At 73.4% G+C, this 56,391-nt stretch carries 46 protein-coding genes and 1 pseudogene (1 of these 47 cut by a window edge); 24 read left to right on the top strand and 23 right to left on the bottom strand.

Going from position 1 to position 56,391, the window contains the following annotated elements; genetic code table 11:
- Window positions 1-23: 23 nt before the first annotated feature.
- Entirely contained in the window at window positions 24-1,076 is a 1,053-nt protein-coding gene (locus IE182_RS01915) for an NAD(P)-dependent alcohol dehydrogenase (protein WP_190107815.1), read from the bottom strand.
- A 119-nt stretch (window positions 1,077-1,195) separates the two neighbouring features.
- Between IE182_RS01915 and IE182_RS01910 the strand changes: the two genes are divergently transcribed.
- Complete coding sequence (locus IE182_RS01910; protein ID WP_190107814.1) at window positions 1,196-2,083, top strand: helix-turn-helix transcriptional regulator; 888 nt, start codon at window positions 1,196-1,198, stop codon at window positions 2,081-2,083.
- A 6-nt stretch (window positions 2,084-2,089) separates the two neighbouring features.
- Here IE182_RS01910 and IE182_RS01905 read toward each other — a convergent pair whose 3' ends face one another.
- On the bottom strand, window positions 2,090-3,160 hold the full coding sequence (locus IE182_RS01905) for a S1 family peptidase (protein ID WP_229844504.1): 1,071 nt from the start codon (window positions 3,158-3,160) through the stop codon (window positions 2,090-2,092).
- A gap of 468 nt (window positions 3,161-3,628) precedes the next feature.
- On the opposite strand from IE182_RS01905, the gene IE182_RS01900 reads away from it, so the two are divergent.
- Window positions 3,629-4,435, top strand: coding sequence for a putative hydro-lyase (locus IE182_RS01900; RefSeq protein ID WP_190107812.1), 807 nt, complete (start codon window positions 3,629-3,631; stop codon window positions 4,433-4,435).
- A 22-nt stretch (window positions 4,436-4,457) separates the two neighbouring features.
- Here the strand turns inward: IE182_RS01900 and IE182_RS01895 are convergent, their stop codons facing one another.
- The 4 genes and pseudogenes from IE182_RS01895 to IE182_RS01880 form a co-directional block, all read right to left on the bottom strand.
- Window positions 4,458-5,474, bottom strand: coding sequence for a TIGR04222 domain-containing membrane protein (locus IE182_RS01895; protein WP_190107811.1), 1,017 nt, complete (start codon window positions 5,472-5,474; stop codon window positions 4,458-4,460).
- Window positions 5,471-6,812 (bottom strand): annotated as a pseudogene (locus tag IE182_RS01890) (MbnB/TglH/ChrH family RiPP precursor modification enzyme). Before IE182_RS01890 ends, IE182_RS01895 begins: the two are co-directional and overlap by 4 nt.
- 131 nt (window positions 6,813-6,943) lie before the next feature.
- Entirely contained in the window at window positions 6,944-7,963 is a 1,020-nt protein-coding gene (locus tag IE182_RS01885) for an isopenicillin N synthase family dioxygenase (protein WP_190107810.1), read from the bottom strand.
- 325 nt (window positions 7,964-8,288) lie between these two features.
- Window positions 8,289-8,603, bottom strand: coding sequence for a putative quinol monooxygenase (locus IE182_RS01880; protein WP_190107809.1), 315 nt, complete (start codon window positions 8,601-8,603; stop codon window positions 8,289-8,291).
- 330 nt (window positions 8,604-8,933) lie between these two features.
- On the opposite strand from IE182_RS01880, the gene IE182_RS01875 reads away from it, so the two are divergent.
- From IE182_RS01875 to IE182_RS01850, 6 genes are all read left to right on the top strand, one after another.
- On the top strand, window positions 8,934-9,383 hold the full coding sequence (locus tag IE182_RS01875; protein WP_190107808.1) for a rodlin: 450 nt from the start codon (window positions 8,934-8,936) through the stop codon (window positions 9,381-9,383).
- Between the two features lie 164 nt (window positions 9,384-9,547).
- The gene (locus IE182_RS01870; RefSeq protein ID WP_190107949.1) at window positions 9,548-10,252 is read left to right on the top strand and encodes a DedA family protein; all 705 of its coding nucleotides are present in this window, start codon (window positions 9,548-9,550) and stop codon (window positions 10,250-10,252) included.
- The gene (locus tag IE182_RS01865) at window positions 10,249-10,923 is read left to right on the top strand and encodes a phosphatase PAP2 family protein (protein ID WP_190107807.1); all 675 of its coding nucleotides are present in this window, start codon (window positions 10,249-10,251) and stop codon (window positions 10,921-10,923) included. Before IE182_RS01870 ends, IE182_RS01865 begins: the two co-directional genes overlap by 4 nt.
- Entirely contained in the window at window positions 10,920-11,684 is a 765-nt protein-coding gene (locus IE182_RS01860) for a phosphatase PAP2 family protein (protein ID WP_190107806.1), read from the top strand. The genes IE182_RS01865 and IE182_RS01860 overlap by 4 nt, the downstream gene beginning before the upstream one ends.
- Window positions 11,685-11,896: 212 nt before the next feature.
- On the top strand, window positions 11,897-13,096 hold the full coding sequence (locus IE182_RS01855; protein ID WP_190107805.1) for a cytochrome P450 family protein: 1,200 nt from the start codon (window positions 11,897-11,899) through the stop codon (window positions 13,094-13,096).
- Between the two features lie 19 nt (window positions 13,097-13,115).
- A complete protein-coding gene (locus IE182_RS01850; protein WP_190107804.1) occupies window positions 13,116-14,375 on the top strand; it encodes an exo-beta-N-acetylmuramidase NamZ family protein in 1,260 nt (419 codons plus the stop codon).
- 7 nt (window positions 14,376-14,382) lie between these two features.
- On the opposite strand, the gene IE182_RS01845 is transcribed toward IE182_RS01850, so the two are convergent.
- The 4 genes from IE182_RS01845 to IE182_RS01830 form a co-directional block, all read right to left on the bottom strand.
- Window positions 14,383-15,318: a polysaccharide deacetylase family protein gene (locus IE182_RS01845; RefSeq protein ID WP_190107803.1), complete on the bottom strand. Its 936-nt coding sequence runs from the start codon at window positions 15,316-15,318 to the stop codon at window positions 14,383-14,385.
- 188 nt (window positions 15,319-15,506) lie between these two features.
- The gene (locus IE182_RS01840; RefSeq protein WP_190107802.1) at window positions 15,507-16,571 is read right to left on the bottom strand and encodes a YncE family protein; all 1,065 of its coding nucleotides are present in this window, start codon (window positions 16,569-16,571) and stop codon (window positions 15,507-15,509) included.
- 83 nt (window positions 16,572-16,654) lie between these two features.
- Window positions 16,655-17,746, bottom strand: coding sequence for an isoaspartyl peptidase/L-asparaginase family protein (locus tag IE182_RS01835; protein WP_190107801.1), 1,092 nt, complete (start codon window positions 17,744-17,746; stop codon window positions 16,655-16,657).
- 130 nt (window positions 17,747-17,876) lie between these two features.
- The gene (locus IE182_RS01830) at window positions 17,877-18,788 is read right to left on the bottom strand and encodes a diaminopimelate epimerase (RefSeq protein WP_190107800.1); all 912 of its coding nucleotides are present in this window, start codon (window positions 18,786-18,788) and stop codon (window positions 17,877-17,879) included.
- 328 nt (window positions 18,789-19,116) lie between these two features.
- Here IE182_RS01830 and IE182_RS01825 point away from each other — a divergent pair, with 328 nt between their 5' ends.
- Complete coding sequence (locus IE182_RS01825) at window positions 19,117-20,448, top strand: helix-turn-helix domain-containing protein (RefSeq protein WP_190107799.1); 1,332 nt, start codon at window positions 19,117-19,119, stop codon at window positions 20,446-20,448.
- Here IE182_RS01825 and IE182_RS01820 read toward each other — a convergent pair.
- Window positions 20,433-21,188, bottom strand: a complete 756-nt coding sequence (locus tag IE182_RS01820) for an SDR family oxidoreductase (protein ID WP_190107798.1) — start codon at window positions 21,186-21,188, stop codon at window positions 20,433-20,435. The genes IE182_RS01825 and IE182_RS01820 overlap by 16 nt on opposite strands.
- A gap of 121 nt (window positions 21,189-21,309) precedes the next feature.
- Between IE182_RS01820 and fhuB the strand changes: the two genes are divergently transcribed.
- Entirely contained in the window at window positions 21,310-23,565 is a 2,256-nt protein-coding gene (gene fhuB, locus IE182_RS01815; RefSeq protein ID WP_190107797.1) for a Fe(3+)-hydroxamate ABC transporter permease FhuB, read from the top strand.
- A gap of 150 nt (window positions 23,566-23,715) precedes the next feature.
- A complete protein-coding gene (fes, locus tag IE182_RS01810) occupies window positions 23,716-24,948 on the top strand; it encodes an enterochelin esterase (RefSeq protein WP_190107948.1) in 1,233 nt (410 codons plus the stop codon).
- On the opposite strand, the gene IE182_RS01805 is transcribed toward fes, so the two are convergent.
- From IE182_RS01805 to IE182_RS01795, 3 genes are read right to left on the bottom strand one after another with little or no spacing between them, the layout of a single operon-like run.
- Window positions 24,934-26,358: a DHA2 family efflux MFS transporter permease subunit gene (locus tag IE182_RS01805; protein ID WP_268249601.1), complete on the bottom strand. Its 1,425-nt coding sequence runs from the start codon at window positions 26,356-26,358 to the stop codon at window positions 24,934-24,936. The two genes, fes and IE182_RS01805, sit on opposite strands and share 15 nt — an antisense overlap.
- Window positions 26,355-26,558, bottom strand: a complete 204-nt coding sequence (locus IE182_RS01800; protein ID WP_190107796.1) for an MbtH family protein — start codon at window positions 26,556-26,558, stop codon at window positions 26,355-26,357. Before IE182_RS01800 ends, IE182_RS01805 begins: the two co-directional genes overlap by 4 nt.
- Before the next feature lie 3 nt (window positions 26,559-26,561).
- Complete coding sequence (locus IE182_RS01795) at window positions 26,562-33,773, bottom strand: non-ribosomal peptide synthetase (protein WP_190107795.1); 7,212 nt, start codon at window positions 33,771-33,773, stop codon at window positions 26,562-26,564.
- A gap of 183 nt (window positions 33,774-33,956) precedes the next feature.
- On the opposite strand from IE182_RS01795, the gene IE182_RS01790 reads away from it, so the two are divergent.
- Entirely contained in the window at window positions 33,957-35,060 is a 1,104-nt protein-coding gene (locus IE182_RS01790; protein ID WP_373303493.1) for a M20 family metallopeptidase, read from the top strand.
- A 78-nt stretch (window positions 35,061-35,138) separates the two neighbouring features.
- On the opposite strand, the gene IE182_RS01785 is transcribed toward IE182_RS01790, so the two are convergent.
- The 3 genes from IE182_RS01785 to IE182_RS01775 form a co-directional block, all read right to left on the bottom strand.
- A complete protein-coding gene (locus IE182_RS01785; protein WP_190107793.1) occupies window positions 35,139-36,140 on the bottom strand; it encodes an ABC transporter substrate-binding protein in 1,002 nt (333 codons plus the stop codon).
- Window positions 36,141-36,345: 205 nt separating this feature from the next.
- Window positions 36,346-36,549 (bottom strand): hypothetical protein, encoded by a 204-nt coding sequence (locus IE182_RS01780; RefSeq protein ID WP_190107792.1) that lies wholly within the window; start codon window positions 36,547-36,549, stop codon window positions 36,346-36,348.
- 87 nt (window positions 36,550-36,636) lie between these two features.
- Window positions 36,637-37,008, bottom strand: coding sequence for a hypothetical protein (locus IE182_RS01775; protein ID WP_190107791.1), 372 nt, complete (start codon window positions 37,006-37,008; stop codon window positions 36,637-36,639).
- A 223-nt stretch (window positions 37,009-37,231) separates the two neighbouring features.
- On the opposite strand from IE182_RS01775, the gene IE182_RS01770 reads away from it, so the two are divergent.
- The 6 genes from IE182_RS01770 to IE182_RS01745 all read left to right on the top strand — a co-directional run bounded on the left by IE182_RS01770 (window position 37,232) and on the right by IE182_RS01745 (window position 42,120).
- Complete coding sequence (locus IE182_RS01770; protein ID WP_190107790.1) at window positions 37,232-38,440, top strand: serine hydrolase domain-containing protein; 1,209 nt, start codon at window positions 37,232-37,234, stop codon at window positions 38,438-38,440.
- Between the two features lie 135 nt (window positions 38,441-38,575).
- A complete protein-coding gene (locus IE182_RS01765) occupies window positions 38,576-39,925 on the top strand; it encodes a type I glutamate--ammonia ligase (protein ID WP_229844503.1) in 1,350 nt (449 codons plus the stop codon).
- Between the two features lies 1 nt (window position 39,926).
- Window positions 39,927-41,087 (top strand): amidohydrolase family protein, encoded by a 1,161-nt coding sequence (locus tag IE182_RS01760; protein ID WP_190107789.1) that lies wholly within the window; start codon window positions 39,927-39,929, stop codon window positions 41,085-41,087.
- Window positions 41,088-41,141: 54 nt separating this feature from the next.
- Window positions 41,142-41,456 carry a hypothetical protein gene (locus IE182_RS01755; RefSeq protein ID WP_190107788.1) on the top strand — a complete coding sequence of 105 codons (315 nt, stop codon included), beginning with the start codon at window positions 41,142-41,144 and terminating at the stop codon, window positions 41,454-41,456.
- Between the two features lie 116 nt (window positions 41,457-41,572).
- Window positions 41,573-41,860: a hypothetical protein gene (locus IE182_RS01750; protein ID WP_190107787.1), complete on the top strand. Its 288-nt coding sequence runs from the start codon at window positions 41,573-41,575 to the stop codon at window positions 41,858-41,860.
- Between the two features lie 17 nt (window positions 41,861-41,877).
- Window positions 41,878-42,120, top strand: a complete 243-nt coding sequence (locus IE182_RS01745) for a hypothetical protein (RefSeq protein ID WP_190107786.1) — start codon at window positions 41,878-41,880, stop codon at window positions 42,118-42,120.
- On the opposite strand, the gene IE182_RS01740 is transcribed toward IE182_RS01745, so the two are convergent.
- Window positions 42,108-43,295 (bottom strand): aminotransferase class V-fold PLP-dependent enzyme, encoded by a 1,188-nt coding sequence (locus tag IE182_RS01740; RefSeq protein WP_190107785.1) that lies wholly within the window; start codon window positions 43,293-43,295, stop codon window positions 42,108-42,110. The two genes, IE182_RS01745 and IE182_RS01740, sit on opposite strands and share 13 nt — an antisense overlap.
- 192 nt (window positions 43,296-43,487) lie before the next feature.
- Here IE182_RS01740 and IE182_RS01735 point away from each other — a divergent pair, with 192 nt between their 5' ends.
- The 4 genes from IE182_RS01735 to IE182_RS01720 all read left to right on the top strand — a co-directional run bounded on the left by IE182_RS01735 (window position 43,488) and on the right by IE182_RS01720 (window position 48,756).
- The gene (locus IE182_RS01735) at window positions 43,488-45,044 is read left to right on the top strand and encodes an alpha/beta hydrolase (RefSeq protein WP_229844502.1); all 1,557 of its coding nucleotides are present in this window, start codon (window positions 43,488-43,490) and stop codon (window positions 45,042-45,044) included.
- Between the two features lie 67 nt (window positions 45,045-45,111).
- Window positions 45,112-46,356, top strand: a complete 1,245-nt coding sequence (locus tag IE182_RS01730; RefSeq protein WP_190107784.1) for a glycosyltransferase — start codon at window positions 45,112-45,114, stop codon at window positions 46,354-46,356.
- 69 nt (window positions 46,357-46,425) lie between these two features.
- Window positions 46,426-47,715, top strand: coding sequence for a wax ester/triacylglycerol synthase domain-containing protein (locus tag IE182_RS01725; RefSeq protein ID WP_190107783.1), 1,290 nt, complete (start codon window positions 46,426-46,428; stop codon window positions 47,713-47,715).
- A 102-nt stretch (window positions 47,716-47,817) separates the two neighbouring features.
- Window positions 47,818-48,756: an alpha/beta fold hydrolase gene (locus tag IE182_RS01720; protein WP_229844501.1), complete on the top strand. Its 939-nt coding sequence runs from the start codon at window positions 47,818-47,820 to the stop codon at window positions 48,754-48,756.
- Between the two features lie 43 nt (window positions 48,757-48,799).
- Here the strand turns inward: IE182_RS01720 and IE182_RS01715 are convergent, their stop codons facing one another.
- Together IE182_RS01715 and IE182_RS01710 are read right to left on the bottom strand one after the other, a co-directional pair.
- A complete protein-coding gene (locus IE182_RS01715; RefSeq protein WP_190107782.1) occupies window positions 48,800-49,726 on the bottom strand; it encodes a D-alanyl-D-alanine carboxypeptidase family protein in 927 nt (308 codons plus the stop codon).
- 216 nt (window positions 49,727-49,942) lie between these two features.
- Window positions 49,943-51,565, bottom strand: a complete 1,623-nt coding sequence (locus tag IE182_RS01710; protein ID WP_190107781.1) for a phospholipase D-like domain-containing protein — start codon at window positions 51,563-51,565, stop codon at window positions 49,943-49,945.
- A 254-nt stretch (window positions 51,566-51,819) separates the two neighbouring features.
- On the opposite strand from IE182_RS01710, the gene IE182_RS01705 reads away from it, so the two are divergent.
- Entirely contained in the window at window positions 51,820-52,866 is a 1,047-nt protein-coding gene (locus IE182_RS01705) for a tetratricopeptide repeat protein (RefSeq protein WP_190107780.1), read from the top strand.
- 61 nt (window positions 52,867-52,927) lie between these two features.
- Window positions 52,928-53,986: a polyprenyl synthetase family protein gene (locus tag IE182_RS01700; RefSeq protein ID WP_190107779.1), complete on the top strand. Its 1,059-nt coding sequence runs from the start codon at window positions 52,928-52,930 to the stop codon at window positions 53,984-53,986.
- A 30-nt stretch (window positions 53,987-54,016) separates the two neighbouring features.
- Here IE182_RS01700 and IE182_RS01695 read toward each other — a convergent pair whose 3' ends face one another.
- From IE182_RS01695 to IE182_RS01685, 3 genes are all read right to left on the bottom strand, one after another.
- Window positions 54,017-54,577 (bottom strand): RDD family protein, encoded by a 561-nt coding sequence (locus tag IE182_RS01695; protein ID WP_190107778.1) that lies wholly within the window; start codon window positions 54,575-54,577, stop codon window positions 54,017-54,019.
- Window positions 54,578-54,723: 146 nt separating this feature from the next.
- On the bottom strand, window positions 54,724-56,013 hold the full coding sequence (locus IE182_RS01690; RefSeq protein ID WP_229844500.1) for an MFS transporter: 1,290 nt from the start codon (window positions 56,011-56,013) through the stop codon (window positions 54,724-54,726).
- Window positions 56,014-56,097: 84 nt separating this feature from the next.
- Window positions 56,098-56,391, bottom strand: the end of a protein-coding gene (locus IE182_RS01685; protein WP_190107776.1) for an alpha/beta hydrolase. The gene runs 951 nt beyond the window's last position; only the last 294 of its 1,245 coding nucleotides appear in the window; its start codon lies off the right edge, out of view — the gene reads right to left on this strand; its stop codon occupies window positions 56,098-56,100.

The following is a 56,391-nucleotide window of genomic DNA, read 5'->3' as shown; positions in this document are numbered from 1 at the left end:
CATGCGGCCGGCTCGCGGGACGGTCAGATCGTCGCGGTGTCGATGACGAAGCGGTAGCGGACGTCGCTGGCCAGCACGCGCTCGTACGCCTCGTTGATCTGGTCGGCGCGGATGAGCTCGATCTCGGAGGCGATGCCGTGCTCGCCGCAGAAGTCCAGCATCTCCTGGGTCTCGGGAATTCCGCCGATCATCGACCCGGAGAAGGACTTGCGGCCTTCCACCAGGGCGAAGGGTGAGACGGTCAGCGGGTTCTCGGGGGCGCCCAGCTGGACGAGGGTGCCGCCGGTCTTCAGCAGACCGATGTAGGCGTCCAGGTTCAGGTCGGCGGAGACGGTGTTGAGGATCAGGTCGAAGGTGCCCGCCAGCGCCTCGAAGGTGGCCGGGTCGGAGGTGGCGTGGTAGTGGTCCGCGCCCAGCCGCAGGCCGTCGTCCTTCTTGCGCAGGGACTGGCTGAGGACGGTGACCTCGGCGCCCATCGCGTGCGCGAGCTTCACGCCCATGTGGCCGAGGCCGCCGAGGCCGACGATGGCGACCTTCTTGCCGGGACCGGCCTGCCAGTGGACGAGCGGGGAGTACAGCGTGATGCCGGCGCACAGCAGCGGGGCGGCGGCGTCCAGCGGGATGCTCTCCGGGATGCGCAGGGCGTAGTTCTCGTCGACGACCAGGTGCGTGGAGTAGCCGCCCTGGGTGAACTCCCCGTCGCGGCCGGTGGCGGCGTAGGTGCCGACATTGCCGAGCTCGCCGGTGCAGTACTGCTGCAGGCCGGCCCGGCAGTTGTCGCACTCGCGGCAGGAGTCGACGAAGCAGCCGACGCCGACGCGGTCGCCGGGGGCGTAGCGGGTCACGCCGGGCCCGACCTCGGCGACGACACCGGCGATCTCGTGGCCGGGGACGATCGGGAAGGTCTCATGACCCCACTCACCGCGCACGGTGTGCAGGTCGGAGTGGCAGATGCCGGCGTACTTGATGTCGATGAGGATGTCGTGCGCGCCCAGCTCACGGCGCGTGATGGTGGTCCGCTCCAGCGGGGCCTTCGGCGCGGGTGCCGCGTATGCGTGGACAGTGGTGTGCGTCATGGCATCGATCATGCGTGCGGCCGGGGGGTGCTAGCCAGATCCCGGCTGAGCCCACGCTTGGTGGTCCTACCACTGGCAGGACCACCCTGGCCGCCGGACGGGCCCGCATACTGGTGGTCATGGACCAGCGCACCGAACTGAGCGAGTTCCTCCGCTCCCGCCGCGCCCGGCTGCGGCCCGAGGACGTGGGGCTGTCCGCGCACGGCGGGCGGCGCCGGGTGCCGGGCCTGCGCCGTGAGGAGCTGTCGCAGCTCGCCGGGGTGAGCGTCGCGTACTACACCCGGCTCGAACAGGGCCGGGGGCAGAACGTGTCCGCGGCCGTGCTCGACGCGATAGCCGGCGCGCTGCGGCTGAACCGGGCCGAGCGCGATCACCTGAACCGGCTGGCCAGGCCGGCCGCCCGGCCGCCGCGCGCGGGGGCGGGCCGCCCGCAGCGGGTGCGTCCGGCGGTGCAGCAGCTCATCGACACCATGGACAGCGTCCCGGCGTACGTCATCGGGCGGCGGATGGACATCATCGCCTGGAACCGCTTCGCGTGCGCCCTGCTCGGCGACTTCTCCACCCTGCCGGCCCACCAGTGCAACCTGGCCTGGCAGATCTTCCTGGAGCCGGCCACGCGCGAGCTGTACGTGGAGTGGGAGAACAAGGCGGCCGACATCGTGGCCCTGTTGCGGCTGGATGCCGGCCGCTACCCGGACGACCCGAAGCTGGCGGCGCTGGTGGGGGAGCTGTCCGTCAAGTCCCCGGAGTTCCGGGCGCTGTGGGCGGCGCACAACGTGCAGGACAAGGGTTTCGGGGTGAAGCGGCTGCAGCATCCCCTGGTGGGTGCGCTGACGCTCTCGTACGAGACGCTCGTGCTGCCGGCCGACCCGGAACAGCAGCTGATCACGTACCACGCCGAGCCCGGTTCGCCGTCCGCCGAGTCGCTGCGGCTGCTGGCCAGCTGGGCGCTGGCGGAGGCCGGGGGTGCGGGGCCCTCGGTGCCGGCACCGCACCCCCGGGCGTAGCGCCCGTCAGGGCAGCTGGGCCCCCACCGCCCGGAGGGCGGCGGGCACCGGCTGGAAGAAGGTCTCGCCACCGGAGGAGCAGTCGCCGCTGCCGCCGGAGGTGAGGCCGAGCGCGGTGTCGCCGTCGAAGAGCGCGCCGCCGCTGTCGCCCGGCTCGGCGCAGACGGTCGTCCCGATCAGGCCGTCGACCTGGCCCTCCTGGTAGTTGACGGTGACGTCCAGGGCGGTGACCTCGCCGCCGTGGACCTGGGTGGTGCTGCCGCTGCGCTGTACTTGTTCGCCGACGGTCGCCTCGCCGGCCCGGGCGATGTCCTGCCGGCCGCCGTCGTAGAGGTCGACGGCGCTGGGGTGGTCGGTGCCGGTGGTGTACTTCACGAGGGCGTAGTCGTTGCCGGGGAAGGACGCCTTCTCGTTGGTGCCGATGCGGGAGCCGCCCTGCGAGGCGGACCAGGTGGACGAGGCGTTGCCGCAGTGCCCGGCGGTCAGGAAGTAGGGCTTGCCGCCCTTGGTGACGTTGAACCCCAGCGAGCAGCGCACTCCGCTGCCCCAGATGGCGTCTCCGCCCGCGATGAGCGGCCTGATCTTTCCGGGCGTCCGCTTGATGACGGCTGTGCCGCCGAGGGCGGCGACGGTCTTCTCGACGGTGGCCAGCCGCTCGCCCCTGACGGTGCTGTCGACGGTCACGACGACCTTGTTGGTGCGCGGGTCGGTCGCCCAGGCGGTGCCGGGGACGGCGGCACGGGCGGCGAGTTCCGCTCTGGCCGAGGCGAGCTCGGCCGCGGAGTGCTCGACGAGGACCGGCTCCGCGCCGGCGCCCCGTACCGCGGTGGCCGCGGTGTCGTCGAGGACGGTGACGACGAGCTTCTTCCCGGCCGCGTCGTAGTACGCACCGGCACTCTCCACGCCGAGCCCGGTGATCTTCTGGGCGAGGGCGCCCGCCGCGGCGGCGGACAGGCCGGCCGGGTGCGGGGTGGGGGCCGCCGCGGCGTTCTGCAGGGTGAGGGAGGCCGTGGTCAGGGCCACGGCACCGGCGACGGCCAGGGTCGTGCGCCGCCTGGGTATGCGTGAGGGGTTCAACTCGTCGACCTCCTGTGAGGGGGGTGTGCCCGCCGCACGAGTCACGGCCGGGCCCGGAGGATTGAGGATCGGATCGGCAGGGGGCGCCATCGCCCCGACGGAGCGACCATCACGTCGCGTCCATGCCAAGAGCTGCCGATCCAGCGTCCGTCCGGACAAGGCGGCGCACAAGAAGACATCCGGTCGCACACAATCGCTCAGGACGGTGCGCGAAAACGCCTGCACCGACGCGTTTATGACGGAGCGTCAGAGGTCAACGACGTGAACACGCGTGACGCCCGGGCGCGGCCCGCCGGGCGCGCGGCGCACGACGAGCGATCCCCCCTGTCCGGTATTCGCCGTTCCGCCACCCGCGGCCCGGACGCACCCCTTCCTTGCTTGCAGAATTGTTCAACAATCCATACGCTGCCGGGTATTGCGCGTCTCTGTCACCACCCTCGCCTTCGCTTTCGCCCTCGAGAGGTGTTCATGGAAACGACCACGCACGAGCACGGACCCCACTCCGCCGTCACCCCCGCCGAGGCGCGGGCGGCCTTCCGGGCGGGCCGGGCGGAGCCCACCGCCGGCTGGGCCGACGGCCGCACCCAGGCCAACCTGGTCGCCGTGCCCGCCGACTGGGCCTACGACGTCCTGCTGTTCGCCCAGCGCAACCCCCAGCCCTGCCCGGTCCTGGACGTCACCGAGCCCGGCGTGTCCACCACGCCGCTCGCCCCCGGTGCCGACCTCCGCACCGACCTGCCCCGGTACCGCGTGTGGCGCGAGGGCCGCCTCGTGGCGGAGCCCAAGGACGTCACCCGGCTGTGGCGCGACGACCTGGTCGCCTTCCTCATCGGCTGCAGCTTCACCTTCGAGGGGGCGCTGCGCGAGGCCGGCGTGCCGCTGCGCCACGTCGAGCAGCGCCGCAACGTCTCCATGTACGTCACCGACCGCGCCTGCCGCCCCGCCGGCCGGCTGCACGGCCCGCTGGTCGTCTCCATGCGGCCCATTCCCGCGGACTACGTCCACACGGCGCGGCGGCTGACCGCCCGCATGCCCGCCGTCCACGGTGCGCCCGTGCACGCCGGGGACCCGGGGGCGCTGGGCATCACGGACCTGGCCCGGCCGGACTTCGGCGACCCGGTGGCGCTGCACCCCGGTGACGTGCCGGTGTTCTGGGCCTGCGGCGTGACGCCGCAGGCCGCACTGATGACGTCGGCCCCGCCCTTCGCCATCACCCACGCTCCGGGCCACATGTTCATCACCGACGCCCTGGACGCGGCGTACCGGCTGCTGTGACGGGCGCGGCGGGCGGGACCGTTCAGGAGGAGCAGCTGCTACCGCTGGAGCACGAGCTGCCGGAGGAACAGCTGGAGCTGCTGGAGCAGCTCGAACAACTGGAGGAGGACGAAGAGGAAGAGGAGCAGCTGGAACCGTTCGCGTCGCCCGAACCACCGGTGTCCGCCGCGGCGCAGCTGACGTCGCACGACGCACCGACGACGGCCACGGCGGAGGACGTCGAGGAACCCGAGGAGTACGAGGAGTGCGGGGAACCGCTCCGGCGATGGGTGGCGGTGCGGGTCGATCGCGTGGCGGACGCCTTCTCGAACTCCTTGCGCAGCGTCGTGTCGGTCAGGGCCGCGGGTCCCCGGACGGCGAGGACGCCGGCCGCTCCCAGCGGGTGGGTCGCGGGGTCGCGCCCGTTCCAGGGAGCCAGCGTCTCCAGCTCCCGCGCGACCTTCTCGCCCTGATCGGTGCGCGGGATCTTCGCCTTCCGGGGCCGGCACACCACCCGGACCACGATCCCGGCCGCGGCCGACGCCAGCGTGGCCAGCGCCGCCGGGCGCAGGACGGGGTGGAACAGCAGCACGACGGCGATGACCGTCCCGGCGACCAGGCCGGCCACCTGCACGTCGGCGACGCGGGGCCACAGGCGGCGTATGCCGGGCGTGAGGAGCAATCCCTGCTTGACCAGTGAGCCGTCGACGGTGGCCAGGGCCGGGTCCTGGCGGGCCTCCCTGCGCAGGGCGCGCAGGGAATTGCCCGTCCAGGAGGCACAGTGCCCCAGCAGCGCGCGCTCCACGGCGGTGCGGGCTGCGGGCTCGACGACGGTCACCTTGCCCTGCTGCACGGTGATGCGCCCGTCGGCGTGCATCGCGGTGATGGCGGCGTCGACGGCGCGCCCGGCGCCGCCGCGCAGGTACGCCACCCGGAGCAGGTCGGAGGGGGTGTCGCCCTGAGGGAAGGCCAGCCGGCCCCGCGCCTGGAGCCGGAGGCGGACCAGCCAGGCGGACGGGACGAGGATGCACAGCAGCGCCGCTATGAGGAAGAAGATCATCGGGATGCCTTTCGGTCGGCACGCCGGCGTGCCGGGCGTCCGATGCGCAGGGCCGCGGCGAGGCGACGGAAGGGGCCCTCGGCGGGTGCGCCACGACCGGTCCGTTCCGCCACCCAGTCCGCCAGCTGCTGCCGGTGTTCCGGCGCGGCGTCCATGTGGAGCAGGTTGCGGGCGAAGTCGAGAGCGTCCCGTTGATAGCCGTCGATCATGGGCCGGCCCCGGGCGTAGTCCAGGAAGAGGCGCCGGAAGTCGGGGCCGAGGATGTCGCCCAGGTCGGGCGCCACCTTGGCGACGATGCCGGCGCGCTTGGCGAGCAGGGCGCGGCGTTGCACCTCCAGCCGCTCCCGGTCGAAGCCGTCCGGGGGCGGGCCGTCCGCGACGAGGGTGGCGAGGAGGGCGAGCTGCGCCTGCGCGAGGCACCTGCGAGCCTCGTCGGTGGTGCCGTCGGGGGCGGGTCGCCCAGCGGGAAGGGAAGCGGGGAGGGAAGCGGTGTCGTCAGCCACGGCTGCGGGCCCCCGCCTCGACGACGGCGCGGACGGCGTCCAGCTCGGCCGCCAGTCCGTCCGCCGTCGGGAAGTGGTCGTCGCGTTCGAGCAGGACGCCGGGTGGGTCGACGCGGTCGCACAGGGCGGCGAGGACGTCCAGGACGGGCCGGGTCACCGGGTGGGCGTGGCTGTCGTGCCACAGGCCGTCCCGTTCGAAGCCGCCCGCGACGTGCACGTAGGCGATGGCCTCGACGGGCAGTTCGGCCAGGGCCGCGGCCGGGTCCTCGCCGCGGTTGACGTGATTGGTGTGCAGGTTGGCGACGTCCACGAGGAGCTGCACGCCGGTCCGTTCGACCAGTTCGGCGAGGAATTGTCCCTCGGTGAGCTCGTTCCCGGGCCAGGTGAGGAACGCCGCGACGTTCTCCAGTGCGAGCGGGACGGGCAGGGCCGCCTGGGCCATGCGGACGTTCTCGCAGAGGACGTCGAGGCCGTCGCGGGTGCGGGGCACCGGCAGCAGGTGCCCGGCCTCCGTCCGGGGGGAGCCGGTCAGCGCTCCCCCGGCTCGTACGAAGGCGATGTGCTCGGTGACGAGCGGGGCCCGAAGGGCGTCGGCCAGGTCGGCGAGGGCCATCAGGCGGTGCAGTTCGGGCCGGTCGGCGCCGCCGAGGCCGAGCGAGACCCCGTGCGGGACGACGGTCGTGCCGCCCGCGCGCAGCTGCTGCAGCGCGTCGGGAAGATGGCCGGGGCAGAGGTTCTCCGCCACGACCTCCACCCAGTCGACGCCGGGCAGCCGGGCTATGTCGTCGGCGATCTCCGGTCGCCAGCCGATGCCCGTGCCCAAGGAAAGGCTCATGATCACACCCCGTGTGTCCCCCATCGCGCCACCGTCGGCGCGTATACGAAGGTCATTCCCCCCGCACACCTTATAAACCATTGATCGGCAAGGCTGTGCGGGGCGGGAGTGATCCGGTGCGGGGCCGGGCGTCAGACGGCGGGCGAGGTCGCGCCCTCCAGCAGGTCCGCGTGGTGGCGGCGGGCGACGCCGGGGTGGGCGCGGAGCCAGCCCTTGATCTCGTTGCGGCCGTACTCGGCGAAGAGCGGGTTGGCCGCGTCCTGCGTGATGCCGGGGGCCTTGTCGGCGTGCGGGAAGGGCAGGGGCTCGATGCGGGCGTCCAGGCGCGGGTTGTAGAAGAACGGGACGGAGAAGCGCTCGCGGTTGCCGGGCGGGCTGACCACCCGGTGGTTGGTGGCCTTGAGGTAGCCGTTGGTGGCGACTTCGAGCAGCTCGCCGAGGTTGATCACGAAGGCGCCCGGCAGCGGCGGCACGTCGATGAACGTGCCGTCGGAGTCCTCGACCTGCAGGCCCCCGACCGTGTCCTGCAGCAGCAGGGTCAGGAAGCCGTAGTCCTTGTGGGCGCCCACACCCTGGGCGGCGCCGTCGGGGGCGCTGCCGGGGTAGCGGACGAGCTTGAGGTGTAGGTGGGGACGGTCGGCGAAGGCCCTGTCGTAGAAGTCCTCGGGGGCGCCGATCGCGGCGAGCAGTTCGTGCAGCAGGCGCTCGGCCACCGAGCTCAGCCGATCGACCCAGTGCAGGGCGGCGGTGCGCAGCTCCGGGAGGGCGGCGGGCCACTGATTGGGGCCCTCCAGCCACCAGTAGCCGGGCTCGTCGGGGCCGGGCACGCGGGCGGCGCGCTCGGCGCCGATGTCGAGCTGGTCGCGCCAGTCCTGGCTGCCGCCGGTGCGCTCGTCGCCGATGCGCGTGTAGCCGCGGAAGTGGGGGGAGTTGAGGTTGCTGATCGCCAGCCGGTCCGCCTCGGGAAGGGCGAAGAAGGCGCGCATCGTGCGCATCAGTTCATCGGTCTCGGCGGGGGTGATGCCGTGGCCGGTCAGATGGAAGAAGCCGACGTCGCGGGCGGCGGAATGCAGCGTCTCGTGGAGGCGGGCGCGCGCCTCGGGGCCGGCGGAGGCGGCGGAGAGATCGATGACGGGAAGCTCGTTGATCATGAGATGTCCACAGCGTGAGGGGCCCGGTAATCGCCCGGCGATGGCCGGACGGCCCACGGGTGCGCCGCAGGGTATGCGGGCAGAGCGGGGCCGGGCAGCGGCTAGGGAGGAGAAGCAGAAAAGCTCGAAGAAGACAGACGCGGCCGCGGTCCCGGAGACGGGCTGGGCGCAGGCGTCGATGTCAGCCAAAGCGGCGACAGGACATGCTCGTGACGCGGACGAAGTCCACGTGGCGGCGTTTGACGAGCATGTTCACACCCCAGAGGGTATACGCCCCGGCATCGATCCCACCGCCCCGACGACAGTGGCGCGCGTCACACGCCGTTCACATTCGGCGCTTGTCGACCACCAGCGTCCGCTCGTAGTGCGTCATCTCCTCGACGTCACCGGCGTAGGGCCGGATCTCGGCGAGGAAGGGCGGAAAGTGCGGGCCGTGGCGGAAGCCCTGCTCGTGGTCGTGGACCGAGGACCACTCGATGCGCAGCACGTAGCGCTCGGGCTCCTCGACACCGCGCGACAGCTCGTAGGCCAGGCACTGGGGCGCGGCGTACAGGTGGCTGGCCGCCGCCGCGTACGCCTTCTCGAAGGCGGTGCGGCGGTCCGGTTCGGCGATGCGGTAGCGGATGTACTCAACGGTCACGCAGTCACTCCTCCATCGATCCCGTCGATTCACCGGACATCCAAAAGCCCGCCCGGACGCAACGTGTGGGGGCGCTGTCCGAGCGGGCCGACGGCCGAGAAATCCCGCCGTGCGGCGCACGCTACCAGCCGGGGCGCCGCGGGGCGGTGAAGCCATCACTCAATTGAGCGCGGCATCTTCGAAAGGCGCCCATTAATGCAGAGTTGACCGCCGCGACCCCCGAATGGCCCGCTGGCGCGAATGAGTGAAAGTCCGCAACTTCTTGAATAAATCGCAGTTACTCAGTTCGCTTCCCGGTGGGAATCATCGACCGATCGAAAGGGCATAGACGTGCTCAACAAGGTACTCGCCACGGCCGCCGTTACGGCTTCCGCGGTCGGCGCCATGGCCTCCCCCGCCATGGCCATCGGCAACGACCAGGATGTCGCCAACGCCAACGGTGCGAAGACCGGCTACGGCAACACCAAGACCGGGGGCGTGGAAAGCCCGCAGATGAGCCTCATCCAGGGCACGCTCAACAAGCCGTGCCTGGGCATCGGGAAGATCAACCTCCAGGGCCTCGTCGGCGCGGTGCCCATCAACCTCCAGGACATCCCGATCCTGTCCTCGCAGCAGCAGCAGCAGTGCACCGACAACTCCGTGATCAACGACGGCGACGACCCACTGTCGCACCTGCTCGACGAGATCCCGATCATTTCGGGCAACGGCTCGGGAAACAGCTCGGACGACCACCGCGATCACTTCGAGGAGCACGAGCACCACGAGCACCACGGTAACTGACGGGCACCACGGTTCCACGGAATCCCCCTGCTCCGGGTGTACGGGCCCCGGGGCGGGGGGATTCTTGTATCTCCGGGCGGCGATGAAATGAACTGCCCACCGTGATCCGGATAATCAGCTTGCCCGGCAATTCATTGCGGCGGGCCGCGGGCCCGCCCCCGATCATGGGAGGCATCGCCCTCGTGCTCGTACCGTCCGCTCCGGCCCTGGCCGTCAATCTCCTGGACGCCTCTTCGCTGCTCGCGGCCTTCGGTGCGCTCGGCATCGCGGCCGTTCTGTTCGCCGAGACCGGCCTGCTCGTCGGCTTCTTCCTGCCCGGCGATTCCCTGCTGTTCACCGCCGGCCTGTTCAGCAGGGCGGGCGCGCACGCGGGCCCGCACCTCGACCTCGCCCAGGTGCTGGCCGCCTCCGCGGTGGGGGCACTGGCCGGCGCGCAGTGCGGCTACGTCCTCGGGCAGCGCGGCGGCCGGACCCTGCTGGCGCGTTCGCGCAACAAGCGGCTGCACGAAGGGGCCGCGCGGGCCGAGGAGTTGCTCGACCGGTACGGGCACGCGCGCGCCATCGTGCTCGCCCGCTTCGTGCCGGTGGTCCGCACCGTGCTCAACCCCCTCGCCGGCGCACTGGGCGTGGCGCCGCGCACCTTTGCCGTGTGGCAGGTGGCCGGCGGCCTGGTGTGGACGCTGGGCCTGGTCCTGGCCGGCTACGCCCTGGGGTCCGCCGTACCGAACGTGGACCGCTACCTGCTGCCGGTCGTGGGGCTCGTCGTCGCCCTGTCGTTGCTGCCGCTCGCCCTGGAGTTGCTGCGCGGGCGGCGCCGGGCCGCGGCGGAGGCCGGGGCGACCGCCGGCACGGACGGAGGGCCGCGATGAACGGCATACCCCTGGTGCACACCCCCGGCCTCGCCCTGCCCGCCGGACTCCCCCGCCTGCCCGGTCTTCCCGTCTTCGACGGCTCCGGCATCGACGGCGCCCTCTACACGGACATCACGCGCGACGCACAGCACGCTCCCTGGCTGCTGAACGATACGGTCTCCACGTGGTCGGCCTTCGGTCTGGGGCTGTTCGCCGTGCTGATGCTCGCCGCCTGGTGGCAGGCGCGGCGCTCGGACTCCCCGATGATGGCCCGGGCGCTGGCCACGCCCCTGGTCGTGGCGGTCGTGTACGGAGTGGACATGATGCTGAAGGCGCTGGTGCGCGAGGAGCGGCCCTGCCGCTCGATACCGGGCAGTTTCACCCTGGAGTCGTGCCCGGCGCACGGCGACTGGTCCTTTCCCAGTAATCACGCGGTGATCGCCTTCGCGGCGGCCACCGCCCTGTGGCTCGTCGAGCGACGGCTGGGCGCCGTGGCCGTGCTGGCCGCGGTCGCCATGGCCGCCTCACGGGTGTGGATCGGCGTGCACTACCCCCATGACGTCGCGGGCGGCGCCCTGCTGGGCGTCGCGCTGGCGCTGCCGCTGACCGTGTTCGCGACCCGGGGCACGCCCTGGGTCGAACGAGCCCGCAAGGGCCGGCTCCGGCCGCTGCTGCTGACCCCCGCATGAGCGGCCTGTGGCCCTCCCGGCGGGCCTGGATGATCGCCGCTCCGGCGGCGCTGGCGCTCGCGGTGCTCACGGCCCTGGTCGTGGCCGCGCGCGGCGTGCCCTTCGCGGTGGACGCGGCGGTGCACGACGGGGCGCTGGAGCACCGCACCGCCGGCACGCTGGACGCCGCGAAGCTCCTGACGGACACCGGCACCGGTGTCGTCCCGTACACCTTGGCGGCGGTGGCGGGCTGGATCGCCTGCCGCCGGGCGCGGGCCGTCGTGGCCTCGGTGGCGGTGCTGGCCCTGGGGCAACTGGTCCGGGTGACCCTGCGCTACGCCGTCGACCGCCCCCGGCCGCCGCTGGCCGACCGGGTCACCGATTCCGCGGGGCCCGCCTTCCCCTCCGGGCACGCCACCACCAGCGCGCTGGCGGCCGGGCTGCTCGCCTGGGCCCTGCTGCGCGTGACGCCGCCCCTCGCGGGGCGGCTGGCCGCCGTCTGCTGCGCCCTGTGGGCGGCCGGGGTGGCGGCCACCCGCATCGTCCTGGGCGTGCACTGGCCCACGGACATCATCGGCGGCTGGCTGCTGGCGACGTGCTGGCTGGTGCTGACGCTGCCCGTGCTGGGCACCTTCACCGACCGGCTGCTGTCCACACCACCGGACCGGGTGACGGGCACCGGCGCAGGACGCGGCGCGGGTGGTGGACGCGGCACCGGCGCCGGGCAGCGCACGGACCCGGCGGACCGGAGCGACGCGCACTCCGCGGCCGACGGCCCGTGAGCCGCCCGGCGGTCGCCGGGCCGCCGGGAGTCCGGCCGGACAGAGGGGTGGTACCCGAGGAGGATGCCACCCCTCTCGCGTACCCGCTCCTGCCCACCCCCCAATCGGGGAGCACTCCCCAGTTCTGCTACCGTTCGCGACAGGTCAAGTGGGGAACCATCCCCAGTTGAGTTTCCTGCGGCCGGCACGGCCGTACGGAGAAGGGATCGCCCATGTCCACCGCACCCGCCCTCGAAGACCTGACTCCCCCCGGCGCGGACTTCGCCACCGACCCGCACTCCCTCTATGCGCACCTGCGCGAGCAGGGCCCCGTCCACCGGATCCGCACCCCCGACGACCGTGACGCCTGGCTGGTCGTGGGCCACGCCGAAGCCCGGGCCGCCCTGACCGACCCGCGGCTGAGCAACGACATACGCAACTCCGCCGACTGGGACGGCGACGGCGGCTACGCCATCGGGCTCAACATGCTGCAGACCGACCCGCCGGACCACACCCGGCTGCGCCGGCTGGTCGCCAAGGAGTTCAGCCCCCAGCGCATCGCCGCGATGCGCCCCCGCATCGAGCGCATCGCCGACGGGCTGCTCGACGCCCTGCTGCCCGCCGGCCGCGCCGACCTCGTCGAGGACTACGCGCTGCCCCTCCCCCTGACCGTCATCTGCGAGCTGCTCGGGGTTCCCGCCGCCGACCGGGCCGCCTTCCGCGACTGGTCGAACGAGATGGTCCAGCCCTCCAGCCCCGAGGCCGCGGCAGCGGCGGCCGAGGCCATGACCGGCTACCTCGGCGCGCTCATCGAAGCCAAGCGCGACACCCCCGAGGACGACCTCCTCAGCGCCCTCGCCCGCAGCGGCGGCGACGACGCGCTCTCCCCCGCCGAACTGCTGGGCATGGCCTTCGTCCTGCTCGTCGCCGGGCACGAGAAGACCGTCAACCTCATCTCCAGCGGCGCCCACGCCCTGCTGCGCCACCCAGACCAGCTCGCCGCGCTGCGGGCCGACTGGTCCCTGCTCGACGGCGCCGTCGAGGAAGTGCTGCGCTACGACTGCCCGGTCGAACGGGCCGCCTACCGCTACACCACCGAACCCGTGGACTTCGGCGGCACGACCGTGCCCGCCCGGGAAGCCGTGATCGTCGTCCTCGCCGCGGCGGCCCGTGACCCGCGACAGTTCGCCGCCCCCGACACCTTCGACATCCGCCGCGACGCGCGCGGGCACCTCGCCTTCGGGCACGGCGTCCACCACTGCATCGGGGCCCCGCTCGCCCGGATGGAGGCGTCCATCGCCCTCAAGGCACTCCTGCAGCGCTGCCCCGACCTGGCGTTCGACTGCGACCCCGGGCGCCTCACCTGGCGGCCGAGCCTCGCGCTGCGCGGCCTGCTCGCCCTGCCGGTGAGGTACACGGCAACGGGCGCATGATGGGCTACCTTGCGGAGGTATGACGGTCTCCCGACGTGTTGTGCTGGCCACCGGCGCCGCCGGTGCGATGTGGCCGGGCGGTCCGGCGGCGGCCGCCGGACCGCGGCGGGCCCCCGCCCCCCGCGTGCGGACGGGCTTCGAGCGGCTCGCCGCCGACGGCTACCGGCTGCTGGACGGGCAGCGGGTGGGCGTCATCACCAACCAGAGCGGCATCACCGCCGACGCGCGGGGCGTCGTCGACGTCCTGCACGCCGACCGCCGCGTACGGGTGACCGCCGTCTTCGGCGCGGAGCACGGCTACCGCGGCACGCCCCAGGCGGGGCTGTCCGAGGGCGACTCCACGGATCCGTCGACCGGGCTGCCCGTCCTCGACACGTACCGCAAGAGCGGGAAGGCCCTCGCCGAGGTGTTCGACCGGGCCGGCGTGGACACGCTCGTCTACGACAGCCAGGACGCCGGCGCCCGCTTCTACACCTGCATCTGGACGCTCTACGACTGCATGGTGGCGGCCGCCGTGACCGGCAAGCGCTTCGTCGTCCTCGACCGTCCGAACCCGGCCTCCGGACGGGACGCCTTCGGGCCGGTGCTCGACCCCGCGTACGCCACCTTCATCGGCCGGGCCCCCATCGCCCAGGCGCACGGCCTGACCGTCGCCGAACTGGCGCTGCTCTACAACGGGGAGTTCCTGCGGGCCGCCGCCGGCCGGACGGTGGACCTGAGCGTGGTGGAGATGACCGGCTGGCGGCGCACCGACTTCTTCGACGCCACGGGCCTGCCGTGGGTGCCGCCCAGCCCCAACATGGCCACGCCCGACACCGCGCTGGTCTACTCCGGCACGGGCCTGTTCGAGGGCACCACCATGTCGGAGGGGCGCGGCACCGTGCGACCGTTCGAGATGCTCGGCGCAGAGGGCCTCGACGGCCGCTGGGCGAAGGCGGCCGAGGCCGCCGGGCTGCCCGGGGTGCACTTCCGCGAGGCGTACTACGCGCCGACCTTCGGCGCGTTCCAGGGCAGGACGGTGGGCGGCCTGCAGATCCACGTCCACGACCGCGCGGCCTACGACCCGGTCCGCACGGCCGTGGCGCTGCTGGTGACCGCGAAGCGGACGTGGCGCGGGTTCGCGTGGCGCCCGGACCGCTTCATCGACAAGCTCTCCGGCTCGCCCCGGCTCCGCACCATGATCGACGGCGGGGCGGACACGGACGCCGTCACCGGCGCCTGGCAGAAGGAGCTGGCGGCGTTCCGGGCCGTCCGGAAGAAGTACCTGCGCTACCGCTGACCGGCGCTCAGCAGTCGAGGGGGTAGGGGACCTGGTCGCCCACCGGTCCGTTGTTGCGGCAGACGCCGTAGCCCTGGCTCTGCAGATCGCTGATGATGCCGGGCAGCGCCTCGGGGAAGTTGCTGAAGAGGTGTCCGAGGACCACGCCGTTGTGCTTCTCCTCCTGCGTGGCGTTGCGGACGCTGGCGCGGATGTCCTCGACGCTGCGCGGCTGGCCGTCGACCTTCTCCCAGTCGTGGGTGTCGATGGTCCAGTTGCAGACGCGGTAGCCCAGCTCGGCCGCGGTCTCCCGCTCGCGTTCGTCGGCGGCGCCGTAGGGCGGGCGCAGCATGTTGCCGCCCACCCCCAGCCGGATCTCGTCCGTGAGGACGTCGTCGTCCAGCGCGGTGAGCTTGCGATGGGTGTAGGAGTGGTTGCCCACCCAGTGGCCCTGCTGCCGCAGGGTCGCGGTGATCTGGGGGTACTGCGCGGCGAACTTGCCGATGAGGAAGAACGCCGCCCGCACGCCCTGCGCCTGGAGCTGGGCGCCGATGCGCACGGACCGCTCGGGGTCGTTGTACGGCCAGTCGTCCAGGGTCAGCAGGACCCGTCCGGAGGTGTTGCCGCAGCGCTCGCGGTCGTAGACGCCCTCGGCCTCCGGGGTCCGGGGCCGGGGGGCGGCGCCGGCGCCGTCGCCGTCGCGCGGCATTCCGTCGGTGCCGCCGCCCCCGTTGCCGGCCTTGGCCGGGGTGTCGACCCGTTTGGCGGCGGCCTGGCCGGGGCAGCTCGGGTTGACCACGTTGCCCAGGGGGCCGCATTCCGTCGTGTCGTCGTTCACCGCGTTCGCCATGAACGCCGAGCACGCCATCAGTACCGAGACGGTCAGAACGGTCTTCAGCGGAGCCCGTCGGCGGCGCCGGTGGCGCCCGCGGCCACGCCGGAAGACGTCATGGTATCCGGACATCCACGACTCCTCACGGGTGACGGACCGTGAGCAGTCCACGGCCCGTCACCTCAGCCCGGCCAAGACGCCGGTTCGATGATCTTGACACCCACCCTCGGGGCATGTGACGGCTCCCGCAACCGCGCGGCGCGCCGTCATTGGCCCGCCCGGGTGGCGCGGGAGGGGGCGCGAACGCCCCCTCCGCCGCGTCAGTTCCGGGCTGCGGGGAGGTAGGCCAGTCCGTGGGCCCCCGCTTCCCCCGCACGGTCGACGCTGAGGGTGGTGAGCACCTCCAGGCGTTCCAGGTCGACCACGGTCACCGTGCTGGACATGACGTTCGACACGTAACCCACACTGCCGTCAGGCGAAGAGGTGATCGTCAGCGGGAAGCGTCCGACCTGCACCTGCCCCACCACGTCGTGGGTCCCCGGGGCGAAGACGGTCAGCACCCCGTCGGCCTGGGCGCCGAGCGCACCGCCCGCGCCCTGCTCCATCCGCAGCTCCCCCGCCAGCACGGCGCCGTTCGCCGTCGTGTGCACGGGGAAGACCAGGCCCTCGGTCGACAGGGTCCGCACGACCTCGCCGGTGGCCACCTCGATCACCCGCAGGCCGGGCGGGGCGGAGGGCTGGAGGTGGAAGTCGCCCTTGGGGGCGGCGACGTAGACGTACCGGCCGTCGGGCGAGACGTCGAGCCCCTCGCTGCCCGGCACGTCGATCATGCCGACGAGCTCGTCGCGTTCCAGGTCGAGGACGGACACGAACGGCGCCTCCTTGTTGGTGGAGTAGCCCCGGCGCCCGTCGGGAGTGATCTCGAACCAGTGCGGGCCGTCCGCCATCACCGGGATCCTGCCGATCCGCTCGCGGGTCCTCGCGTCGTAGATGATCACGCCGCCGGGGGTGTCGCCGTTGGCCTCGACGCTGACGTACAGCCGGGCGCGGGCGCGGTCCAGGGTGATGCCGTGGGGCGCGTGGTCGGGCGCGGTGTCGAGCGTGTCCACGATCGTGAGGGTGTCGGCGTCGATGACGGTGATCTGCCGGGCACGGCCCTGGTGTGCGTGGTAGTAGCCGGAGACGTAGGTGCTGACGCAGTACAGCAGGCGGTGGTCGGGGTCGAAGCACAGCTCGTGGGGCTCGGCGGGCACGTCGAGGACGTGCAGCCGCTCGTACGTGGTGGCGTCGAAGAAGGTGATGGACGGGCCGCTCTGGCTGACGACGGCCAGGACGTCGCGGTCCGGGGAGGGCGTGGAGGTGGACTGTGCGTCAAGGGAGTTCATGCCGTTCATCCTTGACGGAGATGGCCGTTGACTCCAGTGCAATGTCGTCAACGGAGCTGTGCACCGGATGCATTGATGGAGGGTCAGTCGCCCCGCTCGTCGGGGAAGATGCGGGTGACGATCCTTCCGTCGGCCGTCACGTAGCCGTGCAGCATCCCTTCGCTGCTGTGCGGGGCGGCGTACGTGCCCCGGGAGTCCAGCGCGATGACCCCGCCCGTGCCACCGAGCTTGGGCAGCCGCCGGACCACGACCTCGTGGGCGGCCGCGGCGACGTCCATGCCGCCGAATTCCACGAGGTGGGAGAGCGTGGCGGTCGCCGCACCGCGAAGGAACACCTCGCCCTGGCCGGTGGCGCTCGCGGCGACGTTGCCGTCCTTGGCGTAGGTGCCGGCGCCCACGACGGGAGAGTCGCCGACGCGGCCGGCCATCTTGTTCGTCATGCCGCCGGTCGAGGTGGCGGCGGCCAGGCCGCGGCGGCCGTCGAGCGCGACCGCCCCGACCGTTCCTGTCATGCTCGCGTCGGGCGTGCCCGTGGCGGTGCGCGTCTGCTTGGCCTTCATGAGCTCGTCCCACCGCTTCTGTGTCCAGAAGTAGTCCTGGGTGACGGGGGTCAGGCCGTTGCGGGCGGCGAAGGCGTCGGCCGCCTCGCCGGCGAGCAGGACGTGCCGGGTGCGTTCCATCACGAGGCGGGCGGCCGAGACGGGGTTGCGCACGTGGCGCACTCCGGCGACCGCGCCGGCCGCCAGGTCGGAGCCGCGCATGACGGACGCGTCGAGCTCGTGGCCGGCGTCCTCGGTGAAGACGGCGCCCTTGCCCGCGTTGAACAGGGCGTTGTCCTCCAGCACCCGCACGGCCGCCTCGACGGCGGCCACGCTGTCGCCGCCCCGGCGCAGGACCCCGTGCCCGGCGCGCAGCGCCTCGGCGAGTCCGTCGCGGTAGGCCCTCTCGGTGCGGGCGCCGGTGCTCTCGCGGCGCAGTGCGGTGCCCGCGCCGCCGTGCACGGCGAGGACGACGTCCCGGGCCTCGGGCCGGGGCGCACCGCCGGCCGCCGCGGCCGCCGCGGGCTCCGCGGGTCCGCCGGCCGGGCGCGGGAGGGCGGACAGTGCGAGGGCCGGGACCAGGGTCACGAGCAGGGCGAGCACAGGGACGATCCACGATCTGGGACGCGGGCGCATGGCTTCCCCTCGGTCGATGGGGTGGGTCCGCTACGACCTTGGGCACCGCGCCCGCCGCTGTCCACACGGCATTCACGCCACACCGGGCACACCACCGCCGCCGCGGGATGCGTCGCGGCGCCGGCTGCGCTCACAGGGCGGTCAGCCAGCGCGCGTCCAGGACCCCTTCGGCCGTGACGCCCGCCGGCCCCGTGAGGAGCGCCGGCGCGTTCGGGCCGAGCGTGACCGACAGCGGGCCACAGGCGCTCTCCACGACCGCGGTGCCCCGGCGGCGCCCGGCCGCGTGCTGGACGACGGCGGCGGCCGCGCACACGGCGGTGCCGCAGGAGGGCGGCTCCCCCACCCGCGGCCGGTGGACGCGCACGCGCAGCCTGCCGCTGGGCAGGACGTTGACGAACGACAGGGCCACGTCCGGGACCATGCCCCCGGGGCCGGCGGGGAACGCCGCCTCGTCCAGCTGCGGATCGCACGTCAGGTCCAGTGCGCAGACGGGCAGTTCGGCGGGGCAGACCAGGTGGAGGCTGCCCAGTGACACGGTCGTCCCGGCGAAGGCGTGCCCGTCCACGGTGGCCCCGGCCGGGCCGAGGACGTGCGGGGCCGGCAGTTCCACGGTCGTCCGGCCGTCGTCGGCGACCGTGACACGGGCGTCGCCGCCGCGGGTGCCGAGCCACATCGCCCCCGGCCGGGCCAGGCCCGCCCCCGTGAGGTAGCGGGCGACGAAACCGAGGCCGGGGCCGCACCGGAGGGCGTGGGAGCCGTCGGGGTTGCGGAAGTCGGCGAACCAGTCACTACGCGGCCGGCCGGGCAGACGGCCGCGCGGGGTGCGCACCACACGCAGCAGGGCGTCCCCGCCCAGCCCGGTGTGCGGGTCGCACAGTGCGCGCACGGCGTCTTCGGAGAGGCGGATCCGGTCGTCGGGGTCGAGCAGGAGGAGGAAGCCGTCCCCGCAGCAGTGGCCCTTGGCGTACCGCGGCCCGGGGTCGACGCAGGGGCGGGGCAGGCGGACGTCGGCTCCGGGCGATCGCTGCGCGCTGACGGCCATCTGCCACCTTCCGGTGCGAGGTGCGGGGAGGAGACGGCGCCGCGGGTCCCGGGCCGGCTGGGCGGCATCCTGGGTCCGCCGGGCGGCGTGGCGCAATGCGTTCCGGGCCGCTCTCGGGCAGGCCGCCAGCCGGCTTCCGGTGGGGGGTGCGGAACCGCCGGGAAACCACCGGCCGGCTGCCGCTCGCTTTTCGGGGCGGAGCACACCGAGCGCCAGCAATCGCCGTGAAGTACAGCAGAAGCACAACAAGGGCGCGGTAGGGGCATCTTGACGGCAGGAGCAGCGGTCCTAACCTGGGGGAAACCGTCTACCCAGGGGGGAAAGCAGGGTGGTTGACGGGGACCCGCTGCCGCCGTTCGGCCCGCTGCTGCGCCGCAGCCGGCTCGCGGCCGGGCTGACCCAGACGGAGCTGGCGGCCGCGTCGGGGCTGAGTGTGCGCGCCATCAGCGACATGGAGCGCGGGCGGACGGGGCGGCCGCAGCGCAGGTCCGTGGAGCTGCTTGCGGGGGCGCTCGCGGGGGGCGGGGGCGCCGCCGCCCGGGGGCTCGTGGAAGCGGCCAGGGCCGCCGGGCTCACGCCGGAGCCCGGCGTGCCGGGCGATGGCGCGCCCGCCTGCGAACTGCCCCCGGACATCCCCGACTTCACCGCGCGCGAGCACGCCGTGCGACGGCTGGCCGCCGCGCTGGCCGCGGTCGGCCGGCGCGCCGCGGGGACGGCGCCGTCCGGGCACGGGCTGACCCTGATCGGGGGACACCCCGGAGCGGGCAAGACGGCCCTGGCGGTGCACGCCGCGCACCTGTCGCGCTCGCGTTTCCCGGACGGTCAGTTCTTCGTCGAGCTGGCACCGGCGGGCCGCCCGGTGCACCGGCCCGACGACGTCGTCCGCAGGCTCCTGCAGTCGCTGGGGGCGGCGCCGGACGCCGGCGGCGGTTCCCTGGAGGAGGCCAGCGCCCGGCTGCGCGCCGTGCTGGCGCGCAAGCGGGTGCTCATCGTCCTCGACGACGCCGTCTCGGAGGGGCAGATCCGCTGTGCGCGTCCGGCGGTCGGCGAGTCCGCGGTGATCGCGACCTGCCGCCGCCGGCTCTCCGCGCTGGCGGGCGCCGAGTGCATCGAGGTCCCCGTCTTCGGCCCGGAGGAGTCTCTGGCCTTCCTGGCCAGGATGCTCGGGGAGGAGCGGATCCGCGCGGAGCGGGCCGACGCGGCCCGGGTCGCCCGGTGGTGCGGCCATCTGCCGCTGGCCCTGCGGATCGTCGGCTGCCGGCTGCTGGCCCGTCCGCACTGGACGATGCGCACCCTCGTCGACGAGGTGCTGCACGATCCGCGCACCCGGCTGCGGGAGCTCCGTTCGGGCGACCTGACGGTGGGCGCCGCCATGGCGGCGGCGTTCGGCGTGCTGGACGAGCAGACGCGCGCGGCACTGCGGCGGCTCGCGGCGGAACGGACGCCGGGCTTCAGCCCGCGCAGCGCGGCCGTGACGCTCGGCTGCAGCGTGGCCCGTGCGCACCGGATCGTCGGCGACCTCATCGACGGGCACCTCGTGGAGGTGCTGGAGGGGCCCCGGCCCGGGGATCCGTACTGCGTCATCCCGCCGGTGGTGCACCTCTTCGCCACCGGGGCCGCGGAGCCCGCCGGCACCGGGCCCGTTCAGCGGGTGGTGTAGCCGCCGTTGATGAAGAGGGTCTGTCCGTTGAGCCACCATCCGTCGGTGAGCAGGAACTTCACGTACGGCACGATGTCCTCGATCTTGGTGAGCTCGCCGTTCATCGCCGAGGACTTGTGGTACGCGATGGAGTCGTCGGTCTCGGCCGGGTAGAAGAAGCCGGTGTCCATGGGCCCCGGCGCGATGTTGTTGACCGAGATGTTGCGGCCGAACAGTTCCTTGGACAGGGCGCGGGTGAAGTGCTCGACCGGGGCCTTGCTGCCCGCGTAGACGGAGTACAGGCCGGTGTAGGCGGCGAGCAGCGAGGTCACGATGGTGATGATCTTGCCGCCGTCCTGCACGCGCCGGGCCCCCTGCTGCATCATGAAGTACGCCGCCTTGGAGTTGACGGCGAACATGCGGTCGTACTCCTCCTCGGTGACCTCGGCCATCGGCTTCTTGATCACCATGCCGGCCGTGTTCACCACGCAGTCGACCCTGTCGAACGCGCCCTCGGCGACCTCGAAGAGCCCCTCCACCTCGGCGACCTTCGTCAGGTCCGCCTCGTGGATCACCGCTTCGCCGCCCGCGGCCCGGACCGCGTCGGCGGTCTGCTCGGCCCCCTCCTTCGAGGAGGGGCTGTTGTAGTGGACGACGACCTTGGCGCCGTCCGCCGCGACCTCGCGCGCGATGAGACTGCCGAGGTTCCTCGACGCGCCACCGATGACCACGACCTTGTCCTTGAGCGTTCGGGTGGGCATGCGTCTCTCCTCGGCGGACGACTGCTGAGCCACGCTCACTTTATTTGCGTATGTCCGCCTTCGCACGCCGATGCCCTGGAGACCTTCAGGCCGTCATGCTTCGTTAGGCTAGCCTTACCTTATGACTTTGTCGCACGTGGACACCGCGGCGGAAACCGTCGACGACCAGGCCGTTCCGAGACCGTCGCAGGGGCGCCGGGCCCTGCCCGCGGCCGCGGCCTCCCTGCTGGCCGCCGTCCTCGTGCTCGCCGCCCTCTCCCTGTCCATCGGTGCGGGCGAAGTCGGCCCCGGCGACGTCCTGGACTACGTCCTCGGCCGCAACGGCGCACGCGACGACTCCCGGCTGTCCCTGGTCGTCGGGGACCTGCGCATCCCGCGCACCCTCACTGCGCTGCTCGTCGGCGCCGCCCTCGGCACCTCCGGCAGCCTGCTGCAGGCCGTCACCCGCAACCCCCTCGCCGAGACGGGTCTGCTCGGCGTCAACGCGGGCGCCTCGCTCGGCGTCGTCACCGGCATCGCCTTCCTCGGGGTGAGCAGCGGTTTCGGCCACCTGCTGTGGGCCTTCGGCGGCGCCGTGGTCGCCAGCGCGCTCGTCCTGCTCATCGCCGGCCGCCGGGGCGGGGGTTCACCGATGCGGCTGGTCCTGGCGGGCTCCGCGCTGGGCGCCACCTTCGGCGGCATCACCAGCGTCATCGTCGTCAACTCCGCCGAGACCTACGACCGCTTCCGCTCCTGGGTCCTCGGCTCCCTCGCCGGGGTCGAGGGCTACGACAAGCTCACCGGCCTGCTGCCCGTGCTCGCCGCCGGCTTCGTCGTGGCCCTGCTCGTCGCCCGCCCGCTGTCCGCGCTGGCACTCGGCGACGACCTCGCCCGGGGCCTGGGCCACCGCCCCGCCACCATCCGCACCGTCGTCGCGGTGGCCGTCACCCTGCTCACCGCCTCCTCCGTCGCCCTCGTCGGCCCCGTCTCCTTCCTGGGCCTGCTCGCGGGCTTCCTCGCCCGGGCCGTCACCGGCCCCCGGCTCACCGCACAGATCGCCCTCGCCGGGCTCATCGGCGCGGGCGTCCTCACCGGCGCCGATGTCCTGGCCCGCGTCGTCTCGCGGCCCTTCGAGGCACCGGTCTCCGTCATCATCGCCCTCATCGGCGCTCCCGTCCTCATCGCCATCGTCCGCTCCAGGCGACTGGGCGCGATGGGCATGACGGACCCGGCCACGGAGGAGAGCGCCGGGGCGGGCCGACGGTTCGGTGTCCGGCTGCCGGCGGCGTGGACGAGGCGGACCGGCGGGGCAGCGCAGGCCGACGGGAACGGGCCGGCTGAGGGGAACGGGCCGGCCGGGCGCCCGGAGCGTCGAGAGAGTCTGGTCCTGCGGCACCGCACCCTGTCGGTGCTGCTGCCGCGCCGGGCCACGCTCGCCGCACTCGCCCTGGCCGCGCTGCTCGTGGCCGCCGTCGTGCTCTCCGCGTACGCCGGGCAGAGCGAGATGAGCCTGAACCGCACCTTCCACGCCGTCCTCGGCTCCGGCGACCGCTTCGACGTCCTGCTCGTGCAGAAGTTCCGGCTCGGCCGGATCGTCGCCGGCCTCACCGCCGGCGCCGCCCTCGGCCTCGCCGGCTGCCTCACCCAGACCCTCGCCCGCAACCGTCTGGCCACGCCCGAACTGCTGGGCGTCAACGACGGTGCGACGGCCGCCGTGCTGATCTCGACGACGCTCACCGGCACCTTCGGCGCCTGGTGGGCGGGCCCGGCCGGGGCGCTCGCGGCCGTCCTCGTCGTCACCACCGTCTCCGGCGGCCTCGGGCAGCGCGGCTACCGGGTGCTCGTCGTCGGGCTCGCCATGTCGGCGCTCGCCTCGGCCGTCACCCAGGTCGTGCTCTCCCGCCGCTCCCTCAACTCGGCGAGCTCCCTGTACGTGTGGACCTCCGGCAGCCTCAACGGGCGCGGCTACTCCGTGGGCGTCCCCGTCCTCCTCGGCCTGGCGGTCCTCGTGCCGCTCGCCCTCGTCGTCGCCCGGCAGCTCAACGTGCTGCGCTTCGACGACTCCACGGCGTCCTCGCTGGGCGTCGCACCCGGGCGGGTGCGGCTGGTGTGCCTGCTGCTCGCGGTGGGGCTGGCGGGGCTGGCCGTGGGCATCTGCGGGCCGGTGGGCTTCGTGGCGCTGGCCTCGCCGGTCGTCGCGGGACGGCTGGCGGGACCGCTGCGGGTGCCGGTGGTGGGGTCGATGCTGACGGGGGCCGTGCTGATCGTCCTCGCCGACACGGTCGGGCGGATCGTGTTCGACGGGGTGGAGGTGCCGGTGGGGATCGTGACGACCGTACTGGGCGGTCCGTTCCTGCTGTGGGTGCTGCTGGGGCGGTCGACGGCGGCGCGGGTGTGACGCCTCCGGCGGTTCTCCCCCCTACCCGCCCCTTCCCGAAACCGGGGCTCTGCCCCGGACCCCGGTCCTCAATCGCCGGACGGGCTGGAAAATCCAGCCCGTCCGGCGATTGAGGACACCGCGCGCGCCACCGAAAGGAAACCAGTGGAGCTGCACAGCCCGATCCTCCAGAACCTCGCCGCAGCGGTGCGGGCCGAAGCGCCCGGCGCGCTGGACGACTTCTGGCGGCGCACCGCCACCACCGGCACCCCCCTCGTCGAGCCCGACCCCGAAGAGAACGACGCCTGGCGCCTCGTCACCTTCCTGTGGCGCGACGACCCCGCCGCCCCGGCGGACGCCGTCCTGGCCCTCCTCCACACCGTCACCGACAAGGACCGCCACGCCCACGACCTCACCCCGCACCTCATGCACAAGGTGCCCGGCACGGACGTCTGGGCCATCGGCCACCGGCTGCGGGCCGACCACCGCGCGTCGTACCAGTTCTCCGTCCACCGCGGCTCCCGCGAAGACGCCCTGCGCACGGACCGCCACAGCTGGCTGCGCGTCCTGGACACCGCCCTGCCCGACCCGCTCGCCGCGGGCCCGGTGCTGCCCTCCCGCGACGGGCGCAACCCCTCCTCCGTGATGGAGCTGCCCGACGCACCGGCCCAGGACTTCGCCGCCCCGCGGCACTGCGTACCCGTACCGCGCGGCACGCACATCGCGGCGGAGGTCGACGGACGCCGCGTGACCGTCCACGTGCCCGCCGGCCACCGCGCCGGCACCGGCCCGTACGCCGTCGCCGTCCTGCTGGACGGCGAGATGTGGGGCCCGGTGCTGGACTTCGGCGCCACGCTGGACAATCTCCACGCCGACGGCCGCATACCGCCGACCGTGACCCTCATGGTGGAGACCATGGGCCGGGACCGCCGCATGGCCGACCTCAGCTGCAGCGAGGAGTTCGTCGACTGGCTGGCCGACGTGCTGCTCCCCTGGGCGTCCCGCGCGTACGGCACGACGGACGACCCGGCGCGCACGGTCGTGGCGGGCCAGAGCGCGGGCGGCCTGACGGCGGCCTTCGCCGCCTTCCGCAGGCCGGAGCGGTTCGGGAACGCGCTGTCCCAGTCGGGCTCCTTCTGGTGGCCGGACGGGACGGAGTTCGACGGCGGCAGCGAGTGGCTGACCCGGCAGTTCGCGACGCACGAGAAGCTGCCGGTCCGCTTCCACCTGGAGGTGGGCCTGCAGGAGTGGATGCTGCTCCCGCAGAACAGGCACCTGCGCAACGTGCTCGAAGCCCGCGGATACGAGGTGGCCTACGACGAGTTCAACGGCGGCCACGACTACGCCTGCTGGCGCGGCGGGCTCGCCGTCGGACTCGTCGGACTGCTGTCAGAGCGCGGCTGACTCCTGACGGGCCTCCGGCTCGTCGTCGAAGGGCGGCGGGGCGGGGGCCTCCCGCGGCAGGTGGAGCGCCCAGAGCGTGCCGAGGGCCACGAGGCCCGCCGTGGTGAGGATGGCCGCCCGGTACGGGCCCGGGGCGGCGGCACCGTGCGGGCCGGACTCCCCCGCCGCCGCGATGACCGCGGCGACCGCGGCGATGCCGAGCGCGCCGCCCAGGGTGCGCACGATGGTGAACAGGCCCATGGCCTGGCCCATGGCCGGCGGCGGCACGTCCGCGAAGCCGGCGATCTGGACGGTGAGCACGGCCGTGCCGAGCACCAGGCCGATGCAGAACATCAGTGCCCGTACCGCCCAGGCGTTCTCGGCGACGCCGGGCACGGCGAGCGTCGCGAAGACCGCGGTGGCCAGGACCAGCGCGGGCGCGGCGAGCAGGCGCGGGCCCAGCTTCGGCAGCAGCCGGTCGACGGCCTGTGAGGCGAGCATCAGACCGACCGCCTCCGGGAAGACGCTGAGCCCCGCGTCCATGGCGGAGGCCCCGAGGGCCGCCTGGTGGAGCAGGGGGAACGCGAAGAGGACGCCCATCAGGCCGGCGGAGGTGAGGAAGGCGAGGACGGTCGCCGAGGCGAAGGCCCGGTCGCGGAGCAGTGTCAGCTCCAGCAACGGCGATCCGGCCCGCAGCAGGTGGAGCACGGCCGCGCCGAGGAGGACGAGGCCGAGCAGGCCGCTCACCGCGACGGCCGGTGACGTCCAGCCGTGCGCGGGGCCGAAGCCCAGCGCGTAGGTGAGCAGCCCGAGCGCGGGGGTGGCGAGCACGAAGCCCGTGGCGTCGAAGGGGCCGTCGGTGCCCTCGACCTGTTCGCGGACGCCGAAGAGGCCGAGCAGGACGGCCGCCGTGCCGATCGGCACGTTGACGAAGAACAGCCAGTGCCAGGAGAGGTGCTCGGTCAGGAAACCGCCGAGCGGTGGCCCCAGGGCGGGCATCAGCGCCGTCGGCACGATGAGCACTTTGGACAGCTTCACCCGCTCGTGCGGCGCGAAGGTGCGGAAGAGCAGGGCCATGCCGACGGGCGTGAGCAGTCCGCCCGCGATGCCCTGCACGACGCGCGCGAGGACCAGCGCCGGCAGGTCCTGGGCGAGCCCGCAGGCGGCGGACGCGGCGGTGAAGACGGCCAGTGCGCCGAGGAAGACCTTCTTCGTGCCGAAGCGGTCGCCGAGCCAGCCCGCGACGGGCAGGGCGACGGCGAGGGCGACGAGGAAGGCGACCTCGACGGTGTTGGCGGCCGACACCGGTTCGCCGAAGTCCCGGGCGATGGTGAGCAGCGCCGGGTTGACGATGGTGGAGTCGAGCCCGTTCATGCACATGGCCGCCGTGTAGACGATCACGACGGCGATGCGCGTGGGGATGCCTCTCACCGGGCGGAGGCCGGGGTGAGGTCGGTCCAGTTCTCGCTGATCCAGTCGAGGGCGTCCTGGCGGGCGCACGGGCCGTGCGCGGTGTTCCAGCCCTCGGGAACGGCGGCGAAGCCCGGCCAGAGGCTGTGCTGTCCCTCGGAGTTGACGAGGACGAGGAAGTCTCCGTCGCCGTCGAAGGGGTTGGCGGGTGCGTCGCTCATGGGTCAGTGCTCCAGGTTCTGCAGACGGTCGGCGATCACGCTCGCGATGTGCGCGATCGGTTCGGGCAGGGTCATGTCCTTGTGCGAGCAGGCGACGTCCGTGCTGTCGATGCGCCCGGTCACGTAGGGGGTCCAGGTGTCGGGGGTGAGGGTGTCGTCGATGGTGTCGACGGTGGCGCGGAAGAAGAGCACGTCGCCCTTGTGGACGCGGTGGTCGAACTCGCGCACCAGGAAGTTGGTGTTGAGGTAGGTGCGGTTGAGGGCCTCGATGGTGGCGTCGTCGAGACTGGCCAGCGGGGAGCCCTCGCGGCGCAGCACCTCCGTGACGTGGGCGAGCTCGAAGGGCTTGCCCGCCAGGCTCTCCGGCCCGTGGCCGCCCATGGCGAGCAGGGCTTCGAGAGCCTCGGCCTGGTCGGGTACGGGCAGCTCGCGGAAGCCCTCGGCCGGGTAGGCGTCGAGGATGGCGAGCAGTTCGACCTCGGCGCCGAGGTCCTGCAGGCGGGTGGCCATGGCCTGGGCGATGATGCCGCCGGTGGACCAGCCCATCAGGCGGTACGGGCCGTCCGGCTGGACCTCGCGCAGCCGGTCGACGTAGTGCGCGGCCAGTTCCTCCAGGGTGCGCGGAAGGGGTTCGGCGGCGGCCGCCGGGCCGACGCCCTGGGCCTGGAGGCCGTAGATCGGTACGTCGGCGGGCAGGTGGCGGATGAGCCCGGCGTAGCACCAGCTGAGGCCGCCGGCGGGGTGGACGCAGTACAGCGGCGCCTTGTCCCCGTCCTTCGCGGGGCGCAGCGGCAGCAGGACGTCCAGGGCGTCGGTGCCTTCCGCCGCGTCGAGGGCGTCGTGGAGGGCGGCCACGGTCGGTGCCTGGAAGACGGTGCCGATGCCGACGTCGGCGCCGAGCACCTCCTTGACGCGGCCGGCGAGGCGCACGGCGAGCAGGGAGTGGCCGCCGAGGTCGAAGAAGTTGTCGTCGACGCCGACCCGGGGCAGTCCCAGGACGTCGGCGAAGATCGCGCAGAGCTGTTCCTCGCGGGGGCCGCGCGGGGCGCGTCCGCCGGTGACGGCGGCGGCGAGGTCGGGGGCGGGCAGGGCCGTGCGGTCGAGCTTGCCGTTGGCGGTCAGCGGCAGCCGGTCCAGGAGGACGACGGCCGACGGGACCATGTGGCCGGGCAGTTCGGTGCCGGTGTGCTCGCGCAGCAGGGCCGGGGTGGTCTCGTGCGCCGGGACGGCGTAGGCGACGAGGCGCTTGTCGCCGGGGCTGTCCTCGCGGACGACGACGGCCGCGTCGGCGACGTCGGGGTGGCCGGCGAGGACGGCCTCGATCTCGCCGAGCTCGATGCGGAAGCCACGGATCTTCACCTGGTGGTCGGCGCGTCCGAAGTATTCGAGGGTGCCGTCCGGGCGGCGGCGGGCGAGGTCGCCGGAGCGGTACATCCGGCTGCCGCGCTCGCCGAAGAGGTGCGCGAAGGGGTCGGCGACAAATCGTTCCGCCGTCAGGGCGTGCCGGCCGAGGTAGCCGCGGGCCAGGCCCTCGCCCGCGACGTACATCTCGCCGGTGACGCCGGGCGGTACGGGCGTCAGGTGCTCGTCGAGGACGTAGACGCGCAGGTCGGGGATGTTGACGCCGATGATGCTGGAGGTGCCGGCGGCGGCGCTCGCGCGGTCGAGGGCCATGTACGAGACGTGGACGGTGGTCTCGGTGATGCCGTACATGTTGACGAGCGTGGGTGCCTGGTCGGCGTGGCGCCCGTACCAGTCGTCGAGGCGCCCGAGCTCCAGGGCCTCGCCGCCGAAGACGACGTAGCGCAGGGCGAGGTCGCTGCCGGGCCGGTCCTTGTCGGCGGCCATGAGCTGGTAGAACGCGGACGGTGTCTGGTTGAGGACGGTCACGCGTTCCTCTTCCAGCAGGCGCAGGAACGCCGCCGGATCGCGGCTGACCACGTGCGGGACGACGACGAGCCGGCCGCCGTGCAGGAGGGCGCCCCACATCTCCCACACCGAGAAGTCGAAGGCGTAGGAATGGAAGAGGGTCCACACGTCGTTCTCGTCGAAGCCGAACCAGTGGTCGGTGGCGGAGAAGAGGCGGGCGACGTTGTGGTGGGTGACGGGGACGCCCTTGGGGCGGCCGGTGGAGCCCGAGGTGTAGATGACGTACGCGACGTCGCCGGGGCGCTGGGGCCGCGTGCGGTCGCCGTCGGTGAGGTCCGTGGGCGCGTGCGCGTCGGCGTCGGTGCCGTCGACGAGGACGACGGGCAGGTCGTGCGGCGGGATGCGGCCGGCGGTGGCGGTGTCGGTGACGACGGCCGCCGGGGTGGCGTCGGCGAGCATGTAGGCGAGCCGGTCGGCCGGGTAGTCCGGGTCCATCGGCAGGTAAGCGGCGCCGGACTTGGCGACGGCCAGCAGGCCGGTGACGAGGTCGAGGGAGCGGGGCAGGGCGAGCGCGACGATGGCGCCAGGACCGATGCCGCGCCCGGCGAGCAGCCGGGCCAGGCGGTTGGCGCGGGCGGACAGCTCGGCGTAGGTGAGGGAGGCTCCCTCACAGGTCACGGCCGTGCGGTCGGGGTGGCGGCGGGCGGCGTCCTCGTACAGCCCGACGAGGGTGCCGGTGGCGGGAGCCGGTTCGCTCGTGCCGGCGTTCCAGTCGACCAGGGCCTGCCGCGTCTCGTGCGCGTCGAGCAGGGGGAGCCGGCCGACGGGGGTGTCGGGGTCGGCGGCGGCCGCGGTGAGCAGCCGGGCCAGGTGGGTGGAGAGACGTTTCGCCGTTGCGGCGTCGAACAGGTCGGTGCGGTATTCGAGGAAGCCCGCGATGCCGCCGCCGGGCCGCTCCCCCACGTTGAGGGTGAGGTCGAACTTGGCGGTGCCGGAGGGGACGGCCGCCATGCGGGCGGTGAGGCCGGGGGCCATGGCGAACTCCGCGTCGGGCAGCGACTGCCAGGCGAGCATCACCTGGAACAGCGGGTGCCGGGCGAGCGAGCGGGGCGGGTTGAGGTCCTCGACGAGCCAGTCGAAGGGCAGGTCGGCGTTCTCGTAGGCGGCCAGGGTGGTGGCCCGGACGCGGTCGAGCAGGGTGCGGAAGGACGGCGCGCCGCTGGTGTCGTTGCGCAGGACGAGGGTGTTGACGAAGAAGCCGACGAGATCGGTGGTCGCCTCGTCCTCGCGCCCCGCCACGGGGGTGCCGATGGGCACGTCGGTTCCGCAGCCGTAGCGGGTGAGGAGGGCCGCGAGGGCAGCCTGGACGACCATGAAGACGCTGGTGCCGGTGGTGCGGGCCAGCGCCCGTAGGGCGGTGTGCGCGTCCGTGTCGAGGTGGAAGGGGACCGTGTCGCCGGCGTAGGAGGCGACCGCGGGACGCGGCCGGTCGGTGGGCAGTTCGAGCAGGTCGGGCAGGCCGGCCAGGTTCTTGCGCCAGTGGTCCAGTTGCGGGCCGGTGAAGGCGCCGGGCTCGGCGGGGGTGCCGAGGAGGTCGCGCTGCCAGAGGGTGTAGTCGGCGTACTGGGCCGTGAGCGGGGCGAGGCGGGGCACGCGGCCCTCGGCGCGAGCCGCGTAGGCGGTGGCGAGGTCCCGGGCGAGCGGGGTGGTGGAGGCGCCGTCGCCGGCGATGTGGTGGAGCAGGAGCAGCAGGGTGTGGCGGTCGGCGCCGTCCGTGAACAGGGTGACCCGCAGCGGGGGTTCGGCGGCGAGGTCGAAGCAGTGGCGCACGGCTTCGGTGAGGCTCGCCGACGCGGGGGCGAGGTGCAGCTCGGGGCGGGCCTGCTCGGGGCTGAGTATCCGCTGGTAGGGCTCGTTGTCAGTGGCCGGGTATACCGTCCGCAGTGTCTCGTGACGCTCGGTGACGTCACCGAGGGCGAGACGCAGCGCGTCCCGGTCGACGCGGCCGGTGAGGGTGAGGAGGAGCGGGATGTTGTACGTGGGGCTGGGGCCTTCGAGGCGGTGCATGAACCACAGCCGCTTCTGTGCCGGGGAGAGCTGCAGTCGCTCCTCGCGGGGCATGGGGACGAGCGCGGGGCGCTCGGCGACGCCGGCGGAGGCCGGGGTGGTGGAGACGAGCTTCGCCAGCGCGGCCGGGGTGGGGTTGCGGAAGACGTCGGCGAGGGTGACGGTCTCGTCCAGCCGGTCGCGGATCGCCGCCGCGAGCCGGCCGGCGAGCAGGGAGTGCCCGCCCAGGTCGAAGAAGTCCGCGTCGGCGGAGACCGGCGTGTTCAGGTCCAGCACCTGCGCGAAGAGGAGGCAGATGCTGTCCTCCTCCCGGCTGCCGGGGGCCCGGTGGGCACCGCCGGTCGCGCCTGCGGGGCGGGGGGCGGGCAGGGCCCTGACGTCGAGCTTGTCGTTGGCGGTGCGGGGCAGCGCGTCGAGCAGGACGACGTCGGAGGGCACCATGTGGCTGGGCAGACGCCGGGCGAGATGGCCGGTCAGGTCCCCCGGGGCGGCGGTGGCGCCCTCGGTGAGCACGGCGTAGGCGGCGAGGCGCTTGCCGGTGGCGGTGTCGCGGGCGATGACGGCGGCCTGGGTGACGTCCGGGTGTGCGGCCAGTGCGGTCTGGATCTCGCCGAGTTCGATGCGGAAGCCGCGGATCTTGATCTGGTCGTCGGCGCGGCCGAGGAACTCCAGGGTGCCGTCGGGGCGGCGGCGCACGAGGTCGCCGGTGCGGTACATCCGGGCGCCGCCCTCGCCGTGCAGGGCGCCGAAGGGGTCGGCGGTGAAGCGCTCGGCGGTGAGGTCGGGGCGGCCCAGGTAGCCGGCGGCCAGGCAGGCGCCGGCGATGTAGAGCTCCCCGGTGACGCCGGGGGCGGTCGGGCGGAGGGAGGTGTCGAGGACGTACGCGCGTGAGCCGCGCACGGGGCGGCCGGTGGCGGCGCCCCGGGTGGGGCCGGGCAGCCAGTAGTAGGCGTCGACGGTGGTCTCGGTCGGGCCGTAGAGGTTGATGGGGCTGACGCCCTCGGTGCCGGCCAGGCGTCTCCACAGCGGCTCGGGCACGGGCTCGCCGCCGACGACGACGAGGGCGGGGCGGTGCCGGTCCGGGTCGAGGAGACCCTCGGCCACCAGGGCCTCGACGTAGGAGGGGGTGGCGTCGAGGTAGTCGATGCGCTGTTCGTCGACGTAGGCGGCGAGGACGGCGGGGTCGCGGTAGGCGGCGTCGTCCAGCAGGTGCAGCTCGTGACCGTGGACCATCCAGATCAGGGGGTCCCAGGAGGCGTCGAAGGCGAAGGAGGCGCTGTGGGCGATCCGTAGCCGGTCGCGGCCGGTGCGCTCGACGGCGGGCGCGATGTGGTCGCTGCCGTGCCCGGCGTGGAGGTTGGCGAGGGAGGCGTGGGTGACCAGGACGCCCTTGGGGCGGCCGGTGGAACCGGAGGTGTGGATGACGTACGCGGCCTGACGGAGTGCCGGGGCGGCGGGAGCCGTGCCGGGCCGGGCGTCGATGCGGGCGCGGGTGGCCGGGTCGTCGAGGAGCAGGGTGGGGATGCCGTGCTCCGGCAGGCCGCCGACCGCGGGCGTGGTGGCGATGAGGCAGCCGGGTCGGGCGTCGTCCAGGACGGCGGTGATGCGCTGCGCGGGGTGGCCGAGGTCGAGCGGCTGGCAGACGCCGCCCGCCTTCAGGACGGCGAGCAGGGCGACGACGGTGTCCGCGCTGCGGGGCAGGGCGAGCGCGACGGCGTCACCGGCGCGGACCCCTGACGCCCGGAGTTCGTGGGCCAGGCGGTTGGCCGCGGCGTCGAGTCCGGCGAAGGTGAGGGCGGTGGCACCGCTGCGCACGGCCACGGCGTGCGGGGTGCGGGCGGCCTGCTCGGCGAAGAGCTCGGGCAGGGTCTTGGCGGCGGCGGGCTCGCTGCGGCCGGCGGTGGCCCGGCGGATCTCGTCCGCGGTCAGCAGGTCGATGGTGCCGACGGGGCGCTGCGGGTCGTCCAGGAGAAGGGTGGTGAGGCCGTCGAGGTAGCGGCGCAGGCCGTGCTCGTGGCCGGCGAGGCCGGCGGCGTCGTAGCGGGCGGGGTTGGCGTCCAGGCCGAGTCGTATGCCGCCGTCGGGGGCCGGGGTGACGGCCACGGCGAGGTCGTCGACAGGGCCGGCGGCGAGGTTGCGGACCACGCCGGGCAGTCCGCCGAAGTCGAGGTCGCCTTCGAACGCCTTGATGTTCACCATCGGTCCGAACAGCGGCGCTTCGGCGGCGGTCAGGCCCAGGTCGCGGCGCAGGTCCTCCTGGCGGTAGCGCTGGTGGCGGCGGACGGCCCGCACTTCGAGCACGACGCGCCGCAGGAGTTCGGCGCCGGTGTCGTGGGGCCGCACGGCGATGCGCAGCGGCATGACGTTGACCGTCATGGCGGGCGTGCGCAGGGCGGCGGGGCCGCGGCGGTTCATCAGCGGCAGGCCGAGCACGATGTCGTGGGCACCGGTCGTGCGGTGCAGATAGCCGGCGGTGGCGGCGATGAGGAGTTCGGCCCAGGTGGCCTTGGCGGCGCGGGCGGCCGACTCCAGGCGGGTCAGGGAGCCGGCGGGCAGTTCGGCCGTGTGGCGCAGGACGGAGCCGGCGGGGGCCGCCGGGCGGTCGGAGAGGGAGACGGGTTCGGGACGGTCGGCGAGGCGGGTGCGCCAGAAGTCGCGGTCGGCGGCGCGGCGTTCGCCGGCGGTGTACTCGGCCTCGTCGTCGACGAGCTCGCGCAGCGTGCCGAAGGGGTTCGGGGTGGGCTCGGCGCCGGCGGCCAGGGCGGTGTAGACCTCGGCGAGACGACGCCCGATGAGGGTCAGGGCGTAGGCGTCGACGGCGAAGTGGTGGACGCGCTGGTACCACCAGTGGCGGTCGTCGGCGAGACGGATGAGGGCCTGGGTCACCAGCGGTCCCTCGGTGAGGTCCACGGGCCGGCCGAGGTCGGCGCGCATCCACGCCTCGGCCTCGTCGGCGGGGTGGGGGGCCGCGCGCAGGTCGAGCCGGTGCAACGGCCGTTCCCCGTCCGCGTCGACGCGCTGGGCCGGCGGGTCCCCGGCGGTGGCGCGCAGGGCCAGCGTCTCGGCCTCCCGCGTGGTGTGCCGCAGGGCGCGCTCGAAGAGCGCCGCGTCCAGCGGGCCGTTGATCTCCACGCAGTCACCGGTGTTGTAGACCGGGTTGTCCGGGGCGAGGGCCTGGGCGTAGAGGATGCCCGACTGTGCGCCGAGGAGCGGCAGTTCGGCAGGTGGGGTTGGCTCCCAGCGGTGGCTGGGGGAAGTCTCGACCTGGTGGTGACGCATGGCGTGGGGACTCCCGGTAGAGGGCAGACGTTCGTGCGCACACCGGACCCCCGGTGGCTCAGCTTAGGTAAGCCTAAGCTATTTTTTGATCGCTTGTGAGAGCGGTCCCCGCCGGGCGGGGGCAGCAGGAGAACCCCGACACAGGAGCCGGACATGACCGTGGCCGACGGCCTCAAATCCGCCATGCGCGACCGCGTTTCAGCCCATCGTGAGGAGCTCCTGACGCTCAGCCGGCGCATTCACGCGCACCCCGAGACCGCCTTCGACGAGCACCGGGCCGCCGCATGGTGCGCGGGCGTCCTGCGGGAACACGGCTTCGCCGTCACCGCCCCCGTCCACGGCCTCGACACCGCCTTCTGCGCGACGGCCGGTTCGGGTCCGGTCACCGTGGCCATCGCCTGCGAGTACGACGCCCTGCCCGGCCTCGGCCACGCCTGCGGCCACAATCTGATCGCCGCCGCCGGCGTGGGCGCGGCGCTCGCCCTCGCGCCCCACGCCGACGAACTGGGCCTGACCGTCCGCGTGCTGGGCACTCCCGCCGAGGAGAGCGGTGCGGGCAAGGCGCTGCTGCTGGAAGCGGGGGCCTTCGAGGGGGTGGACGCCGCGATGATGGTGCACCCCTGTCCGTTCGAGGTCGCCGAGTTCCGCTCGTTCGCGCTGGGCACCCTCTCGGTCGCGTACCGGGGGCGTTCGGCGCACCCCAGCCTCAATGCGCACGAGGGCCGCAACGCCGCCGACGCCCTGACGATTGCTCAGGTCGCCCTGGGGCTGCTGCGCCAGCAGTTGCCCCCGCAGTGGAAGGTGCACGGGGTGACCACCGGCGCGGGCACGCGGCCGAACCTCATCCCCGACCGGGCCACCGCGGAGTACGAGATCCGCGCCTCGGCCGCCGAGGACCTGCGGGAGCTGCGCGAGCGGGTGGAGGCGTGCTTCCGGGCGGGAGCGGTGGCCACGGGCTGCGAGGTGACGCTCACCCGTCCGGAGCCGGACTACCTGGACTTCCGCACCGACCCGGAGCTGATCGGCCTGTGGCGGGCCAACGCCCGCGCGCTGGGCCGGCCGGAGCCGCAGGAGCGGGAGGCGTTCGCGTGCACGGACATGGGGAACGTCTCGCACGTGGTGCCGTCGATCCACCCGGTGCTGGACATCACGGGCGGGACGTGCGGGCCGCACGAGCCGGAATTCGCGGAGGCGGCGGTGTCACCGGCGGCGGAGCGGGCCATCGTGGACGGCGCGGTGGGGATGGCGTGGACGGCAGCGGACTTCGCGACCGCCCGCCGCGCGTAGGGGCCGACCGGGGCTCCGCCCCGGGAAACGGCGAAAGGGCGGGGTGGGGAAAGCCCCCCGCCCCATCCCACGGCCGCGTTACTTCTTCAACGCCTTCGTGATGTCGTCGACGACGACCAGAGCGGCCAGCGGGCCACCCCGTGTGGACCACACCGAACCATTGACCGTCACGGCGTGGTTCTTCTTCACCGCGTTGAGGTCCTTGTACGCCGGCTTCTCCTGGACGTCCTTCAGGGCCTTCTCGCCGTCCGAGGTGAGGGTGGACAGGAAGAGCCAGTCGCCGTCGATCTCGTTGATCTTCTCCAGGCTCAGCGCCGGGGTGTGGGCATTGCCGTCCTTGTCCTGGGTCCTGGGCCGCTTCAGCCCCATGTCCAGGGCGACGCCGGAGGCGAACTGCTTCTTCTCCATCCAGCTGGGCCCGTCGGGGTTCCAGCGGACGATGCTGACCTCGGCGCCCTTGTTCTCACCGAGCTCCTCGCCGGCCTTCTTGGCCTTGGCCTCGTAGTCGGCGATGACCTTGTTGGCCTTGTCCAGGCCGTTGACCGCGTTGGCGACCCCCCGGAAGGAGAGCTTCCAGTCGTCGGTGGGGGCCATGGTGACCAGGGTGGCCGGGGTGATCTCGCGGAGCTGCTTGAGGACCTGCTGGTCCTGCATGTCGCCGGCGAGGATGAGGTCGGGCTTGGCGGCGAGGACCTTGTCCATCACCGGCTGCAGGAGGTTGCCGACGACGTTGATGCCCTTGACCTTGTCCTCAAGGTAGGCCGGGGGCTTGTTCAGGCCCTGGCCGTTGGTGATGCCGACCGGCTTGACGCCGAGGGCGAGCACCGCGTCGAGGTCCTCCTGGGTGAGGGTCACGATGCGCTGGGGGTGGGCGGGCACCTTGACCGCCGTTCCGGTGGCGTCCTTGACCGTGCGCATCCCGCCGCCGCCGTCGGACTTCGACTCGCCCTTCGTCCCGTCGGAGCCGGAGTCGGACCCGCCGCCGCACCCCGTCAGCAGCAAGGCGGCCGCGCCCACGGCGGCGAGAGCCTGGGCCGCACGGCGCGGTGCGGACGAGAGGAAGCGGTCGGGCGAGGTCATCGAAGGCTCCGGACGTTGAAACGGGCTCAAAAAGAACAGGGGGTGCCATCGGTGCGGGATCACCCCACACCGGACGCGACAAATATTAGGTTAGCCTTACCTAAAAGTCACTCCACCGGGAGCCTCCGTCCGGCCGCGCCCGGGCCGGCCCGCCGGCAGGCGGACCCGGGCGACGGATCCCGGACATGACGCGCCGCCAGGGGCGCTACCGGCGACGGAGGAGCAACAACCTGGCCAGCACGCCGGGCCGGCGGAAGCCGGACCGGTCGGCGGACTCCTCGGCCAAGGGGGCGTCGGGGCGCTCCTCCACGATGACGGGCGCGGGCTCGGGCTCGGGGTCGGGGCGGTGGATGCGGTAGGCCTCGGCGCGCACATAGGCGCCGAGCGCACGCGCGGGATCGATGCGCATGACGTATCTCCTGCTGTCGTACCTGCGGGCATGCCGGGAAAAACACCGACGCCCCGCCCTCGCACGGAGGACGGGACGTGGCGCCGGTCAGCAGCGCAGGACGGAATGGTGCGCGCGGTCGTCGGCGGCGAGAACGCCGCCCGGCCGGGACGGCGCCTGCCGGCCGGAGAGCCCCCCGGCTGCTCCGGCGGCAGGCGCCAGGGCCGACGGGCAGGCGCGCCTGCCCGTCGGCCGCCCCACCCTCCCCGGGCGTGGAACCCGCTGCTCGGCCGTGCACGCGGTGCACTCGTCGGAGGAGCCGTCCGCCAGGGGGGCGGACGCAGGGATCTCCTCCCGGACGGAGACGCTCTCCATCCCCTCGGCCACCGCGCCGGAAAGCACGAGCAGCACCGAGGCCAGCACGGCGAGAACAGCCCGCACCGCGGGCTGCACCACTGCCGTACGACCCCAGATCGTCACAAATCCAAGCGTAGTTGTTCGGTTACCTCGGGTGCATTCCGTCGAACGAGTGAGATTGGGGCGAATAGACCGATCTTCCGGACTGATCCCCGAACGCCGCTCCTGTCCGATGAAACGACTGGCTGAATTCCGCGCACCCTCCCGAAGTCCGCTCAACGTCACGGCGGTTGACGCGGTCCTGGCAGACGTACAGCTTCCCGTCCCACGAGAGAGGCAGGAGACGATGACCGTACGCACCTTACGGACGGCCCTGGTCGCGGCCGTGACGGCCGCCCTGGCCGCCACGACCGTACAGACCGCGGCAGCGGCCGGAACGGAACGGGGCACCGCCCCGCACGCCGCCACCCTGGCCATCATGGAAGCCGAGGTGACGGCCGGGACGCCGGGCGTCCTGGGGCGGGTTCAGGACGAACACGGCACCTGGAACGGTTCCGCCGGCGTCGCCGACCTCACCACCCACCGGCCGCGCCTGCCCCAGGACCGCTTCCGCATCGGCAGCATCAGCAAGGCGTTCGTCTCCGTCGTCCTCCTGCAACTGGAGGCCGAGGGCAGACTCGACCTCGACGACACGGTCGAGCGCCGGCTGCCCGGCGTGGTGCGCGGCAACGGCCACGACGGCAACCGGATCACCGTCCGCCAGCTGCTCAACCACTCCAGCGGAATCTTCAACTACACCGACGACCCCGGCTTCGTCGAGCGGATCACCACGGGCTTCCTCGAACACCGCTACGACACCTACACGCCCCGGCAACTCGTCGCGACCGCCGTGCAGCACCGGCCCTACTTCGAGCCGGGCAAGGGCTGGCACTACTCCAACACCAACTACATCCTCGCCGGAATGATCATCGAGAAGGTCACCGGCCGGCCGTACGCCACGGAGATCGAAAAGCGCGTCATCGGCAAGGCGGGCCTGCGCGCCACGACGCTGCCCGGCACCTCGCCCCGCATGCCCTCCCCGCACGGACGGGCGTACAGCAAGCTCTCGGCCACCACGCCGGCCCCGAAGGTGTACGACGTCACCGAGCTCAACCCCTCCTGGGGCGGCGCGGCCGGCGAGATCATCTCCACCACCGGCGACCTCAACCGCTTCTACCGCGCACTGCTCCGCGGCGAGCTCCTTCCCGAACGGCAGCAACGGGAACTGCTGACCACCGTCCCGATGGGCGACGAGGGGGGCCGGTACGGCCTCGGCGTCTCCGCCGCCACCCTCTCCTGCGGGAAGACCGTGTGGATGCACGGCGGCGGCATCCACGGCTCCTCCTCCCTGGCCACCTCCGACGCGGACGGCCGCCACACCACCGCGTTCAACTACAACGACGACTGGAGGGAACCGGACTTCACCGGACTGATCGAGGCGGAGTACTGCGGCACGAAGCCCGCCTCCGGCACCGCGGCGAACCGCGCCCTCACCACCCTCACGGCTCTACGCTGACCTGCACGACGCCACCCCGGCGGGCGGGCGCCGACACGCCGTGCCCGAAGGAGCCACCGGGACGTGAGGTGTAAGACGGTCCGCACGTGACCAGAATCCCTGGGCCAGAGGGTTTTCGACGGTGAGGAGCGGACCGTGCAGGAACGGGAGCGGGCAGAGTCCGCGGCGCGGCAGGCCGCGGCGCAGCTCACCGCGCAGGACATCCGTGGCGTCGCCCTGACCTGGGTGGACAACGCCGGCATCTCCCGTGTCAAGGCCGTCCCCACGAGCCGGCTCGCGCACACCGCCCACCGGGGCGTGGGGGCGTCGCCCTGCTTCGACGTGTACCTCGTCGACGACTCCAGCGTCACCAGCCGTCACATCGGCGGCCCGGACGGGGATCTTCGGCTCTTCCCCGACCTGGAGCGGCTGACGGTCCTGGCCGCGCAGCCCGGCTGGGCCTGGGCGCCCGTCGACCGTTACGAGCAGCAGGGCATCCCGTACGCGGCGTGCCAGCGCCGGTTCGCGCGGCGGATGGCGGACGCAGCCGCGGCCCGGGGGCTGCGGCTGCGCATGGGGTTCGAGACCGAATGGGTCGTCACCCACGCCAACGGGCACGAGCCCCCGCGCTACGCCTGCTCCGGCCCGGCGTACGGCATGACGCGGGTGATCGAGCTGTCGGACTACCTGCGCGACGTCCTGGACGCACTCACCGCCCAGCGCATCGAGGTGCTGCAGATCCACCCCGAGTACTCCCCCGGCCAGTTCGAAGTGTCGGTCGCCCCGTCGGACCCGGTCGGCGCGGCCGATCTGTCCGTGCTGGTCCGCGAGACGATCCGTGCGGTGTCCCTGCGCAACGGCCTCGACGCCTCCTTCGCCCCCGTCGTGGAGCCGGGCGGCGTCGGCAACGGCGCGCACCTGCACCTGAGCCTGTGGCGGGACGAGCGGAACCTGTGCCGCGGCGGCGACGGCCCGTACGGCATGACCGCCGAGTGCGAGGCGTTCCTGGCCGGGGTGCTGCGGGAGCTGCCCGCCCTGCTCGCCCTCGGCGCGCCCACGCCCGCCAGCTACCTGCGGCTCGAACCCTCGCGCTGGGCGGGTGTCTTCCAGTGCTGGGGCCTGGAGACCCGGGAGGCCGCCCTGCGCTTCATCGCCGGTGCGCCGGACGACACCGACGGTGCCAACGCCGAGGTCAAGTGCTTCGACGCGGCGGCCAATCCGTACCTGGTGACGGGCGCGGTCATCGCCGCCGGGCTGGCGGGGCTCGACGAGCGGCTGACCCTGCCGCCGCCGACGGCCGGCGACCCGGCCCGTACCGGCGGACAGCCGCGCCTGCCCACCTCCCTCGCCGAGGCGCTGGAGCACTTCGAGCGCTCCGACCTGCTGCGCACCGCCCTCGGCGATCCGCTGTTCGAGGCGATCGCCGCGGTCCGCGCGGGCGAGGTGAAGCTCTTCGAGGGCCTCGCGCCGAAGGACGTCGCGGCCGCGACCCGCCGGCGGTACTGACATGGCCGGTCTCCCGGTGCCCCCGCTGGTGGACCACCACTGCCACGGTGTGGAGCGCTCCGCCCTCTCGCCCGCCTCCTTCGAGTCCTACCTCACCGAGTCCGACGCCCCCGCCGCGCCCGGCACCTCCTTCTTCGACACCCAGCTCGGCCTGGCCGTGCGCCGCTGGTGCGCTCCCCTGCTGGACCTCCCCCCGCACTGCCCGCCGCAGGAGTACCTGCGGCGCCGCAGCGAGCTCGGTGCGGCCGAGGCCACGCGGCGGCTGCTGAGCGCCTGCGGCATCGCCGCCTTCCTGGTGGACACGGGCATCCCGGGCGACCTGACGGGCCCCGCGGAGCTGGCGGCCGCCGCGGGCGGCGGTGCCGTCTGCCACGAGGTCGTCCGCCTGGAGAGCCTGGCGGAACGCGTCGCCGACGGCGCGGGCAGCCGCGCGGAGTTCCTCGGCGGACTGGCCGACGCCGTACGGGAGGGCGCCCGCGACGCCGTGGCGTTCAAGTCGGTGGCCGCCTACCGCTACGGCCTGGACTTCGAGCCCGGGCCGCCGGGCCCCGCCGAGGTGCGGGCCGCCGCCGACCGCTGGCTCGTGGCCCGTGCGGCGGGCGGGCGGCTGGCCGACCCCGTCCTGCTGCGCCATCTGTTGTGGTCCGCCGCACAGACCGGCAGGCCGCTCCAGTTGCACACCGGCTTCGGTGACCCGGACCTCCGGCTGCACCGCTGCGATCCGCTGCTGCTCACCGACTTCGTGCGCGCGGTCCGCCCCACCGGCTGCACCCTCGTGCTGCTGCACGGCTACCCCTACCACCGCAACGCCGGCTTCCTCGCCCACTCCTTCCCGCACGTCTACGCCGACATGGGGCTCTCCCTGACGCACACCGGCGCGCGGGCCGGGGCGGTGCTGGCCGAGATGCTGGAGCTGACCCCGTTCGGGAAACTGCTCTTCTCCACCGACGCCTACGGCCTGCCGGAGCTGTACGTAGTGGGGACCGCCCTCTTCCGGCAGGCGCTGGAGGGGCTGCTGACGGGCTGGGTGGCGGAGGGCGCCTGGTCGGCGGCGGACGCGGAACGGGTGGCGGCCCTGGTCGCGGCGGACAACGCCCGCAGGGTCTACGGCCTGGACGTGCCGGGAGCCGCCGCGCCCGGGCGGTCTTCTCCGTTCGGGTGAAGCAGACCGCCGACCGGCCCTGCGTCCCGGGGGCCTCGGCCAGCATGGCGCACTGTGCGACATCCGATCCGCGTGACCGGCTCCCTGGCGCTCGCCGGGCTGCTCACCCTCACCGTCCCACCGCCGGTCGCCCGGGCGGCCACCGGCGCGTTCGTCTACCACACCGCGCCGGGCACGGTGCGGCACGGCCTGTCGGACCCCGTCGAAGGCCAGTGCTACGCGGTCGGCTACGCCCAGGGCGTCACCGGCAACGAAACGGACCGCAACGCCTATCTGTACGACACACCCGACTGCCGGGGTGCGGCAGCCTACTTCCCCGCCGGTTTCTACGGTGTGCAGTCGTTCCAGAGCGTCGTCTTCATGCGCTGAACACCGCACCGGGCAACGGCGGTCCGGTGGCACGGCACAGCCCCTCGGGTTCCTCTGATAAGGCGAGGACAATTTCGCTACTCTGGGCGGTCGAGCCGCCGACGCGGGGAGGACCCATGAGCACCGGACCGGTGTGGAGCATCGAGCGTATTCGCGACGCTCTCGGCAGTCCCGACCTGTCCCGGCGCTTCGCCGACGAGATCGACCGTGCCCCGGCGCACACGGTCCTGGCCGTGTTCGCCAAGTGGCAGGGCATCGCCGAACGCACGCTCGCCGCCGTCGAACGGGGACGGCAGGCGGCCGCCGCGGAGGCGGCGGGGGGCCAGGTCCCGGGCGAGTGGATCGACATCACCCAGAAGGTGCAGGAGGACGCTGCCCTCGTTCGCACCCACGGAGGGGCGTGAGCTGACACGCTGAGGCCGTGTACGCGCTCAAATACGATGCGACGATAGCGGCCGTCTGGGACTCCCTCCCGGCGCCGGTGAGCGGACAGCTCAGCGACGTCCTCGCCGCCGCCTGCGCGGATCCCCTGTCGGTGACCGTGCCGTACGGCGAGGACGACGGCATCATGCGGATGCTCGTGCTCGACGACGTCTTCGTCGTCATCTACCTGGGGCACCAGACGAAGACGCTGCACATCTACCAGATCGACTACCTGGGCTGACCCGTCCGGGCGAGACGGGCCAGGACGGCCGCCGCCCGGTCCAGCTCGTCCTCGGTGTTGTAGTAGTGCGGGGAGAGCCGTACCAGCGGGTGGACGCCCCGGTCCTCGGTGTCGAACTGCGACTGGCCGGGCGTGGTGGTGCTCACGTTGATCCCCTCGCGGGTCAGCGCGGCCTTGACCTCGTCCGCGGGCACGCCGTCGACCTTGGCGGTCACGATGGCGCACCGCTCGCGTCCCAGGTCGTAGGTGCCCACTCCCGGCAGCGCGTCGAGCCGTTCGCGCAGGGCCGCCCCCAGGGCGATCGCGCGCTCGCCGGTGGCCCCGACGCCCAGTTCCAGGGCCTGCCGCACGGCGCTGCCCAGGCCGAGCACACCGGCCCAGCCCATCTCCCAGGTGGCGAAGCGCCGTGCGCCCGGCTGCCAGGTGAAACCGCGCTTGCCGTCCCAGAGCGCGGACGCGGTCTCGCTGACGTGCGGGTCGAGGCGGTCGAGGAGGGCGGGGCGCACCCACAGGAAGCCGGTGCCGCGCGGGCCCCGGAGGAACTTGCGGCCGGTGGCCGTGAGCAGGTCGCAGCCGATCTCCCGGACGTCCACGGGGAACTGGCCGACCGACTGGGTGGCGTCGAGCAGGAACGGCACCCCGGCCCGGCGGGTGATGCGGCCGATCTCGGCGACGGGGTTGACCAGGCCGCCGCTGGTGGGCACGTGGCTGATGCCGACGAGCCGGGTGCGCTCGTCGAGGAGGCCGGCCAGGGCGGCGGTGTCGAACCGGCCGTGGGCGTCGTTGGGGACCACGACGACCTCGGCCCCGGTGCGCTGGGCGATGTGCAGGTAGGCCAGGACGTTGCTGCCGTATTCGGCGCGGCCGGTCAGGATCCGGTCGCCGGGCCGGAAGGCGAGGGAGTAGAAGGCGGCCTGCCACGCGTGCGTGGCGTTGTCGAACAGCGCCACCTCCTCGGGGCGGCCGCCGACGAGTTCGGCGAGGCCGGCGTAGACGTCCTCGATGGCCTGTTCCTGCTCGGTCGCGGCCTCGTAGCCGCCGATGCGGGCTTCGCGTTCGAGGTGGGCGGTCATCGTGTCGAGGGTCCGGCGGGAGACGAGCCCGGCACCGGCGTTGTTGAGGTGCACGCGGTGGGCGCAGCCGGGGGTGTCCCGGCGCAGCGCGGCGATGTCCATGGTGCGTTCCTCCTGATGGGAAGAGTGCCCTGCCGGGTCGACTTCACCATGGAACCCCCGTCGGTCGACAGACCCTCGTCCGGCGCGCGGGGTGGCACCAGCACCACCCCCGGGTCGGATACTGGCGGGATCGATCGGATGCGCGCCGGGCGGCAGCATCGACTGTGCCACCCCAACCGCACAGGAGGATCGATGTTCACGTTCGGGAAGTCGCGACGGATGACGTCCGCGGTGTCGGGCGCCGTGGTGACGGCGATAGCCGCCGCCGTCCTTCCGGCGTCCGTCGCCCAGGCCCGGCCGTCCGTACCCGCCCGTTACACCCAGCAGCACCTGGACTGGCAACGGTGCGGGAAGGACTCGCCGCTGGAGTGCGCGACGATGGCGGTGCCGCGCGACTGGCACGATGCCGGTGCGGGGCCGGACCTCACCATCGCGGTCTCCCGGCACCGCGCGAGCGACCCGGCGAAGCGGCGCGGGGTACTGATGATGGCGGCGGGCGGCCCGGGCGGCTCGGGACTGCAGCGGCCCCAGTGGCTCGCCGGGGGCTCGGCCGCGATCGACGCCGCGTACGACGTGGTGAGCTTCGACCAGCGCGGCGTCGGGAACAGCACGCGGGCGGTGTGCGAGAGCGACGCGGAGTTCGCCGACTTCACCGCGGGCGACTTCCGCGACCGCTCCCCCGCCGCGGTGCAGCGGGTGGTGGACCGTTCCCGGGCGTTCGTGGAGCACTGCAAGAGCCGCAGCGGGGACCTCCTGCCCTACCTCACCACCGAGCAGACGGTCCGTGACATGGATCTGTTCCGGTCGCTGCTCGGGGAGAAGAAGATCTCCTACTACGGTGCCTCCTACGCCACGATGGTCGGCGCCTACTACGCGACCCTGTTCCCCCAGCGCGTCGAGCGTGCGGTGCTCGACAGCAACATCGCGTTCGACGGCTCCTGGGAGAGCTTCACCACGGGTCAGCCGATGAGCTTCCAGCGCCGCTTCGAGCAGGACTTCCTGCCCTGGCTGGCACAGTACGACGGCGTCTACCACTACGGGCGGACCGCCGCCGAGGCCAAGGCGACGTGGGAGCGGCGGCGCAGCGCCCTGAGCGCGCACCCGGTCAAGGCCGGCGACACCGTGATCGGCCCCAACCAGCTGGACAACGGCACGCTGCAGGCCATCTACAGTGCGGGGAAGGGCTTCCGGCCGCTGGCGGGAGCCCTGGCCGCGCTCGACCACTGGGACACCGCCGACGCGCAGGAGAAGACCCTCGCCGCACAGGTCTTCGGCTCGTACTCGGGTCCCGGGTTCTTCGCCGAGTACTTCTCCGTCACCTGCAACGACACGCGGTGGGACCGGAACATGGACCACTGGATCGAGCGCAGCGCCAAGGACACCGTGGACCTGCCGCTGGTCGGTGCCCGCGAGCTCGCCTTCTCGGCGGTCTGCGCGGCCTGGCCGGCTTCGAAGGCGCCCCGGGTGAAGGTCACCGGGGCCGGCCTGCCGACGACGCTCATGGTCAACTCGGTCCACGACCCGGCCACTTACTACGAGGCGGCGGTGCGGGCCCACCGGGCGCTGCGCGGCTCGCGCCTGGTCACCGTCACCGGCGACGGCGACCACGGCCAGTTCGAGACCGGCAACGCGTGCGTGGACGGGATCGTGACCGCGTACCTCGTCGGGGGGACGGCGCCGGAGCGTGATCTGACCTGTGCGGCCAAGCCGCTGCCGGTCCCGGAGGGGGCGTCCCCGGCGGCGAAGTAGGGCGTCTGCCGTATCCGGGCCGGGTGCGCCCTCGTTGATGCGACAGGGCAGCAGGAAGGCCGGGGACATGCGCATCCAGATCATCACAGCAGGCACGATGGGCTCCGTCGCTCCGTACACGGGCCTCGGTCACCGGCTGTTCGCCGAGGGCCATGACGTGGAGATCGCCGCCCATGCGAGGTTCACGGAGGTGGTGGCCTGCTGTGGCCTGCGCATGCGCGCGCTGGAGGCGGATCCGTTCGAGGAGCTGCTGGGCGCGCACAACCGCTTCCGGCGCGCGGTGCGTTCGCCGCGGTCGGTCGTGCGCCTGGTGCGAGCCACCGAAGAGGCGGCGCTCTCGCTCGTCGACGGGATCCTGGCCGCCGTCGATCCCAAGGCCGACCTGGTGCTGCTGTCGGCGCTCGCCGCACCGGTCGGCAGGGTCGTGGCGCAGTACCACCGGATTCCGAGCATGGGGGTGTTCCTGCAACCCGACGCCCCCACGGCGGCGTTCTCGCCCTGCACGATGCCCTGGAAGCCGCCCGGCTACGCCAACCTGCTGCGGAGCCACGCCGCGAACGCCGTGCTGGACGCGCTCCACACCACCGCCCAGCGCAGCCTGCACGCCCGGCTGGGGCTGGTCTACCGCAGCGGTCACCGGCTGCGCCGGGAGCGGGAGCGCAGCGGCTGGCCCATCTGGCACGGCTACAGCCCCACGGTGGTGCCCCTCCCGGCGGACTGGCGGCCGGGCCTGGAGGTGGCCGGGTACTGGTGGCCGCACGAGTGTGCGGACTGGCAGCCGCCCGCGCTGGTCACCGACTTCCTGGCAGCCGGCCCGCCGCCGGTGTTCGTGGGCTTCGGCAGCATGATGCCCGGCGACCCGGAACAGCTCGGTGAGATCACGGCGCGGGCCCTGCGCCTGGCCGGGGTGCGCGGCATCGTCCAGTCGGGGTGGGCGGGGCTGTCCGTGATGAACGACGACGTCATCACGGTCGGGCCACTGCCGCACGGCTGGCTCATGCCGCGCACGGCCGCCGTGGTGCACCACGCCGGGGCGGGGACGACCGCGGCGGGGCTGCGGGCCGGGGTGCCGGCGGTTCCGGTGCCCGTCCTCACCGACCAGCCGTGGTGGGCCGAGCGGCTGGTGCGGCTGGGGGTGAGCCCACAGGTGCTGCCGCACGGGCGGCTGACCGCCGACCGGCTGGCCGCGGCGCTGCGGCGGGCCACGGGCGAGCCCCGGTTCGCCCGGCGGGCCACGCAGCTCGCCGCCCGGCTGGGGCTGGAGGACGGAGCCGGGGTGGTCGCCCGGGCCGTGGCGGACACGGCCTGCTGAGGAAGGCGCCGGGGGCCCGGCCCCGGCGCGCCCGTAGAACCGCGTGAGACCAGGACGTAAGGACACCGCGTGACACCGCATCCGTCGCTGCCCGAACTCGCCTCCTCCTCCGCCCCCGCAGCAAAGCGGCCGGCCCTCAGGCCGATGCCGCCGCTGGACGCCTGGCTGCACCGGCACCAGAGCAGTGGTGCGGTCTGCATGACCGCCGGAGTCCTCGCCCGGTTCGAGGGCCCCGCGCCGGCGCCGGCGCACCTGCGCGACCTCGTGCTGCGGACGTGGGGGGCACACGACCGGCTGCGCCTGGCGCCCGCCGCCGCGGGCGGGCCCGGGGCGTGGCCGCAGTGGGTGCCGGGGCCGGCGTTCGACCCCGGCGTCCACGTTCCGGAGTCGCCCTCTCCGGCGCCGCTGGCCGCCCGCACCGCGCAGCTGCTCGCCCATCCCCTCGGTGCGGGCCGGCCGCCGTGGCAGCTGCATCTGCTGCCGGACGGCGACGACTTCGCGCTGCTGCTGCGGGCCCACCACGCGCTGCTGGACGGCGTCTCGCTCGTCGCCCTGCTGCGGTCCCTGCTCGACGCCCCGGCCGCCGTGCCCGGACAGCGCGACCGGCCGGGTGCGGGGCGGGCGGCCGCCCTCCCCCGCCTCGCGCGGGTGCGCGCCCTGGCGGATCTGCTGCCCCGGGCCCGGCCCCTGCCCTTCCACGGGCCGGTGGACCCGCGGCGTGCGGTGTCCTGGAACCGGGTGCCGGCGGCGGAGCTGGCCGCGGCCCGTGACGCCCTGCCCTCCGGCCGGGCCTCCGCCAATGCGGTCTTCCTCGCCGCGGCGGCCGGTGCGCTGCGGGCCGCGGGGATGACGGGACGACTGCCGGGGGTCTGCGCGATGGTGCCCGTCGACGTCCGCGGCGACGACGAGGCCGAGGTGCTGGGCAACCGCTACGCCACCGTGCGGGTGCCGTTGCCCACGTCCGCGGGTGCCCGGCGGCGGCTGGCGGCCGTGGACGGCTTCACGCGGCGGGCGGCCCTCAAGCAGCGGGCGCGGGCGCAGGCGGTGTTCGTCGCGTCGCGGCCGCTGCGGTACGGGCCGGTGACCGACGCCCTGGGACGGTATGCGGACTCCCCGTTCCACTCCTCCCTGTTGTGCAGCAGCCTGGCGACGCACGCGGGACCGCTCGCGCTGGGTCCGGCGCGGCTGACCGGCCTGTCCGCGCTGCCGCCGCTCAGCCCGGGGCATCCGGTCGCGATGACGATGGCCGTGCACGACGCGGGCGCGACGGTGACCGTCGTGACCGACCACGGCCACCGCGACCTGGGGGCCCGGCTGGCCGCTCTGGTGCGGGAGGAGATCCGCACGTTCCCCGGGTGAGAGGTGTTCCCGCTCGCGCGGTCCGTGGGCCGCGGCGGCAGTAACGTCCCGCCGTGGTTCTCGTTCCCCCTGGTGAAGTCCCCCCACGAACGGAGACCGGCCGTGCCGACTCGTTCCGCCCTCTTGGAAGAGGTCGTCCCGCTCACCCTCGACGGTTACGCGTACAGCGGCCGGGTCGTGCACCAGCCGAACGCGAGAATGGCACCCGTCGTCCTCGTGGGCGGCGCGTTCCAGCGCCAGAACGCCTGGGGCCGGCTGGAGCAGGGGTTCCTGGAGTCGGCGAGCGTCATCACGGTGGACCTTCCCGGCTGGGGCGGCGCGGACCGGCTGCCGGCCCGGTACGGCTTCGACTTCCTCGCCAGGGCACTCGACCAACTGCTGTCGAAGGTGGCGCCGTCCCCCGTCAACGTGCTCGGGGGGTCCTACGGCAGTGCCGTGGTCCACCAGTGGGTGCGCGACCACCCCGGGCGGGCGGAGCGGATGGGGCTCGTCGGCACCATGTCCCACCTGGCGGACCACGTGCGGGCCCGCGTGGAGGACACGCTCCGCATGGCGGAGAAGGGCCGGCACGCGGAGTTCGTCGAGTGCGTCGTCGAGACCATGGTGTGCACGTCCCCACGGGTGACGGTCACGCGTCGGCCGACGATCGTCCGGTGCCTGAGCCGGGCCCTGCACGACATGACGGCGGACGACCTCGCCAAGTACGAGGACAACTCCCTGCGGCTGCTGGCCAGTCCCCGGCTGCCGGCCGGCCCCGCGGTGCGCGTCCCGGCGCTGGTGACGACCGGCGAGCACGACCCGCTGAGCACGCCCGCGCTGAGCCGGGAGGCGGCCTCGCGGCTCGCGGACGCCCGGTTCACGACGGTCAAGGACGCCGACCACCTCGTTCATCTGGAGCGGCCCGCCGAGGTGGTGGACCTGATGACGCGGTTCTTCTCCGGGGAGCCGCTCGTGGGCCTGGACTACTGCCACGCCGTCGAGCGCGTCCGGCCCCGGACGATGAACACCCTGCCCTCGCCCCGCCCCTCCAACGAACCCTGAGCGGCCCGGCACCTCGACGGGGGCCGGGCCGCCGCGCCGCAGGTCAGTCCTCGTGGGCGCCCATGGGCAGTTGGCGCAGCTTCAGTGAAGTCCGCTCCCCGTAGGCGTAGTCGAGCATCTTCGCGGCGTCCGGGTAGCGTCCGGTGCGGTCGTCGAGCACGACGCCGACGACCGTACGGCCGCTGCGCCGGGCGGCGAAGACGAGGCAGGGGCCCGCGGCCCGCGTCGAGCCCGTCTTGATCCCGAGGACCCCCTGGTACGAACCGAGCAGCTTGTTGGTGTTGTACCAGGTGTACAGACGGTTGACGTTGGCCGCCTTCTGCTGCGTGGTCAGCGACTTCATGACGGTCAGCAGCGTGCGGTCGTCCATCGCGTGCCGGGCGAGCTTCGCCAGGTCGCGCGGCGTGGAGTAGTTGCCGCCGCCGGCGGAGATGCCGTCGAAGGAGTCGTAGTGGGTGTTGCTCATTCCCAGGGCGCGCGCCTTCTCGTTCATCCTGGCGACGAAGGACGCGGTGCGCTCCTGCTCCGTCGCGCCGTCGCCGAGGGCGTCGGCCAGCGCGTACGCCGCGTCGCACCCGGAGGGGAGCATCATCCCGTAGAGCAGCTGTCGTACGGTCAGTTCGTCGCCGGTGCGCAGGTCGGCGGTGCTGGCCTGGTTGCGCTGCACCCAGTCGCGGTAGGACTGCTTGATCTTCACACGCCGGTTCAGCTCCGTCGCGTGGTCGTCGACGACCACGACGGCAGTCATGATCTTGGTGGTGCTGGCCATCTGCCGCCGGGTGTCGGCCGCCTTGCCCCACAGGGAGCGGTTGGCGTCGCTGTCGAGCAGGAAGGCCCCCTTGGCCGCGATTCCCGGCGGCCCGGCAGCCGCCTCGGCGTTCGCGCTCGGGAGGGCGACCGCGATGGCCGCGGCCGACGCGGTCAGCGCCGCTCCCCAGCGGCGGACCGCACTTCCCCCACATGGCTCCATTGAATCTCCAGATTTCCTCGCTGGTCGGTTCGGGGCCAGCGCATGGTTGCATCCGGAGCGACACGGAATGAAATCCGTTCACTATGGAGTGAAGACGATCGGATCATTCCCCGATATTCGAACGTAGTTATATGAGCGAACGGGGGAATGCCCGTACCTCAGCGGTACGGGCATTCCCCCGTCATGCGCCCCGGAACGTCCGGGCGCTCAGTCGTCTCAGAGCGAGCAGACGCCCCGCGCGTGGTCGACCGTCGCGGTCTCCTGCGAGAACTTCCACTCGGGGTCGAGGAGCTTGGCCTCAAGCTGCTTGGCGGCCTCCGGGCTCTCCACGATGTAGCCGAAGTCCTGCAGCCACGAGGGGTAGAGGTTCTTGGAGCCGATGTAGAAGGCGGAGCTGTCGACCGCCACCAGCTTGTGGTGCAGGGCGTAGGGGTGCCCGTCGGCCCACGTGGCGCTCGCGGAGCTGCGGAAGGTCCCCAGCTGGAGGGTGGAGCACATGGCCGCCTTGGCCTTCTGCTGGTCGCCGCCCTTGAGCAGGGCGAGACGGTTGCGGAGCGTGTCGCTGATCTCGGCCAGGGACTTGATCTGCGAGTAGCCGCCGCTGCCGACCGCGCCGCGGTTGGCGGGGTCGCTGACGACGATGCGCACCTTCACCCCGGCCGCCATCTTGGCGGCGAGGATGTCGTAGAGGCGGACGTCGTAGCGGGCGATGGGCGGGCAGGTGGCGTTCAGGTCCTGCTGGGAGATGACGATCTGGCGGTCGGCGCTGGCCACCAGGGCCCGCAGGGCGCTCTCCTCGGGGTTGACCGTGTCGTAGTCACGGTCGGCGTTGGTCTTGTCGGGCAGGCCGACGACGCACTTGGTGTCCGGGGCGGAGGGCAGCTGCGGGCGGAACGTCGAGGCGGGGTCGGAGTCCTTGATGCCGACGCCGAGGCCGCCCACGGCGATCACGGGGACGTTGCCCGTGGGCCCGGCGGGCCTGGGGTTCGCGTCCTTCTCCATCGTGGCCATGCAGTCGCCGCCCGAGGCCGCGAACCACACACTGGCGATGTTGCTCTTGTTCTGGCACGTCCACGTCCAGAGCGTGTCCAGGTAGCGGCCGGCGGAGCTCGCGGCGGGGCCGGTCAGCGCCAGGTCCACGTCGGTCACCGGGTGCTGGGTGTCGACGTAGTCGTCCTTCCAGCTGTTGATGCCACCGGTGACGGCCGACTCGCCGTCCACGACGAGGAGCTTGGAGTGGTTCCAGGAGAAGCTGGTCTTCGACGTCGTCATCGACGCGACGTTCAGCGTGATGTCGTCGGCGGCCTTGCCGAGCCGGGCCTTGAGGTCGTCCCGGTACTTCGAGGGCAGTACGTTCATGTGGTAGACCGGCGCGGCGCCGACCAGGACGCGGACCTTCGGCTTGTTGCCGGACGCGACCGACGCCTTGAGGCCGGCGGCTATCGCGTCCTGGAACGCACCGTTCGGGAAGGGCGCGAGCGTGGAGATGTCCACCGTGCGCCTGGCCTTGGAGATGTTCTCCGTCACCTTGGCGAGCAGGCGCTCGGTGCCGGGACGCTCCTTGCACGCGGCGTCGCCCCAGCAACCGGGGGTCTGCAGCAGCCAGTCGGAGGGGTCCGCGGCGGAGGCGTCCAGCTTGTTGCCGTCGGTGCGCTGCCAGACGTCACCCTCCAGCCCCGGTGAGACCTCGCGCAGCGCCTTCTCCACGGCGTCCAGGTGCGGGGCGGGCGAGGGGCTGCTCGCGAAGGCCGGAGCCGCGGGCAGGGCGGCCAGGACGACGGCCGAGACCGCCGCACTGCGGGTCAGACGGTGTAAACGGCGGAGCCGGTGGCGGAGCAATGTGCATCCTTAAACGAAGTAACGATTCCGCGAACGGAAGATCAACGCGGAGAAGCTATCAGCTCCCGGGAGCCGTACATCTCACGGATGACACGGTCTTCGGCCACCCGTCCTCAGAGGTACGGCAGGCCGCCTCCGAGAGGGATTTCAGCGGATAGGTCCGGGCCATAGCTTCGTGATCACCGGCAGGGCGGCACGGACGGGCGGCGCGCGCCCGCCTCCCGCCCGCCGGTCCGTCACGAAGAGAGGCAGACATGTACGGCAAGGCATTCGCCCCCGAGTACCGCGGGGCGCTCGGCGAGCTGTCCGTCAACTCCTCCCTGGAGGAGGTGCTGGCCAAGGCTGTCGAGCAGCAGCGCCGGGCCCAACTGCACGGCACGGACGTGGAGTCGGCGCACGCGGCGCTCGCCGTCGCGGAGGCCAGCCGTCGGCTGGGCCGGGTCGCCGAGGCCGAACAGGCGTGGAAGGCGAGCTACCGGGCGGCACGGCAGGCCGGTGACGAGAGCGCCATGGCCTGGGCCGTGTGGAGCGGCGGCACCCTCGCCCGGCAGCGCGGTGCGCTCGCCCTGGCCCGGCGGTTGCTCGCCCTGGCCGCCGGGCTGGCCGAGCGCGGCGGGGACGTCGTGGCCCGCGGCTACTCCCTGGCCGGTCTGGCCGAGACCGGCCGCATCCAGGGCGACTACCAGGCCGTCGGCGAGCTGCACGAACAGCTGCTGGCCGAGGCCAGACGGCGGGGCGAGGCCCGGCACACCGTGTGGGCGCTGGAGGGCATCGCGCAGATGCACCGCAACACCGGCTCCTACGACACCGCCCTGGCGATGTTCGAGGAGGCGGCGGAGATAGCCGGTGGCGCCGACGACGCGCGCGGCCGCGCCTGGGCCCTGCGCGGCATAGCCGACGTGCTCTCGCTGCGGGGCGAAACCGCCCGCGCGCTGGAGCTGCTGACCGAGGCCGAGGCCACCTGCCGCCGGATGCGGCTGGTCAGCGCGCTGGCCTACAACCATAAGATGCGCGGCAACGTCCTCTTCCGCGCCGGCCGGTTCGAGGAGGCACGGGCCACCTACGGCGGGGCGCTGGAGGAGTTCCGGGCGATGGACGAGCCGCGGGGCGCCGCGCTGGCCACGCTCGGCCTGGTCAAGGCCCGGGCCCGGCTGGGCCGGGCGGCGGCGGAGACGGCCGCCGACCTGGAGGCGCTGCGTCGCACGCTCGGCGAACTGGGGCTGCTGCACGCCAGGGACATGGTCGACGCGGCGCGGGCCGAGCTGGGGCTCACGGACGTCCCGACGGCCCCGGCCCGCTGACGTGCCGGCCACGGCAGCCCCGTACACCGACGCATCCGCCACCGGACGAGAGAGACCCGCCATGACGTCACAGACCGGCCTGCAGGCGGCCCGGGTCTCCCCGCAGCACGTTCTCGACCGCTGCCGGGAGCTGACCGATCCGGCCCTGAGGACCGCGGTGCACGGCCTGCACCCGTGGCCGCGGCGGATGGCCTCGTACGCGCTGGGCTGGTGCGACGCCGACGGCACACCGCAGGCAGCCGGCGGCGGCAAAGGGGTGCGCAGGGCCCTGGCCGTCCTGGGGGCCGAGGCGGTGGGCGCGCCCGCGGCGGCCGGCGTCGCGGCGGCGGTCGCGGTCGAGCTGGTGCACGCCTTCTCGCTGGTGCATGACGACATCATGGACGGCGACGAGCGGCGGCGGCACCGGCAGAGCACGTGGAAGGCGTTCGGCACCGGCCCTGCGGTGCTGGCCGGGGACGCGCTGTTCGCGCTCGCGGTGGAGACGCTGGCCGACGCGGAGGGCAGCGGCGGTGCGGCGGCCGTCCGGCGGTTGACCGGCGTGCTCCGGGAGCTGATGGCCGGTCAGGCGGACGACCTCCTCTTCGAGACCCGGCCGTGGGTGGGCCCGGATGCGGTGGGGAGGTCCGAGTACGAGGTCATGGCGGCCGGCAAGACCGGTTCCCTGATCGGCTGTGCGCTGACCCTGGGGCCGGTGCTCGCCGGGGCTCCGGGCGGCGCGGTGGACGCGCTCGCCGGGGCCGGACGGCACTTGGGGGCGGCGTTCCAGGCCGTGGACGACCTGCTGGGGATCTGGGGCGACCCGGACCTCACCGGGAAGCCGGTCCATGCCGACCTGTTGCGCGGGAAGAAGACCCTGCCGGTGCTCGCGGCCCTGGCCACGGACACCCCGGCCGCGCGTCGGCTCGCCGGACTGCTGGGCCCGGGGACTCCGCTGGATCCCGCCGCGGCCCGCCGGGCGGCCCGGCTCGTCGAGGAGGCGGGGGGCCGGGACGTCGCCCTGGCGGAGGCCCGCCGCCGTGCGGCCGCCGCGCGCGCGTGCCTGTACGGGGCACCGCTCGGGGCGGCCGCGACGGACGAACTCGTCGCGCTCTGCGGGTTCCTGGTGGACCGGAGGCTGTGACGGCCGCGGGTCCCGCTCAGCGAGCGGTCCTCACGTGCGGTTGACGACCACGCTGCTGACGGCCTTGTCGTGGAAGCACTGGCGGTACGGCTTGTCCCAGCAGCAGGACAGGGCGTTGATCGGGCCGGCGAGCGGAACGAATCCGATCAGCAGGTAGACCGCCCAGCGGCCGAATGCGGCGCCGAAGGAGAGGTTCTGGCCGTCGGAGAGCCGGGCGACGCGCAGGCCGCAGATGCGCTTTCCGAAGGTGCCCCCGTGCTGCGAGACCATGTAGGGCTCGTAGAAGAGGAACACGCCTGCCATGCCGATGATGTCGATGGCGAGGCCGACGCCCGCGGCCGCACCGCCGGCCTGGCCGAGGAGGGCGCCGATCAGGCTGAGGGCGAGCACGGCCAGGATGATGAAGAGCACGTCGAGCAGTCGGGCGCCGAGGCGGGCGCCCTGGTTGGCGAGGGCCTGCTCGGGCGGCCCGGACGGGCCGCCCATCGGGGGCATGCCGGGCTGGTAGTACTGCGGCGGCGGAGCGGGGTAGCCGTAAGGGGCCGGACCACCGGGCTGCGGGCCACCGGGCTGTTGCTGGTAATAACTCACACAACCGATCCAATAGGAGATGCCACCGATCACACAAATCGGTTTCACGTCCGCAAGTGATTGATGGCAAACGGTTATGCAGGGTGACTGTCCGGAGCATGCCGTTTCAGTGAGCGCCACTCCATTACTGATTACACGTCAGGTACTTATTCCGCTACGGACTGCGCTGCGGGACTTTTCCGTGGATTTCCGGCGGGAACAGACCCGGCGTGTGGGCGGCCGCGGACGGCCGCTCCGCCCATCTGCTTCCATTCCGGCCGGAGGGCGGCCAGGTTGGTCGTGCAGAAGTAGGCCACCGCACCCGCCAGGAGCACCGGCGTCAGGCCGGCCGACGCCACGGCCGCTCCCGCGAGCAGCCCGCCGAGCGGGATGCCGGCCCATGCGACCGAGTCGCCCAGCGCACGGACCCGGCCCAGGAGGTGCCGTGGAACGCGTTCGAAGGAGACCGCGCCCAGGATCGGGTTGAGGAAGCCGCCGCCGAAGCCGGAGACGGCGAACACCACCGCCACGGCCCATGTCGGGGCGCCGGAGGCGAGGATCAGCCAGCGTGGCGCTCCGGCCAGGAGGAACCCGGCGAAGAACACGAGGCGGCGCGGCAACCGGTGGGCCACCGCGGCGGCTATGAGGCTGCCGCAGACCGAGGCGATGCCGGCGACGCTGCCCGTCAGGCCGATCGCCGCCGGGCCGCCACCGCTCTCGCGGGCCCAGACCGGCACCAGGACGGCCGCGAAGGCGGCGTCGAGGAGGTTGGTGACGCAGACCATGACGATGATGGTGAGCAGCAAGGGGTCGCCGCGCAGGAAGGTGAAGCCCTCGCCCAGCCGGCGCCAGTAGCCGCCGGGCGCGGCTTCCTGCCCGGCGTGGTCGGTGACGGGCCTCCCCATGCCGGGCGGCAGGGCCAGCGCAATGATCAGCGAACCGAGTGCGAAGCCGGCCGCGTTGACGACGAGACCGGCCAGGGGGCCGGTCAGGGCGACCAGGGCCCCGCCGGCCGCGGGACCGACGGTGGCGGCGAGCCGCTCGGTGACGCCCGCCAGTCCCGTCGCCCGCTCCAGCGGCACCCGGCTGAGATCGGCCGCCTCCGGAACCATGATCTCCTTGGCCAGGTCGCCGGGCCCGCGCACCGCCCCCACCACCGCGACCAGGGTCAGCAACAGCCAGAAGGGCAGCGCGTCCAGGCTGTGCGCCAGGGGGACGAGCAGGACGGCCAGGGCGCTGACCAGATCCGTGACCCAGGAGACGGCCCGTGGTCCGACGCGATCGACCAGCGGGCCCGAAAGGGCCTTCACCAGCACATAAGGGGTCATTTCACAGAAGGCGACCAGGCCGGTCAGGGTCGCGCTGCCCGTCGTGACGAGGACGAACCACGGCAGGGCGATCGCCGAGACGCGCGTACCGGTCAGGGAGACGGCGGTGGCGGCCAGCACACCGGCCAACGGACGGAGGCTGCGTCTGCCGGACACGGCAGTCACCGCAGTCACCGCCCTTCCGGTGCAGTGGCGTTCACGACGGTTGCTTGCTCATCGGGGTCGGTCATGGCCGTCACGGTAGATCGCGGAACGATCTTCGCCTATGGGTTTTCCGGGCGTCCGGCGGTGGGCGGTTCGCGGCTGGCGGGCGCCTGCCGGGGTGCCCAGGGTGATGGCGGCGAAGGAGCGCAGGGACGCGGTGCCGGGGGTGAAGTAGTCGCTGTGGCCGTGCGATCCGTCGGAGGGGACGGTCCGGGCGCCGAACCCGGCCGAGGTGGGGTCGGCGCCGTGGCCGAGGCCGAAGAGGCGGACGTTGGGCACCTTGCCGATCCAGTCCGCGCCGTT

This window comes from Streptomyces cinnamoneus (assembly GCF_014650495.1).
GTDB classification, from domain to species: domain Bacteria; phylum Actinomycetota; class Actinomycetes; order Streptomycetales; family Streptomycetaceae; genus Streptomyces; species Streptomyces cinnamoneus.
The sequence above is the reverse complement of the archived record's forward strand: the minus strand, read 5'-3'. Positions and strand labels throughout refer to the sequence as shown.

Bases quoted from the DNA above. Each gene is read 5' to 3' on its own strand.
- IE182_RS01915 (WP_190107815.1), bottom strand. From the start codon at position 1,076: ATGACGCACACCACTGTCCACGCATACGCGGCACCCGCGCCGAAGGCC.
- IE182_RS01910 (WP_190107814.1), top strand. From the start codon at position 1,196: ATGGACCAGCGCACCGAACTGAGCGAGTTCCTCCGCTCCCGCCGCGCC.
- IE182_RS01900 (WP_190107812.1), top strand. From the start codon at position 3,629: ATGGAAACGACCACGCACGAGCACGGACCCCACTCCGCCGTCACCCCC.
- IE182_RS01895 (WP_190107811.1), bottom strand. From the start codon at position 5,474: ATGATCTTCTTCCTCATAGCGGCGCTGCTGTGCATCCTCGTCCCGTCC.
- IE182_RS01885 (WP_190107810.1), bottom strand. From the start codon at position 7,963: ATGATCAACGAGCTTCCCGTCATCGATCTCTCCGCCGCCTCCGCCGGC.
- IE182_RS01870 (WP_190107949.1), top strand. From the start codon at position 9,548: ATGGGAGGCATCGCCCTCGTGCTCGTACCGTCCGCTCCGGCCCTGGCC.
- IE182_RS01865 (WP_190107807.1), top strand. From the start codon at position 10,249: ATGAACGGCATACCCCTGGTGCACACCCCCGGCCTCGCCCTGCCCGCC.
- IE182_RS01860 (WP_190107806.1), top strand. From the start codon at position 10,920: ATGAGCGGCCTGTGGCCCTCCCGGCGGGCCTGGATGATCGCCGCTCCG.
- IE182_RS01855 (WP_190107805.1), top strand. From the start codon at position 11,897: ATGTCCACCGCACCCGCCCTCGAAGACCTGACTCCCCCCGGCGCGGAC.
- IE182_RS01850 (WP_190107804.1), top strand. From the start codon at position 13,116: ATGACGGTCTCCCGACGTGTTGTGCTGGCCACCGGCGCCGCCGGTGCG.
- IE182_RS01845 (WP_190107803.1), bottom strand. From the start codon at position 15,318: ATGTCCGGATACCATGACGTCTTCCGGCGTGGCCGCGGGCGCCACCGG.
- IE182_RS01840 (WP_190107802.1), bottom strand. From the start codon at position 16,571: ATGAACTCCCTTGACGCACAGTCCACCTCCACGCCCTCCCCGGACCGC.
- IE182_RS01835 (WP_190107801.1), bottom strand. From the start codon at position 17,746: ATGCGCCCGCGTCCCAGATCGTGGATCGTCCCTGTGCTCGCCCTGCTC.
- IE182_RS01830 (WP_190107800.1), bottom strand. From the start codon at position 18,788: ATGGCCGTCAGCGCGCAGCGATCGCCCGGAGCCGACGTCCGCCTGCCC.
- IE182_RS01820 (WP_190107798.1), bottom strand. From the start codon at position 21,188: ATGCCCACCCGAACGCTCAAGGACAAGGTCGTGGTCATCGGTGGCGCG.
- fhuB (WP_190107797.1), top strand. From the start codon at position 21,310: ATGACTTTGTCGCACGTGGACACCGCGGCGGAAACCGTCGACGACCAG.
- IE182_RS01800 (WP_190107796.1), bottom strand. From the start codon at position 26,558: ATGAGCGACGCACCCGCCAACCCCTTCGACGGCGACGGAGACTTCCTC.
- IE182_RS01795 (WP_190107795.1), bottom strand. From the start codon at position 33,773: ATGCGTCACCACCAGGTCGAGACTTCCCCCAGCCACCGCTGGGAGCCA.
- IE182_RS01790 (WP_373303493.1), top strand. From the start codon at position 33,957: ATGCGCGACCGCGTTTCAGCCCATCGTGAGGAGCTCCTGACGCTCAGC.
- IE182_RS01785 (WP_190107793.1), bottom strand. From the start codon at position 36,140: ATGACCTCGCCCGACCGCTTCCTCTCGTCCGCACCGCGCCGTGCGGCC.
- IE182_RS01780 (WP_190107792.1), bottom strand. From the start codon at position 36,549: ATGCGCATCGATCCCGCGCGTGCGCTCGGCGCCTATGTGCGCGCCGAG.
- IE182_RS01770 (WP_190107790.1), top strand. From the start codon at position 37,232: ATGACCGTACGCACCTTACGGACGGCCCTGGTCGCGGCCGTGACGGCC.
- IE182_RS01760 (WP_190107789.1), top strand. From the start codon at position 39,927: ATGGCCGGTCTCCCGGTGCCCCCGCTGGTGGACCACCACTGCCACGGT.
- IE182_RS01750 (WP_190107787.1), top strand. From the start codon at position 41,573: ATGAGCACCGGACCGGTGTGGAGCATCGAGCGTATTCGCGACGCTCTC.
- IE182_RS01740 (WP_190107785.1), bottom strand. From the start codon at position 43,295: ATGGACATCGCCGCGCTGCGCCGGGACACCCCCGGCTGCGCCCACCGC.
- IE182_RS01735 (WP_229844502.1), top strand. From the start codon at position 43,488: ATGTTCACGTTCGGGAAGTCGCGACGGATGACGTCCGCGGTGTCGGGC.
- IE182_RS01730 (WP_190107784.1), top strand. From the start codon at position 45,112: ATGCGCATCCAGATCATCACAGCAGGCACGATGGGCTCCGTCGCTCCG.
- IE182_RS01715 (WP_190107782.1), bottom strand. From the start codon at position 49,726: ATGGAGCCATGTGGGGGAAGTGCGGTCCGCCGCTGGGGAGCGGCGCTG.
- IE182_RS01705 (WP_190107780.1), top strand. From the start codon at position 51,820: ATGTACGGCAAGGCATTCGCCCCCGAGTACCGCGGGGCGCTCGGCGAG.
- IE182_RS01700 (WP_190107779.1), top strand. From the start codon at position 52,928: ATGACGTCACAGACCGGCCTGCAGGCGGCCCGGGTCTCCCCGCAGCAC.